Origin of the sequence: Flavobacterium gelidilacus DSM 15343 (genome assembly GCF_000422685.1) — a bacterium.
Classification (GTDB): Bacteria; Bacteroidota; Bacteroidia; order Flavobacteriales; family Flavobacteriaceae; genus Flavobacterium; species Flavobacterium gelidilacus.
In genome coordinates this window covers 1-57,671 of record NZ_AUGN01000011.1, presented here as the reverse complement: position 1 = coordinate 57,671, position 57,671 = coordinate 1, and the positions used below count along the sequence as shown (strand labels likewise).

Below are 57,671 nucleotides of genomic sequence, written 5' to 3'. Positions count from 1 at the left end.
GAGAAGGTTTTAATAAGTCATTTACAGTTTTAACAGGATTAAAAGTAGACAAAGGCACTTCTACAAAAAGAGTAATCCAATTAGCCATTGCTCCATTCCATAGGCCAGGTAATTCAAAAGATTTTACTGGTTTTCCAAACTTATTTTTTTCTACGATAAAACCTGTGTTCTCATCTACAAATTGTGTTAAATCAAACTTTTTGTTTTTATAGTCTTTAATACCACAAACCAAGTCAACTGGGTTAAAATGAGTTGCAAATTCAGCAATTTGCTTTTGTCCTTTATCTTTTAAATTAATTTGAGAAGTTTCAACTATTTGTAATGATGATAATCCGTTTTCGTTTTTAACCCAAAAAGGGCCTCCACCAGGCTCTCCTTCATTTTTAACCATTCCACAAACACGTATTGGTCGGTTTAATTCATTAAAAAAAAACTCAACTTTATACTCCAATTGAAATTTATCAAAACTAATGGGTAATGAAATGTTTAACTTTTCTTTTGCAAAACTTTTAATTTCAGTTATTAATTCTTCCGTAACATTTTTACTCTCTAATTTTTCTAAATAATTAAAAACTTGTTCTTGGGTTTTCATTAACAAACCGCCTAGTACTTTTTTATATTTAATTATATCCACAATATGATTTTGCGAAACATTATCAATGTTTTTTATGAAAATAATATCCGCTTTTAATTGATTTAAATTTTCAATTAATGCACCATGTCCACCTGGCCTAAATAACAAACTACCATCTTCCAATCTGAAAGGTGTGTTATCAAGATTAACCGCTATTGTATCTGTTGACTCTTTTTGATAAGAGTAAGTAACATCAATATTAGACTGATTCTTTGTGATAGTTTCAAAATGTTCTTGATGCTCTTTTGAAATTGTAAAATGAACTTTTGCTTTTTCACCTTCTTTTTTATAAAAAACAGTCTCACTTAAGTGTTCTTCAACTGGAGTTAAAACTGCTTTATCTTTGGTATGAAACGGCAAAATTCCTTTTGGTTTATTCGCAAAATTGAAATATTCAGAAGATAAGAGTGTATTTATAAAAAGATAATCTTTTTCATCTTTTTCAAGTTCATAATAATTTAAATTTAATTGAATGACTTTATTTTTTACTTCGCTGTAAAAAGGAAAATCTTTCATTCCAACAAGAAAAACAGGCAAATCGTGTTCTTGTTTGTGGTTTATGTATGAATTTATTGTTCCTTTTTCAAAACTAAATTCAGTTAAAAATTCAATCAAAAATTTAAACATTCTACTGGCAGCACCGGAAGCAGGAACAAACTTTTTTATAATTTTGTTACTTTTGTTATTGTCAAAAAATTGACATAGTTCTTCAATTTCTTCAGTAGAAAAAACTAAAATACCATCATTAATTGTTGCAGACTTTTCAAGATTTACTTTTGCTATTCCGTTAGTAAAAAACAGAAGTTGTTGTTCTATTTTATCTAACAAAATCCCTTTATCTTGAATTTGTTTTATATCTTTTTTGCTAAGTTTTTCTTCCATTCTAAATAAGCATAAATTGCAATTATTGTAAATATAACATATTGAATACTAGTAAAAGTATATCCCTTGTGAAAATATAAAGGTACAGAAACTATATCCCCAATGATCCAAAGTATCCAATTTTCTATCTTCCTTTTTGCCATTAGCCACATTCCTACAAAGAAAACACCCGTTGTAAATGTGTCTACATAAGCTGTCCAATGTGTAAATTTATTAAAATATTTATAGACTATTACTACAAAAGCCATTGTTATCAAAAAAATAATGATACCATAATAAATTTCTTTCGTAGTAACTCTGGAAATTGGAAATTCAGGTTTATCATCCGTTTTTCTTGTCCAAATATACCAACCATAAATACTCATAGTCGTGTAATAACCATTAATTAACATATCTCCAACCAAACCCCATTTATTAAGTAAATAAACAAAAATAATTGTACTTACAATTCCTGTGGGATAGACCAATATGTTGTTTTTTTTGGCAAGAAGAACACTTGCAAGTCCAAATAAAATTGCAATAATTTCTAAGACAATATCAATTGTTTCATACCCTTTGTATTGTGAAAATAAAAACGCTATCATTCTTCAAAAAAATTAGCGTTGTTTTCAAAAGCAGTTCCTATTACTACTAAATCCGCTCCTGCTTTAAACGCATTTTCAATTCCAATTTTAGATCTAATTCCTCCACCAACAATTAAAGGGATAGTTAATTTTTTAGAAACTTCTTTAATCATATCTAACGGAATTGCTTTTTCGGCACCACTTCCAGCTTCTAAATAAATTAATTTATTTCCCATATATTCTCCTGCTTTTATGGTTTGACAAACATAATCTATATCATTTCTATTTAAAGGTTTTGTTTGACTTATACGTTCAACAGCCGTTTCTTTTCCGCTTGCAATTAAAACATAACCTGTAGAAATAACTTCTAAAGCTGTTTTTTCAAGAATTGGAACTGCACTAACTTGATGTTCAATTAAATAGTCTGGATTTCTACCTGAAATTAAATTTAGAAATAAAACACCATCAGCATATGCTGAAATTTGTGAAGGATTTCCTGGAAATAAAAGGATTGGTAAGTTACAGTTTAATTTAATTTCTTGGATAATTAAATCTATTTGATTTGTTTCAACAAAACTTCCGCCAACAAAAATATGTGTTGCTGGTGATTGATTTATTTTTACAATCAAGTTATCTAATTGCTCTAACTGAACTTTATCAGGATCAATTAAAATAGCAAGTAACTTTTCGTTCCTGTTTTTAGAATTTAGTATTTCTTGATAAATATTTTTCATTAATTATTCTCAAAAGCACAAACAAACATATATCCATCAAAAGAATCAAATTCAATGGTAAATTTTTCTACTTTGTTATTAAATTTTAATTTGGCCGTTGCTACTTTGTCTTCAAAAATAAAGTTGTCTTCAAAAATATGCTTTGGAAAACTTATTCCAGGTTCATTTTTGATTTTAAAAATACTTTCTTTAATTCCCCAAATGACAGTTGCTTTTTCGATTTGCTCTTTAACGTTTAGATTTTCAATATGAGAAATATTCATAAACTTGGGAGCTATTCTAATTATTTTTTCTTTGAGAATTTCAATATCGATTCCAATATTTCTTTCACTAATAGCAATAGCTGAAAAATCATGTGAATGAGAAATTGAAATGTGCATGTCCATTATACTACATCCTTGAGGCTTTAAATTAGGCTTTCCAAATGCATCATAATATAAGTCAAAATCATTGTAATCAATATGTTGCAATAACTTTCTAACAGCTAAAAACCCTTTTTTATGGCTTTCAGATTTCATGGATTCTAATCTTGCAAATGAAGAATCTTTTAATTTTGTATCTTTAGACAACGTATCTAAGTCTTCTGTGATTTTCCACAAATATAATTTAGTGTTGTTAGATAAATAAATAACTTTATGTAGTGGCATTGAATATTTTATTGAATTTCAGTTGATTATACTATTAAACAATTCACAAAATAAGTGAATCAATTTTAAAAATAAAAAGGAATTCCTTACCTTTGCACTTTAAAATTAATAATACAAATATACAATAGATGAGTACAAAAATCGCAAATTATGTACCTTATAAAGTTAAAGATATCACTTTAGCGGACTGGGGAAGAAAAGAAATTGAATTAGCAGAAGCTGAAATGCCAGGATTAATGGCCTTAAGAGAAGAGTATGGTGCAAGCCAACCTTTAAAAGGAGCTAGAATTGCTGGATGTTTACACATGACAATTCAAACTGCAGTTTTAATTGAAACTTTAGTTGCTCTTGGCGCTGATGTTACTTGGTCTTCTTGTAATATCTTTTCAACTCAAGATCATGCTGCTGCTGCTATTGCTGCTGCTGGAATTCCGGTTTACGCATGGAAAGGATTAAATGAAGAAGAATTTGATTGGTGTATTGAACAAACATTATGGTTTGGTGAAGACAGAAAACCATTAAACATGATTCTTGATGATGGTGGAGATTTAACAAATATGGTTTTTGACCGTTTTCCTGAATTAATTGCTGATATTAAAGGATTATCTGAAGAAACTACAACTGGAGTTCACCGTTTATACGAAAGAATGAAAAACGGAACTTTACACATGCCTGCTATAAACGTAAATGATTCAGTTACTAAATCTAAATTCGATAACAAATACGGTTGTAAAGAATCTGCAGTTGATGCAGTAAGAAGAGCAACTGATCTAATGTTAGCTGGAAAAAGAGTTGTGGTTTGTGGATACGGTGATGTTGGAAAAGGAACAGCTGCTTCATTCAAAGGTGCAGGTTCTATTGTAACAGTTACTGAAATTGATCCAATTTGTGCTTTACAAGCTGCAATGGACGGATTTGAAGTTAAAAAACTAAACACAGTTGTAGGTAATGCAGATATTATCATCACAACTACAGGAAATAAAGATATTATTTTAGGTTCTCACTTTGAGCAAATGAAAGATAAAACTATCGTTTGTAACATTGGTCACTTCGATAACGAAATCGACATGGCTTGGTTAAACAAAACACATGGTGCTACTAAAAATGAAATCAAACCACAAGTTGACAAATACACAATTAACGGAAAAGACATCATTATCTTAGCTGAAGGTCGTTTAGTTAACCTTGGTTGCGCTACAGGTCACCCAAGTTTTGTTATGAGTAATTCATTCACAAACCAAACATTAGCTCAATTAGAACTTTGGACTAACACTGCTGCTTATAAAAATGAAGTTTATATGTTACCAAAACATTTAGATGAAAAGGTTGCAGCTCTTCACTTAGCAAAATTAGGTGTTGAATTAGAAGAATTAAGACCAGATCAAGCCGAATATATTGGTGTAGCGGTTGAAGGACCATACAAGCCAGAATATTACAGATACTAATAAATTTTTGCCATGCTGAACTTAATTCAGCATTTCAATTGAAACAAAACCCTTACAGCAATGTGAGGGTTTTCTTTTAGGCAATTGCTAAGGCACCGTGCTATCCATTCTAGTTTTGCAAAACCATTTATCAAAGTTTTGCAAAAGCTGCCACTGCTATCACTATTGCAGTATCGTTTTCAATTCATAAAATATTCCTATCATTGTAATTCTGAATTAATTTCAGCATCAGAAATCTCATGAAAAGATCCTGAAACAAGTTCAGGATAAAAGTAAATAAACAAAAAAATCCCAACTCTTTCGAATTGGGATTTTTATTTTTTTGAAGTTTAATTAATTATGCTTCAAAAGGAACTATAGATACAAATGATTTGTTCTCTCCTTTTTTCTGAAACTTAACTAATCCGTCAACTCTTGCATGTAAAGTATGATCTTTACCCATGTAAACGTTTTCACCCGGATTATGTTTAGAACCTCTTTGTCTTACGATAATGTTTCCAGCAATTGCAGCTTGTCCTCCAAAAATCTTAACGCCTAAACGTTTCGATTCTGATTCTCTACCATTCTTCGAACTACCGACACCTTTCTTGTGAGCCATGATGTTTTGGTTTTATAAGTTAATATTAAAATTAAACAGCTTTACCACCGTTTAATTCGTCTTGTAATTTTTTTAATTCATCCATTTTACCATCAGCAGCTAGTTGAGCTTGTTGTGCCCAAGTACCTGGATCTAAATGTTGTACTTTAGCTTCAGCAGCATCTAAAATTTCTTTTACTTTTTCTGCAGAAGTTTTAGCCAATTTTGCGAAAGTATCAATACCAGCAGCAACTAATACTTCAGCAGCTTTAGGACCAACTCCTTCGATCAATTTCAAATCGTCTCCTTTTTTAGAAGCTTTTGCTTTTGGAGCTTTCGCTTCAGCAGCAGGAGTTTCTACTAATTTTTGAGCTTTAGCTGGAGCTTCTTTTTTTACTTCTTCCTTTTTAGGAGCAGCTTTTTTAGAACCAGTTGCTAAAATTCCTTCAATTACGATTTGAGATAATGATTGTCTATGACCATTTTTCTTTTTGTACCCTTTTCTTCTTTTCTTCTTGAAAACGATTACTTTATCTCCTTTTAAGTGTCTTAACACTTTGGCTTCAACAGAAGCACCTTCTATAGCTGGGGCGCCTAGAGTAACTGTACCATTATCGTCTACTAAAAGAACTTTGTCGAAAGTAACTTTCGAACCTTCATCTTCAGATAAACGGTGTACAAAAACTTTTTGGTCTTTGCTAACTTTAAATTGTTGCCCTGCTATCTCTACGATTGCGTACATAACAATGTGTTTAAATTAATTTTTTTAAGGTTGCAAATATACAACTAATTACTATACACACAATACTTTAGTAGAATTATTTTTTTAAGTCTTTTTTAATAAAAAATTGTAACTTTTTTACGAATTTAGCAACTTATACAAAAACAATAATTTCATTTTATGAAAAAATCATTAATAGCTTTAAGCGCAATGCTTATGATTGGAAGTATTTCTACCGCTCAAAACGTGGCTTTTGAGGAATTTGATTTAGACAACGGCTTACATGTTATTCTACATCAAGATAATTCTGCTCCTGTAATAATTACATCTGTAATGTATCATGTAGGTGCCAAAGACGAACAACCTAACCGTACAGGTTTCGCTCACTTTTTTGAACACCTTTTATTTGAAGGAACTAAAAATATTGAAAGAGGAGAATGGTTTAAAATTGTAACCGCAAATGGTGGTCAGAACAATGCCAACACTTCTGATGATAGAACTTATTATTATGAGGTTTTCCCTTCTAATAATTTAGAATTAGCTTTATGGATGGAATCAGAAAGATTAATGCATCCAGTAATTAACCAAATTGGTGTTGATACACAAAACGAGGTTGTTAAAGAAGAAAAAAGACTTAGAGTTGATAATCAGCCTTATGGAAATTTAATTAAAGCTGTTAAACTAAACTTATTTAAAACACATCCTTATAAATGGACAACAATTGGAGAAATGGAACATTTAGACGCTGCAACTTTAGAAGAGTTTCAGGCCTTTAATAAAAAATTCTATATTCCAAACAACGCTGTATTAGTTGTTGCTGGTCAATTTGAAAAAGGACAAGCTAAAGAATGGGTTCAAAAATACTTTGGTTCAATTCCAAAAGGAGCGACAATCAAGAGAAATAAAGTAGAAGAAGCTCCAATTACTGAAACAATTAATGCTACTTGGGAAGATTCAAACATTCAGAAACCAATGTTTATTCAAACCTACAGAACTCCTTCAATGAAAACTAGAGAAGCTAGAGTTCTTGACATGTTATCTACTTATTTATCAGACGGAAAAAGCTCTATTCTTTACAAAAAAATCGTCGACGATAAAAAAATGGCTCTTCAGATAGGAGCTTTTAACTTTAGTCAAGAAGATTACAGCATGTACATTCTTTTAGGAATTCCTATGGAAGGATTTACACAAGCAGACATCAACAGAGAAATCGATGAAGAAATTGTTAAAGTTCAAACTGACTTAATCTCAGACAAAGATTTAGAAAAATTGAGAAATATTTTCGAAAATCAATACGTAAATAGCAATACTAGTGTTGAAGGAATTGCAAGTAATTTAGCTACTTATTATATGTTATATGGCGATGTAAACTTAATCAATACCGAATTGGATATTTACAAATCTATCACTAAAGAAGAAATTAGAGATGTAGCTAAAAAATATTTGAATACGAATCAAAGATTACTTTTAAACTACATGCCTGCAACTGATAAAACTCAAAAATAAGAACACATATCATGAAAAAATTATTATATATAGTAACTAGTTTGTTCTTTATGACAACAATGACGGCACAAGATAGACCGATGCCAAAATCTGGTCCAGCTCCAAGTATAAATATCAAAAAACCTGAAACTTTTAAACTTAAAAATGGATTAAAAGTTTTAGTGGTTGAAAACTCAAAATTACCAAGAGTTTCTTATACCTTAACGATTGACAATACTCCATATGTTGAAGGCAACAAAAAAGGTGTTGATAATATGTTGAGCGCAATGATTGGAAATGAAACAGAGAAAACTTCTAAAGAAGCATTCAATGAAGAAATTGACTTTTTAGGAGCAAACATTAACTTTTCATCAAGTGGCGCAAGAGGAAGTGGATTGTCTAAATATTCTGAAAGAATTTTAGAATTAATGGCAGAAGGTAGTTTAGAGCCTAAATTTACGCAGGAAGAATTTGATAAGGAAAAATCAAAAATGATTGAGAACCTTAAGTCTGATGAGAAAAACGTAACAGCAAACGCTAGAAGAGTTGAAAACATTTTAGTTTATGGAAAAAATCATCCTAGAGGTGAATATGTTAGCGAAGAAACATTAAACAATGTTTCACTAGCTGATGTAAAACTAAACTACAATATTAATTTCGTTCCAGAAAATGCTTATTTAGTAATTATTGGTGATGTAAAATTAAAAGACATCAAAAAACAAGTTGAAAAAGCGTTTAAAGGCTGGAAAAAAGCAACTGCTCCACAACTTACTTTTACAGAGCCTACAGATTTACAATATAGTCAAATTAACTTTGTAGACATGTCAAATGCGGTTCAGTCTGAAATTGCAGTGATAAATACTTCAAATTTAAAAATGACTGATAAAGAATATTATGCTGCTCTTTTAGCTAACCAAATTCTTGGTGGCGGTGGAGAAGGAAGATTATTCTTAAACTTACGTGAAAAACATGGTTGGACATATGGTTCTTATTCATCAATTGGATCAGGAAAATACACTTCAAAATTTAGAGCTGGTGCTTCTGTAAGAAATTCAGTTACTGATAGTGCAATTGCAGAAATATTGAATGAAGTTAAAAGAATGAGAATGGATTTAGTTTCTGACGAAGATTTAAGAAACGCAAAAGCTAAATACGTTGGAAACTTTGTAATGCAAATCGAAAAACCTGAAACGGTTGCTTTTTATGCACTAAACAAAGAAACTCAAAACTTACCAGATGATTTTTATGAAAAATACATTAAAAACATTAATGCTGTGACTGCAGAAGACATTAAGGCTGCTGCAAACAAATACTTTTTAGCTGACAACTTAAGAATAGTTGTAGTTGGAAAAGCGGCTGATGTTGTTCCAGGATTAGAAAAATCTGGAATTCCAGTTATGTATTTTGATCGTTTTGGAAATAAAGTTGACAAGCCTGTTATCAAAAAAGAAATTCCTAAAGGAGTTACAGCAAAAACAGTACTAGAAAGCTATATAAATGCCATTGGTGGTGAGAAAGCTTTAAAAGCTGTAAAATCTACTGTAATTATATCAAAAGCTACTGTACAAGGACAAGAATTACAACTTACTGCTAAAACTACTAGTGACAACAAAATGTCTTCAGAAATGTCTATGTCTGGAATGACAGTTATGAAAATGGTTGTTACAGAAAAAGGAGCTTATGCAAATCAACAAGGACAAAGAAAAGACTTTGAAGGAGAAAAATTAAAAGAAATGCAAGCAATGGCGTATACTTTTCCTGAGCTTTTATTAACAAACAATAAAGATGTTGTTTTAAAAGGGATTGAAACAATAAATGGCTCAGATGCTTATGCCTTAACAATTGGTAAAAAAACCATGATGTATGATGTAAAATCTGGCTTAAAAGTTGCTGAATCGGTTGAACAAGAACAAGGTGGTCAAACTATGACTCAAGTAACAAACTTTAATGATTATAAAGAAGTTAAAGGAATCAAATTTCCATACAACGTTGTAATGAATGTTGGAATGGAATTAGAATTTGTTACTCAAGATGTAAAAATCAACGAAGGAGTTACTGCTAAAGATTTTGAATAAAGAATCTTCAACATAAATTCAAAAGCCATTCCGTAAAAAGAATGGCTTTTTTTATTTCTATATAAATCAATCCTATTTTTTACTAGAAAAATAAACCCCTAACAAAACAACTAAAGCACCAATTCCTTGGACAAAAGTTAGCGTTTCGTCCATAATAAAATATCCTAAAATTATAGCTACAACAGGAATCAAATACGTCACAGAAGAAGCAAATACTGGAGAAGACAATTGTATTAATTTAAAAAATAGAATGTTAGATAATCCCGTTCCAACAACTCCTAAAATAGCAATAAAACCTAATGAAGTTATAACTTTTGGCTCACTTGAAATCTCATAAAAACCAGAAAAATATAGAACAATTAATGCGGGAAACATCATTATGACAAAATTTCCAGTGCTAATAGTCAACGGTTTTAAATCAGATAAATATTTCTTAATCAAATTGACATTGATACCGTAAAAAATAGAAGCAAACACAATTAACAAAGCATAATAATAATTCTCAGTAGCGTTTTCTCCTTCACCAAAAAGTATCAGCAAAATACAACCTATAAATCCAATAATAACCCCAAAAATTTGCCTACGTTGTACATCGACCTTAAAAAATAAAATACCAAATACCAAAGCAAATAAGGGTGTCAATGAATTCAATATCGAACTAACTGAACCATCAATTTTAGACAAGGCAACCGCAAATAAATAAACGGGTAAAAATGTACCAAACATAGATGTAAGTGCAATATATTTCCATTTGTGTAACGGAATTTTTGGAATTTGTTTGAATCCTACTAAAATTAAAAAAGCAGCAGCAAATAAAATCCTTAAACTTCCCATTTGAATAGGATTCACACCTTGCAAACCTAATTTCATTAGAATAAAAGAACTTCCCCAAACACAGCCTAGAAAGACTAGTAAATACCATTTTTTATTGTTTTCCATATTTATGCTGAATTTAATTCCGTAAGTTAAAATTTATAAAGTGCAAAAATGCGACTTTATTTTGATATTAATATAAATTACACACTAGTTCGTTTGTGATAATTGTAACATTTAAAAAAAACAGAATTTGTATCTTTGTATGACATCTTATAAAATATATCATGAAAATAGTAAAACAAACCCTTTTAGTTGCAACTTTAGCTTTAGCTACAATTAGTTGTAAAAACGATAAAGAAACATCAACCGAAACCAATGTTGTAGAAACAGAAACTATTGCAACAGAAAGCCCTAAAACAATTGCTGCAAACCCTAAAACAGCTTCTTTCGAAATTAAAGGAATGACTTGCGCAGTTGGTTGTGCTAGCTTAATTGAAAGTAAACTAAACAAAGTTGACGGAGTAACAGAAGCAAAAGTTGATTTTGAAACAAAAACAGCAACAGTAACTTATGATGCTGACAAATTAAACCAAGAAAAACTTACCAAAACCGTTGAAGGTGTTGCTGGTGGAGATTTATATAAAGTTTCTAAAGTGAAATCGTAATATTTTGTAAATCTGAAATAGCTTAAGGTTCTAATAATATAAAAAATCATTTCTTTAACTTAGGAGTGATTTTTTTACTCCTTCCACTTAATAGATTCCAACATCTTTTTCATGTCGTTTGTTATATAACTTGAAGCCGGTAAAATAGAATCGTAATTAGGTTTAGTATAAAAATAAACACTTCCTGTAACGAAATTTTTAGTACTGTCAGTAGCGTAAAATAATGCATTCGATGCAGCATCACCTCCAACAGTGTAAAACATACCATATACTTTCTTATCCGGATTTACAAAAGGTTGTTCAGTGATTTCGTCAGCTTTCATAACGTGCAGTTTGTAAGTAAGCTTTTGAGCATCAGTTAATAATTTTTCTAAATCATTATTCACTGTTTTATAACTTAAATAAACTGTTGCTTTCATTTTTGGATAATGCACTTCTATTGCTCCATTATCTTTTGAAAGAATCGTAGAAAAATCATTAATATCTAAAGAAAATGGATATTTTGATTCTTTTGAAATATATGTAGGTGTAGGATAATCTAAACGCAATTGACTTGTTGGTCTAGGAACAGCATCTTCATTACATGATAGCAAACAAATAGCTAATCCAACAAAAGCAAAAAATTTATTCATTTTAATCGGTTTGTAATGGTAACGTAACTTTTACTTGTTTTATTCTTCGTTTGTCAACATTTTCTATGCTAAATTTACAAGTATCAAATACTAATTTGGCATTTTTTCTTGGGAAATTACCAGATATTTCTAATATGAAACCGGCTAAAGTTTCTGCTTCTCCTTTTGCATTTTCAAACTTTTCTTCATTAACATCAACAACTCTATAAAAATCTTTTAAACTTACCTTTCCATCAAAGAGATAATTTTTATCGTCTATTTTCGTGTAACTTATATCTATATCGTCAAATTCATCGCTAATGTCACCTACAATTTCTTCTAGAATATCTTCTAAAGAAACCAATCCAGAAGTTCCACCATATTCATCAACGACAATAGCTAGGTGGTTTTTCATGCCTTGGAATTCTTTCAAAAGATTGTCTAACTTTTTATTTTCAGGAACAAAAAATGGTTCTCTTAATAAAGTTTGCCATTCGTAATCTTTATAATCAATGTATGGAATTAAATCTTTAATAAACAAAACTCCTTCGATATGATCTATTCCTTCTTTGTAAACTGGAATTCGAGAATATCCTTTTTCTATAATTTTTGACATTATTTCTGTAAAACTTTCAGAAAATTCAATAGCAAAAATATCAATTCTAGGACTCATTACTTGTTTAACATCTGTGTTTCCAAAAGTCACAATTCCTTCTAAAATTTTTTGCTCGTCTGAAGTTGTTTCTTTTTGATCTGTTAACTCTAAAGCTTGTGATAATTGGTCAACCGAAAAATTTGTTTTTTGGACACTAAATTTTTTCTCTATAAAGACCGTAATATTTCGCATTGGAACACTAATAGGACTCAAAACTCTATTCAAAAAAGCAATAGGAATACAAACCGTTTTAGAAAAACTCACGTTATTTCTACTGGCGTATATTTTAGGCAAAACTTCCCCAAAAAGTAATATTAAAAAAGTCAAAAGAATTACTTCAACTAAAAACTGAATTGTTGAAGAGGTAATAGCGCTAAATAATTTTTCATTTATGGAAGTAAACAAAATTACAACTCCAATATTTATAAAATTATTAGCTATTAAAATAGTGGCTAATAATTTTTTGGGCCTACCTAAAAGATCAGAGATTAATTTCCCTTTGTGACTATCATTTGCTTCTAGATCATCTAGATTTTTTTGATCCAGAGAAAACAAAGCTACTTCTGAACCTGAAATAAAAGCAGAACACAACAATAAAAAGGCTACTCCAACTAGCCCAAAAACTAAACTAAAATCTATTGTATTTATAAAACTGGAAGGATCTGAGTCCAAATTCGTAGGTATTGGTTAAACATTAAAAAGGTAAATCGTCTTTTTGATTTGGCGCTTCATTTTGTGCGTCAAAATTAGTCTTTTTTGCGCTATCATTTTCATTTGAAGGAAAATTTTGTTTATTAGCATCCGAATCTTTCTTAGTTGATAAAAAAGTAAATTCTGTTACTTGAATTTCTGTAGTATATTTAGTTGAACCGTCTTCAGCTTGCCAATTTCTAGATTTTATTCTTCCTTCAACATAAATTTTATCTCCTTTTGATAAGTATTTTTCACAAATTTCAGCTGCTTTATTGCGAACTACAAGATTATGCCATTCAGTTGAAGTAATTTTTTCACCTGTACTTTTGTTAATATAAATTTCATTCGTGGCTAATGGAAATCTCCCAATACAATTTCCACCATCAAAATAATGCATCTTTACTTCATCACCTAAATGACCTATTAACATAACTTTATTCAACGTTCCGCTCATGGCTTATAATTTTAATTATATCAAATGTACTAAATATTTTAATTAGCTGAAATATCTTTCTATAAAATTATGAATAACTATAGGAAAAGGAAGTTTTTTTAAATCAGAAATCGAAATAGCATTTTCTAAATTAGTTGACAATTTAACTTTAGCAAATTGAATATGTAAAGTTTGATGCGATAATTTATGAATAACATCAAAATTTGATAAGAATGTAATGTTTGCAATATCAGAATATTTGTCACTTATCAAGTTGATGATTTCATCTTCATGAATTATTGAATCTAGTTCAATTACTGGAAATTCATATAAATTTTGCCAGATACCTTTACCTAAACGTTGATTAATTATAGTATTACCATTCAAATCTTCAAAAACGATATAATTAAAGTAACGATTTGTCACTTTTGTTTTTTTAGATTTAATGGGTAAAATGTTTACGGTTTTATTTTGTAAAGCAGCACAACTATCAGACAAAGCACAGTCTGAGCAATTTGGTCTTTTGGGCACACATTGCAAAGCACCAAATTCCATAATGGCCTGGTTGTATATATGTGCGTCTTTTTTAGGAAGTACTTCTTTAGCCAATTCCTGAAAAACTTTTTTGGTTGATGACACAGAAATATCATTGTGAACATTAAAATACCTTGCTAAAACCCTGTAAACATTTCCGTCTAAAACAGCTACATTTTCATTAATTGAGAAAGAAGCAATTGCAGCTGCTGTATATTCACCAATTCCTTTTAATTTAATTAATTCTTTATAGGATGTTGGAAAAACTCCATTTAATTCAACAACTACATATTTTGCTGTAGCATGAAGATTTCTTGCCCGAGAATAATACCCTAAGCCTTGCCAAAGTTTTAATACTTGTTCTTCATTCGCTTTAGCTAAGTCAAAAACAGTGGGGAAATTAGAGATAAAAGCCTCAAAATAAGGCGTTCCTTGTGCTACTCTAGTTTGCTGAAGAATGATTTCTGAAAGCCAAATAGTATAGGAATCGGTAGTATTTCGCCAAGGTAAATCCCTTTTGTTTTGTAAATACCAATAAATTAAAGAGTTAGAAAAAGACATAAAATTTGTTGTTGGCGCAAAATTAACTTTTATTATATTAAAATATAATTGATTATGCTTGAAATATTGTTTTTTTAATTCCTATATTTGCACTCTCAAAAAAATTAGAATAAAATTAATACGCAAGAAAAATGACGAAAGCAGATATCGTAGCAAAAATTTCTGACAGATTAGGACTTGAAAAAGGAGATGTTCAAGCTACTGTAGAGACATTTATGGAAGAAGTAAAAGATTCTTTAGAATCAGGAGACAATGTTTATTTAAGAGGTTTCGGAAGTTTTATCATCAAAACTAGAGCTGAAAAAACGGGAAGAAACATTTCTAAAAACACAACAATAAAGATTCCAGCACACAACATTCCAGCTTTTAAACCAGCTAAGGTGTTTGTAGAAGGAGTTAAAACAAAAACAGAAATAGCAGTATAATTATTTATTAATCTAAACTAACGACATTATGCCAAGCGGTAAAAAAAGAAAAAGACATAAGGTAGCAACGCACAAACGTAAAAAAAGAGCGAGAGCTAACCGTCACAAGAAGAAAAAGTAGTATTTAACTACTTTTTCTTTTTTAGAAAAAAAAGATGTTCTTTGAAAAAAACCAATCGTAAGGATTGGTTATCGGGTAAAAATCCTGTAAAAATTATTGTTTAATCCATCTGTACTAATGGAATTCAGAATTTAGAATTCAGAATTTAGAATATTTCTAACTTCTAACTTCTAATTTCTAACTTTATAAAGTATGGATAAAAATGTACTCTTTTGAACAAAGAATTAATTATTAGATCAAGTTCAGACGCTGTAGATTTTGCCTTATTAAAGGATGGAAAACTAATTGAACTTCACAAAGAAGAAGAAAACAGTAGCGGAATTAATTTTGCTGTTGGCGATATTTTTATTTCAAAAATAAGAAAGCCAGTAGCAGGTTTAAACGCTGCTTTTGTAAACGTAGGTTATGAAAAAGATGCTTTTTTGCATTATCATGATTTAGGTCCAAATCTTCCTTCAATGATGAAGTTTATAAAACTTGTAAGCGCAGGTAAAATAAAAGATTATTCACTCAAAAATTTTCCTTTTGAAAAAGAAATTGACAAAGATGGTAGTATAGCTGATATTATCAGCGCCAATCAGTCACTTCTTGTTCAAGTAGTTAAAGAGCCAATTTCTACAAAAGGCCCACGTATTTCTTCGGAAATTTCGTTAGCTGGTAGATTTGTTGTTTTAGTTCCTTTTTCGGATAGAGTTTCAATTTCTCAAAAAATTGAATCAAAAGAAGAAAAAGAACGATTAAAACGATTGGTTCAATCTATTAAACCAAAAGGATTCGGTGTTATTGTGAGAACAGTAGCCGAAGGCAAAAAAGTAGCTGAACTAAACAAAGATCTTCAAAACCTATTAGACAAATGGTCTAGTATGTGTAAGAAGTTGCAAACAGCGCATCATCCATCAAAAGTATTAGGAGAAGTTAATAAAGCTTCCTCCATCTTGAGAGATGTATTTAATGATACTTTTACTAGTATTCATATAGATGATGAAGAATTGTATTTGCAAACCAAGGACTATTTGCAAGAAATAGCTCCAGATAGAGTGTCTATCGTAAAACACTATCAGTCGAAAGACTTACCTTTATTTGAGAAATATAACGTGGAAAGACAAATTAAAACTTCCTTTGGAAAAACAGTTTCGATGAGTAAAGGAGCTTATTTAATAATCGAACACACAGAAGCATTACACGTAGTGGATGTGAATAGTGGAAATCGATCAAACAAAGCTCGTAACCAAGAAGATACTGCTTTAGAAGTAAACATGATTGCTGCTGCAGAGATTGCACGACAATTGCGTTTACGAGACATGGGTGGAATTATTGTAGTGGATTTCATTGATATGCAAAATCCAGACAACCGCAGAAAGTTATATGATTACTTAAAAGAAGAAATGAGTGACGATAAGGCCAAGCATAAAATCTTGCCTCCTAGCAAATTTGGATTAATTCAAATTACTAGACAAAGAGTTAGACCAGAAGTAAATATCAAAACAAGAGAAGAAGATCCTAATGAAAATGGGGAAATTGAAGCTCCAATTTTGATTATTGATAAAATTGCGTTTAGCCTTGAAAAAATTATTAAAGCCCATAAAAAAGTTGCACTTCATGTACATCCTTTTGTGGCAGCATACCTTGAGAAAGGTTTTCCATCAATACGTTCAAAATGGTTTTTTGAACATAAAAAATGGGTGAAAATTATACCTCGTGACGCTTACACGTATCTTGAATATCATTTCTTTGATGACAAAGGAAAGGCAATCAAGTAAAAATTTAAAAACCGTTCAAATTTAGTTTTGAACGGTTTTTTTTGTTTCAAAAATACCTGAAGTCTACTGGACTTCCTCCTCTTAATCTCAAATCTCGTGACGCTTACACGTATCTTGAATATCATTTCTTTGACGACAAAGGAAAGGCAATCAAGTAATGCTGAAATAAATTCAGCATAAAAAATATTAAACCGCTATTCTTAATTGAGTAGCGATTTTTTTATTGCTCAAATTCAACTTTCCTTCGAATCTCATTTCCTAATTCATCTACTACAGTCACAATATGAAAACCTGTTTTAGCCATAATTGGCATTTCGTGAAACGTTTTTGTACTTCCTAAATACTTATCATCTAAATACCAAAACAATTCTATCTCTCTATTATTATGAGCAATTTTGAAAATAGCTGGTTGTAACTCACTTTCGAAATTTTTGGTTAAAATAATCTTTGTATTCGCTTTTGGGTAAATGAAATCCATTACTTTATCGTCAGTATTTGAGACACAATCTGATCTAAATGGTGGTAAAATCATGTAATTTGGATTATTACTTTTATAATACCATTCCATAACTGGCGGCAAAACAAACCAAGATTTTGAAACCATATTATCTACACTTTCACAAATTGAATTTACTCTAAACTGCTCATTTTTATCTAAATGAATTAATTTATGATAAGGACAATTTTCTGTTTTCTTAGCTGTTTTTGGAATCCATTGCTTTTTTGAAGGACAATTTTCTTGAGCCAAATAACCAGAAATACCACAAACATTGGATTCTTCTAAATCATTAAAAGGAGTTTCAAACCATTTTGATTTTGGCAATAAATGAAAAACATCAAATAAAATTGGTGCTGCACTTTCGACTCCAGTTAATAATGGCCTTCCTTCTCCAGTTGCGTTTCCAACCCAAACTCCAACTACATATTCTTTGGTTACCCCAATTGCCCAAGCATCTCTACTTCCAAAACTTGTTCCTGTTTTCCAAGCAATTTCTAAGGAAGAATCATAAAAACGCCAAGCCTCATCACCTTCTGGACGATTGACTTCTTTCATTGCATTGAAGGTTTGCCAAATGGCTCCAGCTCCAAATACATTTTTTTGTCGCGTTGACTTTCCAAAATCTGTTTTTCTATTGAAATCTAAGTTTAAATCGGTTAATTCATTAGAACGATATTCGTCATTGTTTTTATTGAAATGATTCAACGTGCTTGACATATACGCATAAGAATTGCATAAATCCCATAAGTTTGATTCTGCTCCACCTAAAATTAATGACAATCCGTAATTACTTGGTTGGCGATTTACATCTTTCAATTTTAATTTTTGTAATTGCTCGTAAAACTTATTCACCGAATACTCCTGAAGCATCAAAACAGCTGGAATATTTAAAGAACGAGACAAAGCTTTACTTGCTGGAACTGCTCCATCGTAAGTCAAGTTGTAATTTTGTGGAGAATATCCTGAAATTTGTGTTGGAATATCTGGAACTAATGTGTTTGGTAAAATATCACCATCATCTAACATAGAAGCATACAAAAACGGTTTCAAAATACTTCCTGTACTTCTTGGAGCTGAAATAATATCAACATCTTTTTGATGATTTTTATCGGTTGGACTATTTCCAACATAAGCTATAACATTGCGGGTTTTTACCTCAACAACTAGAACAGAAATATTATAAACTTGATTTTGTTTGTATAAATTATAATATTGCCTTACAATTTCATTTGCTTGTTCTTGAACGTGTGTGTTAATTGTCGTTTTAATCTTTTCACCACGATTTGTTTTGGCTATTTTTTCTAGTAAATGAGGTGCAATTTGTGGTACATCAAAGGGTTTTTGAGGTAGATTTTCTTCAAGTGATAATTCATACGTTTCTTTATCAATTACTTTATTTGTAAATAATTTTTTGAGTAAAAGATTTCTTTTTTTGAGTAATCGTTCCTGATTTTTTCCTGGATAAATTAAACTTGGTGCATTTGGCAAAACAGCTAAAGTTGCTGATTCTGCCCAAGATAATTGATTGGGTTGCAAGCCAAAATATTTCCAAGAAGCCATTTCCAATCCTACAACATTACTTCCAAAAGGTGCGTGAGCTGTATATAATTGTAGAATTTCATCTTTTGAATGTCTGAATTCTAATCGCGTGGATAAAATTAATTCGATTATTTTTTCAAAATAACTTCTACTTTTTCCACTTCTGTGTAAACGAATGACTTGCTGCGTTAAAGTACTTCCCCCACGAACCACTTTATTAGCTTTTCGATTTTGCAAAAAAGCATGATACATAGAAACTGGATTAAATCCAAAATGTTTGTAAAAATGCTGATCTTCAAAAGCAATGATACATTCTTTAAACTTGTTTGGAATACTATCACTTTCAGGAAAACGCCATTGTCCGTCTTTTGCAATTTTTGCTCCTAATAATTGACCTTCGTTACTTTCAATAACAGTTGCGTAATTGTTTTCGAATAATTTTCGAGGTAATGAAAAGTAATAAACTACCATCAAAATAAGGATGATGGTAGCTTTTATTTTATTGTTAAGTATCCATTTTTTTATTCTTTGAAACACTTATTAATCCTTTACAATTTTAACCCATTCTCCTTTTGTTCTTACTATGTAATTGTTGTCATACATAGCTTCACATTGAATGCCTGGAAAATAATAATCTCCTAAATAAGTTGCATTTAAAAGAACCGTAAATGTTCTAGATTCATTTGCTCGAAGTCCAAAATAGAATTGTGTTCTATCATCACGAATATCGATGTAATCAGCCTTATTTTGAGCAAAATCTCCGAAATCTGTGTAACGAGAATTCATAATTTCAAATCCAGACGGAATAATTTGGGATAAAGCTACATTTTCAATATTATCATTAGATTGATTTCTGATAGTAACCTGAGCTACAATTTCAGTTCCTTGTTTGATTTCGTTTAATGAAATTGTATTTCCGTTTCTTGTTTTGAATGTAATGTTTCCGTAAAAATTATTTTGCATCACTTTTTCTTCACCAACAGGTAAAATTCCACTATTTAAAACTCGAACATAAATTGTGTTGTCTTTGTTATTTTTAATTGTGACACTATTTGACCCATTTTTCACAACTAATTTCCTATCGGCAATAGATTTAGTTGAAGTTATGGTTTCAGATTTTCCATTATTTGAAAACGAAGCATTAATTCCTTTTCCACCATTCTTGATAGCAAATTTCGACATGGCATACAAACAATAAGCAGTAGTTTGCGTACTCATATAATTTTTAGAAGAAAGTGAACTTGCAATTTTTGTCGCTAACCCAAATGCTTTTTGATTATCATTTACTAATAAATAAGTTTCTAAAAGCATCGCTTTATTTCTTTCTGAAGAACCATAATAATAGTAATAGTTATCGCTTGAATCATCAACTGAAGTCGCATTTAACAAAGCTAAAGCCGTTTTCTTTTGTCCCGTTAAGGCATAAGTTGCGGCTAATCTTACTTTAGATTCATTTGAAATTCCAGATGTTTCTCTTAAACGATTCATTGAACCCATATCTGGAACACCCGCTAAAGCCAATGTGTACAAACGATAAGCTTGAGCAAAGTCATTATGATATTGCTGATAATATCTCCATTTTTTAGCTTCTGCTTGTTGGTAGGAAATCCATTTTTGTTTGAAAGAAATTGGTAAAACATAGCCTTTTTTCTCTGCTTCTATTAGGAAATGTCCAGCATAAGAAGTTCCCCAATCGTCTGCATTACCATTTCCTGGCCAATACGATAATCCACCATTTACTTGTTGGAAACCTCCTAATTTTTGAATTCCAGCGTTGATGTTTTTTTGCATTTCTGATTTTCTATTGCTATCTAAATCCATAACATCACCCAAATACAATTGAGGAAAAACGCTAGAAGTTGTTTGCTCTACACAACCATGAGGATATTGAATCAAATATTGAATTCGACCATTAAAATCAATTGTTGGAAAAGAAGAAACTTCTAACCTAGCTTTATTACTTCCTTCAACTCCAAAAGTATTCCATTGTATAGTTTTACTTGAATTGGGTTCAATCACCACATCTACAAAATCATTGGTAATTGGATTTGGATTTGTCACATCTAATTCGACTTCATAAGTTGCTTTTTCATTTCCTGATGTGGCAATGACTTCAATTTTTCCGATTCCGAGAATACTTCCAACTTCTAAATCAAAATACACCATTTTTTCATCAGGTGAACTAAAACTCACGTTCTGTTTTGAAGCTGAAACTACACGAATAGCATTATTTGTTTTTATCTGAACCGTTACATTTTTTACATGATTTTCCATGGCGAAAACTGTAATTGGCAACGTAACTTTTTCATTTGGAGAAATTTTTCTTGGCACAGAAGCTAGAACCATTAATGGCTTTCTAACTGGAGTTGTTTTTTCTACACTTCCATAAGCGTTTGTTTTGGCATCACCAGCTACAACCATTGTTCTTACTGAACCTATGTAATTTGGCAATGTAACTGTATGCGATTTTGTTTGTCCTTTTTCTAATTTAAATGGTCCTAAATAAATAACAACTGGTTTAAATCGGTTAGCTTTTTTGGCATTTCCTCCACCTAAATCTTCATCACCACCAATGCTGAAAATTTGGTTTATTTTTCCACCATAAGCACCAATTACATCATCATAAACATCCCAAGTTTTTACCCCTAAAGCTTGTCGAGCATAGAATTTATCCCAAGCATTTGGAGTTTTGAAACGCGTTAAATCTAACAAACCATCATCAACAATTGCTAATGTATAAGTCATTTCTTTACCCTCTTTTTCACTAACTTTTATTGTAGTTTTTGTTTCAGGTTTTAAAACACTTGCCATTGCAATTTGAGGTTGAAGTACGGTATTTTTATCTACAACTTCAATAGGTAATATTCCATACATTCTAATAGGAGTATCATTTAAAGTAGAAGCGTGAGGTTTTAATAAAGTTATATTTACATAAACATTTGGAGCCATTTCAGGTGTTACTGGAATTTCAACTTTAGTTTCACCTTGTGTGGTCATTGCCCAAAATGAAGAAACTACTTTTGAGCCGTTTTCAATTGAAATTAAAGCTCTTCCGCCTTCACTTGATGGAAATGAAACCGTTGCTTTTTCTCCAACGGCATATTTTGTTTTATCAGAAGTAAAAACCAACATATTTGCTGTTGAAGCATCACCCGTTTTCGATTTTCCAGACCAAATTGGCCAATCTATAATTTCAGTTTTACTGGTTGCGTGACCACCTTCATTATCGACTACTCTAATTAAATATCTTCCCCAGTCATTTTCTGAGACTTCAAATTGAACACTCCCTTTTCCTGCAGCATTTGTACTTACATTAAAATTTTTATAAGCCGTTGTGACTTGCGAAGAATTATATCTTGATAAATCATCACCTGAACTGTTCCACCACCAACGCCAATCAACTTTATACACTCGTACTTCAAGATTTTTGACTGCTTTTGGTTTTCCATTTTCATCTACAGAAACGATATCAAAACGATTCATTTTTTCGGTTTCTAACATTCCGTATTTGTTGGGTTCTGGACTTTTTATTCCGACATAAGTCTTGAATGGTGAATAAGTTGCCGTTACAACGTCTGTACTGAAATCACCTCCGTTTTCATAAGCTTTAGTTTGAAAAACTACTTTTAATTTTCCTGGTGCTTGATTATTAATTTTAGGCTGTATGGTAACATTTGTTTTTCCAAAATCATCGACTTTTCCCGAAAACACATTTACTTCTTCAGATGAAAAACTTCTTACATCATCATCAAAATCATACTTTGCATACCCTTTAAAAGCTGTTACCTGTTGCAAAAATTTAGCCTGCATATCAACCTTTAAGTTTTTTGCAATCGCACCATGTAACCAAGCCACTTGAATAGTTCCGTTGTTTGGTTTATTGCCTGATAAATTTCCGTCAGCAAAACTGTTTTTGATTTTTAGACGATTGGGTTTAATGGTTTCAATCTTAATGCTTTTGTAAAAATGAACGCCACCAATTGATATTTTAGCTTCCCAATTTCCTGTAATATCAGAATCTTTGGTAACTACTTTAAACTTATAATGGTTGGTTTCATTATATTTCTGAACTGCGACATACATTGCTTTTCCTTGCGGATTTGATAATTTAAATTTTATAGGATGCGTTTTTTCTAATTTACTTTCGTTGTCATTCAACATAAAAGCAATATGCAACGTATCACCTGGTCGCCAGACTCCTCTTTCTCCATAAATATAACCTTTCAATCCTTTTTGTAATTGCTCTCCTCCAACATCAAAGTTACTTACCGATAGTGATTGCCCTTCATCTAATTTAACATAAGTTGTATTGTTGTCATTCGTCACTATAGCAAAATACGCATATTTAGCAATATCTGCATTTACCAAACCTTGTGCATCCGTTTTTATAGTTGCTAATTTTTGTTGTTGAAAGTTGTATAAATCAATAACAGCTCCAGCGACAGGTTCTGTTGTAATGATGTTATTTACAGCAAAAAAGTAAGAACCGTTTTCTCCTCTTTTGGCAATTACTCCTAGGTCTGTTGCAATTACATTGGTAAAAATTTTGTTATTATAATAGTATGAATTTGAACACGGATCATCTCTTTCATTCCAATTGTAATCGTCATAATAGTAATCATCATAATAATATTGGTTCGAACGCACTTCATCTTCATCTGCAATTTCCTCTTCTTCTTCCTCTATAACTGTTGAAGCACATTTATATAATGAGTATTTCTTTTTATAAGTTAATTCTACTCTATAAATTGAACCTGGATCAACTGCAATTATTTTAGACAAATCTAACGCATAAGCACTCCAATCGCCATAATTTACTAAATTGTTTGTTTTTAAAGTTATAGTTTGTTTTGCAATTGGCTGTGCTACATTCCTGAGGTTTTGACTTCCGTTTAATTCATTATATTGTAAAAATTGTAAGATATTATTTTTATAAATTTGATATACTTTTACATCAACAGCTTTTAGATTAACTGCCTCAAAATTAATTTTTAAGTTATTTGAACTTGGTAAAATTGTTCCACTTTTTACAAATCTAATTTCAGGTTTTACTTGATCAAAAGTAACTTTTTCTGAAAAATCGTATTTCATTTTAAAGCCATCTTCGCTTTGAATGCCTTGAAAAACTTCGACTAACAATTCTCCTTTCAAAGATTCAGTAAAAAATACTTTTAGAAGGTTTCCTGCTGTTGCGAATTTTAAATTTGACGCTGATTCCACTTGGACTAAACCCTCTAAATTTTGACCTTTTTTAATAGGATCAGAAAAATTTATCAATAAAACTTGCGCATTATCTTGTTGGATTTGAGCTAAAATAACTTTAAAATTGTTTTTTCCAGGAATTTCAAAATCAACATCACCTTTTTGATCAATATTCAAAACTGAACCATCCCATAAAATATTGATCTTACTGTCTTCTACTTTACGTTGAATACTATCAATAACAAATTTATATTCTTTTGGATTTGATAAGTCTTTATCAAATTTTATCTTCAAATCTTTATCACCTTGATTGGCTTTAATAATTTTTTTTGCTAACTCTAAATCAATGCCATCACTAAAAGATATTATTCCATTAAGATATTGGTATTCTTTGCTATACGATTGTAGATCAAGTGTTTTTACTAAAAAGTCTTGTTTTATTGTTTTTACTGTAAAATTGAATTCTTCTAATTTACTTGGAACATCTTTTACCTCATCTAAATGAAAAGTAATTTGATATTCTGTATCTTGTTCTAGCTTTTCTGAAGGAATAAAAGCAACTGTATTTGAAGAAAGAGCTACTACTTTTCCAGAAACATTTGGACTTATGGAAAATAAATCACTGTCTAATTCCTCATTTGGCGTCCATTCTTTATTATCAAAAGCTAAAACAACTCTAAAATCGGTCTCCGTAGAAACTAATCCAGAACTAAAATTAAGAATATAATCTTTATACAAATTAAAATCTGAATTGAAATTTTCTGATTTTTTACCACAAGAGTAACTCACAATTAACAATACGATTAACTGTAAATAGCGATTTAACTTCATACCACTGATTTTTAAAAGATTTATTTTATAAAAAAAACTCTAACATTGAGTTTATTATTGTCTAAAGATATAAAAATTATTTAAAGTTTAACTTACAAAAATTATCTTTTCATTCTAAAAAAAGCTCTAATCAACAGTGAGCAATCTTTTTCTAAAACTCCACTTACAACTTCAGTTTTGGGGTGTAATTGTGTTCCCATTTTTACAAAACCTCTATTTTCATCGGAAGCTCCGTAAACAATTTTTGAAATTTGACTCCAATATAAAGCACCAGCACACATTTGACAAGGTTCTAAAGTAACATAAAGTGTGCAGCCTTTTAAATATTTACCGCCAATGAAATTTGCTGCGCTTGTAATGGCTTGCATTTCAGCATGAGCTGTAACATCGTTAAGCAATTCTGTTAGGTTATGACTTCTTGCAATGACTTTATTATCTATAACAATTATTGCTCCAACAGGAATTTCTCCTTTTTCAAAAGCCGTTTCAGCTTCTTGCAAAGCTTTCTTCATAAAATAATCGTCGGTGAAAATATCTATCATAATAGCAAAAATACAATTTCAAGTTAGTACTTTTGTCAAATGAAGGAAAATTTACTTTCACATATTAACAATCCTAAAGATTTGAAGAAACTTTCTCCAGATCAACTTCCTCATTTGGCTAAAGAATTGCGCGAATTCATCATTGATGTTATTTCACAAAGAGAAGGCCATTTGGGAGCAAGTTTAGGTGTTATAGAATTGACTATTGCTATACATTATATTTTCAATACACCTAAAGATTTATTAGTTTGGGATGTTGGTCATCAAGCTTATGGACACAAAATTTTAACGGGAAGAAGAGATGTTTTTGAAACCAATAGAACTTTAAACGGAATTTCGGGTTTTCCTAAAAGAAGTGAAAGCGAATATGATACTTTTGGTGTTGGACATTCTTCAACTTCAATTTCGGCAGCTTTGGGAATGGCAATTGCTTCTAAACTAAAAGGTGATTTTGAAAAACAACATATTGCCGTAATTGGTGATGCTTCTATAGCAAGTGGAATGGCTTTTGAAGGCTTAAATCACGCTGGAGTTACTGATGCTAATTTATTAGTGATTTTAAATGACAATGCCATTGGAATTGATCCAAGCGTTGGTGCTTTAAAAAATTATTTGACAGCTGTAAAAGAAGGGAAAAATCCAAAACAAAATAATATAATAAAATCCTTAAATTTTGATTATTCAGGACCAATTGACGGTCATGATTTACCAAAATTATTAGCCGAATTAGAGCGACTAAAAAAAATTAAAGGTCCAAAATTCCTTCATGTTATTACACTTAAAGGGAAAGGATTAGAATTAGCTGAAAAAGATCAAGTTAAATATCATGCTCCAGGAAAGTTTGAAGCTAAAACTGGAAAAATTCACCCAAAAAATGAAGAAAATTTACCTCCGAAATTTCAAGATGTATTTGGTTTAACTTTAGTTGAATTAGCTGAAACGAATGAGAAAATAATTGGAATTACACCTGCAATGCCAAGCGGAAGTTCTATGAAATACATGATGGAAGCGTTTCCTGAAAGAGCTTTTGATGTCGGAATTGCAGAACAACATGCTGTAACTTTAGCTGCTGGAATGGCAACGCAAGGCATGGTGGTTTTTTGCAATATTTATTCCACTTTTATGCAGCGTGCTTATGATCAAATTATTCACGATGTGGCTTTGCAAAATTTACCTGTTATTTTTTGTTTAGATAGAGCAGGTTTAGTTGGAGAAGATGGAGCAACACATCATGGTGTTTTTGACATTGCTTATTTAAATTGTATTCCTAATTTAATAATTTATGCCCCAAAAGACGCAATAGAATTAAGAAACATCATGTATACAGCTTCTTTAGGATTAAATCATCCGATTGCAATTCGTTATCCAAGAGGAAGAGGAGAAATTGTGGATTGGAAAAACCCTTTTGAGATTATTGAAATCGGCAAAGCTAAATGTTTGAAAAAAGGTTCTGAAATAGCAATTCTTTCAACTGGAATTATGGCTTCAAATGTAGAAAAAGCTATTGCTGAATTAAATAAAACCAATAAAATATCGCACTATCATTTTCCATTTATAAAACCTATTGACGAAAAGACCTTAAATGAAATTTTTAAAATGCACTCTAAAATAATTACAATTGAAGATGGCGTTATTATTGGAGGATTTGGTAGTTTAATAAATTCGTTTGCTACTTCAAATACTTATACTAACAAAATTGTTAATTTAGGCATTCCTGATACTTTTATTGAACAAGGAAGCGTTGATGAATTACAACAGATTTGCAAAATTGACGTTATATCTATATTAAAAACTATTAGTACTATATAAACATGTTTAAAAAAATAATATTTATCATAGCCTCATTATTTCTATTTCAAATTGGTTTTTCTCAAGTAATAAGAACAAAATTACCTGATACAACATCAAATTGGATATCAAAAAATAAAGTTGGTTTTGATATTTCTCAAATTTCATTTGTAAACTGGAATGCTGGTGGGAACAATTCGATTTCAGGATTATTAAAAGGAAATTTCAAAAGAGATTATAGTATTGATAGACTTAATTGGGATAACGAATTGATTTTTCGATATGGAATAAATAAACAAGAAGGACAAGAGTTGAGAAAGACAGATGATCAATTACAAATTAACTCAACAGTTTCTTTTAGGAATGATACTATCTCAAAATGGTTTTATGCCGGAAAATTTAATTTTAACACACAATTTTACAATGGATATGCTTATCCAAATACCGATGTTTCTATTTCTGCACCTTTTGCACCAGCTTATTTTTTCTTAGGAATTGGTGCTGAATACTTTAACAAAAAAGAACATCTTAGATTTTATTTATCTCCTTTAACTCATAAAACAACTTTAGTTCTTAATCAAAGGCTAGCAAATGAAGGTGCTTTTGGGGTAAACAAAGCAATTTATGATGAAAATGGGAATATAGTTTCTTTAGGAAAAAAATCAAGAACCGAGTTAGGTGTTTTAGTTACTAATGAATGGGAAACAGAAATTTATAAAAACATTATGTTTGAGAATCGCATTTCTTTATATTCTGATTATTTAAACCATTTTGGAAACATAGATGTTAATTGGCAAATACAGTTTGAAATGACAGTAAATGAATATGTAAAAGCAAGTATCGGAACACAATTAATCTACGATGATGATATTAAAACAAAAAAACAAGAAGATAATATGCAAGTAATTTCTGGGCCAAAAATTCAATTGAAACAAATTATGGGAATTGGCATTGTATATGAATTTAAGAAAAAAACCATCACTACTGGGTAATGATGGTTTAAAAATGTTTTTTATTAAGCTAAAGCTTGCTTTAAATCAGCCAATAAATCATCAATATCTTCTACTCCAACGCTTAAACGAACTAAATCATCTGTAATTCCAATTTCTGCTCTTTCTTCTTTGGTTAAAGAACCGTGAGTCATTGTGGCTGAATGATTTGCCAAAGATTCTACTCCGCCTAAAGATTCAGCTAAAGTGAATACTTTTAATTTTTCGAAAAAAGCAACAGCATCTTCCATTTTTCCAGATTTGAAAGTAAAGGAAACCATTCCACCAAAACCACCAATCATTTGTTTTTTAGCAATATCATGATTTGGATGACTTTCTAATCCAGGATAATAAACTCTTTTAACTGCTGAATGTGAGCTTAAGTATTCGGCTACTTTTATTCCATTTTCACAATGACGTTGCATTCTCAAATGTAAGGTTTTGATTCCTCTTAAAATTAAAAAACTATCCATTGGCCCTAATATTCCACCGGTTGCAAATTGAGCAAAATGTAATTTTTCACCAAGTTCTTTATCTTTTACAATTAAAGCACCAGCCATAACATCTGAATGTCCTCCTAAATATTTTGTTGCTGAATGCATTACAATTTCAGCACCTAAATCTAAAGGTTTTTGTAAATAAGGAGTTGCAAAAGTATTGTCAACTGCTAAAAGCAATTTATGTTTTTTTGTAATCTTTGAAATCTCAGCTATATCTACTAATTTCATTAAAGGATTTGTAGGTGTTTCGAGCCAAACTAACTTTGTATTTTCATTTATTAAGGATTCGAATTTTTCTAAATTCGTCATGTCTACAAAATGAAATTTTATTCCAAAGTCTTGATATACTTTAGTAAACATTCTATAAGTTCCACCATATAAATTGTCCGTAGCAACAACTTCATCACCTGGTTTTAGAATTTTCATTACAGCATCTATAGCTGCCAAACCCGAAGCAAAAGCTAAACCTCTTGTTCCGTTTTCTAAACTTGCCAATGAATCTTCTAAAGCCGTTCTAGTTGGATTTGAAGCTCTTGCGTATTCGTAATCACCAATTGGTTTACCTGGACTTGTTTGTGCAAAAGTTGAGGTTTGAAAAATCGGAGTCATTACTGAACCCGTTGATTTTTCGTGATGTTGACCACCGTGTATGGTTTTAGTATTGAATTTCATTTGTAGAATTTTGTTAAAAATAATTATTTTAAAGACAATAACTACCGTATTTTTGCATTCAAATTAAAATTTTAGACCAAATGGATAAAATATACTACTTAGCTTCATGTGATACTTGTAGAAAAATCATTAAATCTTTACCAAAAGGAATTGAATTAGAATTTCAAGACATCAGACAAGATAAAATTACAGTTGAAGAACTAGAACAAATGCGAGAATTAGCAGGAAGCTATGAAGCCTTATTTAGCAAAAGAGCTCAATTATATAAAGAACGAGGTTTAAAAAATCAAAAACTGACTGAAGACGATTACAAAGCCTTAATTTTAGAACATTATACCTTTTTAAGTCGACCAGTTTTTATAATTAAAAATGAAATATTTATAGGAAACACACAACCTAATATTTTAAAATTAATGAAGACTTTAAAAAATGTCTAAAAGGATCTTAGCCTTAATTGGCGCAACATTTGTCGCTTTAATTTATGGTGCAACTTTTATTTTTGCTAAAGAAGTTATGCCTACTTATGTAAAACCTTATGGCTTTATTTTAATAAGAGCCATTGGTGGTGCTTTTTTATTTTGGCTCTTAACCTTTTTTGGTCCGAAAGAAAAAATTGCTTTAAATGATTTTCCAAGAATAATTGCAGCTGCTTTATTTGGTGTTGCGATAAATCAACTGACTTTTTTTAAGGGATTAAGCATGACTTCACCGATTAGTGCATCAGTAATTATGGTTACTGCTCCTATTTTGGTTTTGATTTTATCGGCAATTCTACTAAAAGAAAAAATTAAACTCAAAAAAGTCCTTGGAATATTTATTGGACTTACCGGAACTTCAATTTTAATCCTTTATGGAAAAGATATTGAAAATAGTCCAGATGCTGGTTTTGGCAATTTTTTGGTTTTTATTAATGCTTCTGCTTATGCCGTTTATTTAATCATTATCAAAAAACTGATTACTAAATATCATGCTTTTACGTTTATCAAGTGGATTTATACTTTCGGATTATTGTTTGTAATTCCTTTTGGCTATCAAGAATTTATAGAAATTAATTGGGAAAGCATTCCAACAAACATTTATTATAATATTGGTTTTGTAGTCTTGTTCACAACTTTCTTAGCTTATTTAATTAACCTGATGGCAATGAAAGAACTTAAACCTACAACTTTATCTGTTTTTATTTATTTACAACCTTTATTTGCTTCCATAATTGCAATTAGTCTTCAAAAAGATGAGCTTAATTTTATTAAGGTAATTTCAGCAATTTTAATTTTTGTTGGAGTGTATTTAGTTACTCATAAAAAGAACCTAAAAACTACTGACGAGTAAAAAACTAAAGACTGAACACTTTTTATTATCTTTGAATTCTTTAAAATACACTATGATACAATCAATGACAGGTTTTGGTAAAGCATTTATGCAATTATCAAACAAAAAAATAACAGTAGAAATTAAATCATTAAACAGTAAAGGATTAGACTTAAACGTAAGAACTCCTTCTGTTTATAGAGAAATGGAATTGCAAATTCGCAACACTATCGCACAACGATTAGAACGTGGAAAAATTGATTTTTCATTATATATAGAAGTAACTGGTGAAGAAACTTCTGCTAAAATAAATGTCCCTATTGTAAAAGGTTACATCAATCAAATGAAAGAAGTTATTCCTAATGCGGATGAAACTGAATTAATGAAAATGGCTGTAAGAATGCCTGATTCCTTAAAAACAGAGCGTGAAGAATTAGACAAAACAGAATGGCTTCAAATTGAAAAAGTTATTAATGAAGCTTTAGATAATATTTCAACATTTAGAAGTGATGAAGGTCTTTCCTTAGAAAAAGAATTTGAGTTAAGAATTTCAAACATTGAAAACTTAATGAATGAAGCTGTTTCGTATGATGCAGAAAGAGTTGAAACTGTTAAAACTAGACTTCGCACAGCTTTAGAAGAATTAAAAGCTACAATAGATGAAAATCGTTTTGAACAAGAATTGATTTTTTATCTTGAAAAATATGACATTACTGAAGAAAGAGTTCGTTTAGGAAATCATTTAAACTATTTCTTAGAAACTATGAAAAATGAAGAAGCTCTTGGTAGAAAACTTGGATTCATTACACAAGAAATTGGTAGAGAAGTAAATACAATGGGTTCAAAGTCTAATCATACTGAAATGCAAAAATTAGTGGTGCAAATGAAAGATGAATTGGAAAAAATTAAAGAACAAGTATTGAATGTGCTTTAAAAGCAAATATAAAGATTAAAAATATAAATTTTCAGCATGGAAAGATGCTGAAACAAGTTCAGCATAAAATGACTAAAGGAAAATTATTTGTATTCTCAGCACCATCTGGTTCTGGAAAAACTACCATAGTAAGACACTTATTAGAAAAAGAAGATTTAAATTTAGAATTCTCAATCTCATGCACTACTCGTGAGCCAAGAGGAACAGAAATTCACGGAACAGATTATTACTTCATTTCTTGGGAAGAATTTAAAAATCATATTAAAGCCGAAGACTTTGTAGAATGGGAAGAAGTTTACACGGATAATTTCTACGGAACTTTAAAAGCTGAAATTGAACGAATTTGGGCTTTAGGAAAACACGTAATTTTTGATATTGATGTTGTTGGTGGATTAAGAATCAAACACAAATTTCCGGAAGAAACATTAGCTGTTTTTGTAAAACCACCGAGTGTAGATGAATTAAAACGAAGATTAAAATTACGTTCTACAGAAAGTGAAGACAAAATCAACATGCGTGTAGCAAAAGCTTCTGTCGAATTAGCCACTGCACCACAATTTGACAAAATAATTAAGAATTATGATTTAGATACTGCTAAAGAAGAAGCATATCAGTTGGTTAAGGAGTTTATTTCTAAATAATTTAATGATTGAAAGATTTAAGAATTTAAAATTATTTCAATCTTTCAATCTTTTAATCTTTTAATTAAAATCATGAAAATCGGTTTATATTTCGGAACATTCAATCCAATTCACGTTGGGCACTTGATTATTGCTAATCATATGGCTGAACATTCTGATTTAGATCAAATTTGGATGGTTGTCACACCTCATAATCCACACAAGAAGAAGAATACACTTTTAGATGATTATCATCGTTTAGAAATGGTGCATTTGGCTACAAAAGATTTTCCAAAGATTCAACCTTCAGATATTGAATTCAAATTACCTCAACCAAATTACACGGTAAATACTTTAGCTCATTTATATGAGAAATTTCCACAACACAAATTTTCTTTAATCATGGGTGAAGACAATCTAAATTCACTTCATAAATGGAAAAACTATGAAGTCATTTTAAAGAATCATGACGTTTATGTTTATCCTAGATTGAATTCTGGTGAAATGGATGATCAGTTTGTAAACCATCCAAAAATTCACAGAATTGGTGCGCCAATAGTTGAATTATCTTCTACATTTATTCGAGAAAATATCAAAAACGGTAAAAATATTGTTCCCATGTTACCTAAAGAGGTTTGGGAATATGTAGAACATAATTTGTTTTATAAAAAGTAATGTTAAGCCAAAATATAAGCACCAATCTCTTCTTTCACTTCATCTAAAATCGAATTCAAAGTATCATTCTTTCGAGCTAATAAATAAATTTCTGTAGATGGCATTTTAGAGCTATTCCAAACTAATTGAATTTTGTTTTCTTTTAAATATCGCTTCGCATTAATGTTCCAAACAATAGAAACTCCTGAATTTTCAGCCAAAGTAGCTAGCATTTCTGTTTCAGAAGGAATGATGTAATTAGAAATCATTGAAGGTCTTTTTTTATCAAAAACGTACAACCAAAATAATTTTACATGAGGAATTCTAGCATCAAAATTATACCACTTTTGTTCATTTAACCAATTTTCGATGGTCGTATAATTTTCATTTTTGATTTCTTTCTTAACTTCTTTTAAATCTAAATCGTTACTTGCAACAACGATTTGCTTTATTTTACCTAACTCTTTTTGAATGGTGTCAAAAGTGTCAAATTTTTGGGTTACAATGGCAAAGTCTATTTTTTTATCATTCACTAAATTAAATAATTCTTCATTTTCACCATAAGTAAAATCAATAAAATCGAATTTTAAAATTAGCTTTGTTCCAATACTAGCAAATAAATGTTTTGATATTCCGATAGAAACCAGTCTATTAGAACTAAATGCTTTTTCCCGAAAACCATTTTCCACACTTTCCAAACGATCTAAAGCTTCAATAATTAAATTGTTTAGTAATTTTGCATACTCAGTTGGTTCAACACCTTTTGATTTTCGATTGAATAATTTATAACCTACATGTGCTTCTAACATGGCTATTTGCTGACTAACTGCAGGTTGACTTATAAATAATTCTTTTGCTGCTTGTGAAAAGTTTCCGTTTTTATAAACAGATTTAAAGGTTCGATACCATTCTAAACTTACCATGATATAAATATATTTATCACAAACATAATTTAAATTATTTTTACTGATATCATAAATGATGTAATTTTGTAAAATAAATAACAAATCATGAAACGCATAGCAGTAGCATTAATCGTAATTTTGTCTGTAAGTTGTAAAGACAAAGAAAACACAACAGAAACAACAACACAAGAAAATCAAATAACAAAAAAAGAAACTATGAAAAAGGTATTATTTGTTTTAACTAGTCATGAAGACTTAGGAAACACAGGAGAAAAAACAGGATTTTGGATAGAAGAATTTGCAGCACCTTATTATGAATTAGCAGATAAAGGAGTTGAAATTACAATTGCATCACCAAATGGTGGACAACCACCAATTGATCCAAAAAGTGCTGATCCAAGTTCAGCAACAGAAGACACTAAAAGGTTTGATAGTGATGCTGCATTACAACAAAAATTAGCAAATACAGTTAAATTAGCTGATGTAAATCAAGCGGATTATGACGCTGTATTCTATCCAGGTGGACATGGACCATTATGGGATTTGGCTTCAAGTGATGTCTCAAAATCATTAATTGAATCATTCTACACAAACAACAAACCAGTTGCTTTTGTATGTCATTCTCCGGGAGTATTGAAAGATGTAAAAGTGAATGGTGAATACTTAGTAAAAGGAAAAAAAGTAACAGGTTTTACTAATGAAGAAGAAGAAGCTGTTGGTTTAACTAAAGTAGTCCCTTTCTTATTAGAAGACGCTTTAAAAGCAAACGGAGCCGAATACAGTAAAGGTGAAAATTGGGCACCTTATGCAGTTGAAGATGGTTTATTGATCACAGGTCAAAATCCAGCTTCATCTAAATTAGTAGCTCAAAAATTATTAGATCAATTAAATAAATAAAAAAATGAACAATTTCGAATTATATAATCCAGTAAATTATGTCTTTGGTAAAGGACAAATTGAAAAATTAAAAGACTTAGTACCTGCAAATACAAAAATTCTTATCACTTATGGTGGTGGAAGTATTTTCAAAAATGGCGTTTACGACCAAGTAAAAGCTGCTTTAGCAACACAATTTGAAGAAAATAATATTGTTGAATTTGGTGGAATAGAACCAAATCCAAAATATGAAACTTTAATGAAAGCTGTTGAAATCGTCCGTGAACAAAAAATCGGATTTGTTCTAGCAGTTGGTGGTGGAAGTGTTATTGATGGAACAAAATTTATTTCTGCAGCTGTAAACTACGAAGGTGATGCCGCTGAAATTTTAAGAAAAAGAATTCTTTTCAAAGAAGGTGACAACGTAGTGCCTTTTGGAACAGTTTTAACTTTACCAGCAACAGGTTCAGAAATGAATTCAGGAGCAGTAGTAACTATTAATGAAACACAAGAGAAATTAACTTTGGGCGGAAGTGCTTTATTTCCAAAATTCTCTATTGTTGATCCAACCGTAATTACATCTTTACCAAAAAGACAATTACAAAATGGTGTTGTGGATGCTTTTACACATACAATGGAACAGTATTTGACTTATAGGCATGATGCTATTTTACAAGATAGAATAGCAGAAAGCATTTTACAAACATTAGTAGAAATTGGTCCAGATGTAGTTGAAAATCCAAAAGACTACAAATTGGCTTCTAACTTTGTTTGGTGTGCAACAATGGCTTTAAACGGACTAATTCAAAAAGGTGTTCCAAGTGACTGGGCAACACATATGATTGGTCACGAATTAACAGCTTTGTACAATATTGATCACGCAAGAACATTGGCTATCATAGGTCCAAACTTATATAAAGTAATGTTTGAAACTAAGAAAGATAAATTAGCGCAATACGGAAAACGTGTTTGGAACATCCAAGAAGGTTCAACAGAAGAAATTGCTGAAAAAGCTATTGAAAAAACAGTTGAATTTTTTCATACAATGGGAATGAAAACAAAATTATCTGAAAACACAGATGAAGATTTTTCAAAAACTGCTGACTTCATAGTAAATCGTTTTGAAGAAAGAGGCTGGAAAGCCTTAGGTGAAAAACAAAACATTACTACAGAAAAAGTGAAAGAAATAGTTGAGATGAGTTATTAAATAGATTTTTGGATATTCAGATTTTGGATATTCAGACAAATCAAAAAGCGTTCAGGAATTACTTCTTGAACGCTTTTTTTTAACCCCAAAACAAAAATTAACTTAACCCAACTTAATTTATGTATTCGTAATATTAACAACTTATTACAAACTAAAAACGATATAGTTAATTTAAAATTGCGCTCCAATTTTTAAAATTTTGTTAAACTTTCCCTTAACACTTTTAACAATTGATTTGATAATGCGTTTTAATTTGCTAATTTTGGTTACTTAATCGATTGAGAAATGAATAAAAATCCAAAGTTTGCAGTTATTGGTGGTGGAAGTTGGGCAACAGCAATTGCCAAAATGTTATGTGAAAACCAAACTGAAATTGCATGGTATATGCGTAATGTTTATGCTTTAGAACATTTAAAACATCAAAAACATAACCCTAATTATTTAAGTTCAGTTGAATTTGATATTAAAAAACTTAGGTTAACCAATGATATCAATGAAGCTGTCGCTTTTGCTGATTATGTCATATTTGCTATTCCTTCTGCTTTTTTGAGTGGTGAATTGGAAAAACTTACAGAAAGTTTAAAAGATAAAGTCATTTTTTCTGCTATTAAAGGAATTGTTCCAGAAACTAGTTTAATTGTTGGGGAACATTTTCATAAAAAATATGACATTCCATATGAAAACATCGGTGTAATCACTGGACCTTGTCACGCAGAAGAAGTTGCTTTGGAACGTTTATCTTATTTAACAATTGCTTGTGGTGATTTAGAGAAAGCCAAAATAATGGCAACTAATTTAAGTGGAGATTACATCAAAGCAAAAACTTCTGATGATATTATTGGGACTGAATATGCAGCCATGTTAAAAAATATTTATGCTATCGCTGCCGGAATTGCTCACGGATTAGGTTATGGAGATAACTTTCAATCGGTTTTGATGAGTAACGGAATTCGTGAAATGAAAAAATTTATTCGAAAAGTACATAAAATGAAACGTAATATTAATGATTCTGCTTATTTAGGAGATTTATTGGTAACAGGATATTCTGTGTTTTCTAGAAATAGAATGTTCGGAAACATGATTGGAAAAGGCTACACAGTAAAATCAGCTCAAATGGAGATGAGTATGGTTGCTGAAGGTTATTATGCTACAAATAGCGCCTATAAGTTAAATCAAGAATATGGTGCGAAAACACCAATTATTGATGCAGTTTACCAAATTTTATATGAAGGAAAGGATGCAAAAAAAGTGTTTGCTAAATTGACTGATAAATTAGATTAAGCTGAAAAAGCAAAAAGGTATAAAAATCCCATTTAGAAATTAAGTTATATTCTAAATGGGATTTTTTTAGTAGTCTTATTTAATTGTTATTTCGTCAATAAAAATAAAAGCATCACCGTTGGATGGAAAACCTTGATGCCATTCTGGTAATTTTCCAAAATTGGTTGCAATGACTTTTACATATCTAGCTTTTTGCGATTTAAATTTTAATTCAAAAGGTTTAATTACGGTTTCATATTCTTTTGGATCGACTGCGTTTTCAACTGTTCCTACTTTCTCAAATGTGATATTATCTTCAGAAATATAATACTCTACTTTGGTTGGCATTAAAATCCAAGAACGTGTGTCTTGTAGGTAATTAGATGTGATTGAACTTATTTGACGTGTGGATTGCATATCAACGACACATTCAAAATCTTGGTTTTGAAAACCTTGCCATTCTCCTTTTCTCCAGTTTTCGTTGCCATAAATTCCGTCTAACAAACCTTCATCGCCACCAGCATGATATTGTGGATTGTATTTTGATTTGATATCAATTGTGTAGTTATTTGGCTTTTTGAAGAATTGGGCTGAAATGGTATTGCTGTAACTGTAATGTCTTTTTGCATTTACTCTATACATTTTCCTTGCTTGAATCTTTGTAAATGCATATACTGTGGCAGATTTATCAATTTCAAAGGGAGAAGTATATTTTTTAGCATTACTTTTTATTGTCAAACTATCTTTTAGATTTAAACTTATATCAACCCAATAATATAATTCATCTAAATCTGAATCTATATCTGAAATTAACTCAACTAACATTTTATCTTTGAATGATTTGCTTTCAGCTTTAATAACCGGAACAGTTTCGAACTTATTATTTGAAATCAAAGTTACTGGATGTGTAGTATGTTTCAAATTGTAATGAACAAAAGGAAACTTCATTTCATTTACTTTGAAATTAATATTTTCAACATTATCTAAAGTAATTTTTGTGTTTTTAAAAATAGGCTCAACCACATTAAATGTTTCTTGTCCAGGTGTAACCTGGTATAAACCAATAGAACTCAACACATACCAAGCACTCATTTGTCCGCAATCTTCGTTTCCTATTAAACCATCTGGCGTATTTTTGTAGAATTCGTTTAAGATATAATGTACTTTTTCTTTTGTTTTTTCAGGTTTTCCAATATAATTATACAAATAAGCCATGTGATGACTTGGTTCGTTTCCGTGTGCATATTGTCCGATTAAACCTGTTACATCAACTTGTTCTCTTCCTGTAGTTTTACTTTCAGAATTAAACATTTCATCTAGTTTGGTTTCAAATTTTTCATTTCCACCATAAGCATTAATCATTCCATCAATATCTTGTGGTACAAAAAAAGAATATTGCCAAGCATTTCCTTCGGTATAATTATTATTGACTTCTTTTGGATCGAAAGGTTTGTCCCAACCACCATTTTTCTTTGGACGCATAAAACTAGTATTCCAATCGAAAATGTTTTTCCAATTTTGAGAACGTTTCATAAAATATTCGTAATCCTCTTGTTTGTTTAAAATTTGAGCCATTTGAGCAATACACCAATCGTCGTACGCATATTCGACCGTTTTTGAAACACTTTCGTGATCGTCATCCATAGAAATAAATCCGTTTTCTTTATAAGCTTTTAAGCCTAAAACATCTCTCATCGCTGAAAATTTGCTTGCTTCAAAAGCTTTTTCGTAACCAAAGCCTGTAATTCCTTTTGCCATTGCATCTGCAATTACGGAAACCGAATGATACCCAATCATACAATCGGTTTCGTTTGACGCTAATTCCCAAACAGGTAATCTTCCACCTTGTTCGTATTGTTTTATGAAAGTGTTTATGTAATCTGACGTTCGTTTTTTATCAATCAAAGTATATAAAGGGTGTGCTGCTCTGAAAGTATCCCAAAGTGAAAAAACAGTGTAATAATCAAATCCTTCAGCTGTGTGAATTTCGTTGTCTCTACCGCGATATTTTCCATCTAAATCTTGTGCAATGTTGGGTTGCATCATCGTGTGATATAAAGCGGTGTAGAAAATCGCTAATTTGTCTTTATCATCAGAAGTGACTTCAATCTTTGATAATTCTTTGTTCCATAAAGCTTCCGCATCTTTCTTGACTTTTTCGAAATCCCAATGTTTGATTTCTGAACTGTTTAAATTAGCACCTTCATAACTTGTTGGAGAAAGTGTGACTTTTATATTTATTTTTTCTTCTTTTTTGACTTGTTTAGAAAAACTTAAAGCTAATTCTGTTCCTCTGTATAATTTTTCAGATTTAGTCTCATTTGCTTTAGCTAGATTTATTTCGAAGGGAACATCAAATTCAATGCGAGCATAAACATATTGATTAGTAGCCCAAGCATAACTTCTTCTTAAGATTTCAATTGTTTTGTTATCTATAATTCGAACTTCGCCTTCTAATAATTTATCTCGATGATTCAAATCTAAAATTATATTGGCTTGACCTTGATGATTGAAAGTATATTCATGAAAGCCAACTCTAGTTGAAGTTGTTAAGCGAACATCAATATTGTGTTTGTCTAGTTTTACACTATAAAAACCTGCTGAAGCTTTTTCGTTTTCGTGTGAAAATGTAGAAGAATATACTTTATTATCAAAGGATGGTTCTCCCATTGTTGGCATTAACATGATATCACCAAAATCAGAAACTCCAGTTCCGTTTAGATGTGTGTGCGAAAATCCATAAATCAAATTATCTGAATAATGATAGCCTGAACAACCATCCCAACTTCCATCAATTCGTGTGTCTGGAGAAAGTTGTACCATTCCATAAGGTGTTGTCGCTCCTGGGAAAGTGTGTCCGTGACCACCAGTTCCAATAAATGGATTTACGTGTTTGGTAAAATCTTGGGCAAATGCACTTGTCGTAATGAATAGTATAGAAAAAAGAAAATTCCTCATCTTATAGGTTTTATTTTCTATAAAATTGAGGAATTTTTATGAGGAAAGCAAAAATGTCTTCGACAGGCTCAGACTGACATCTCGGATATTAATTGTTCCTTCATAAAACTATAAAAATCATTTTCATATTTACTTTTATACAAATAGATTAAAAACAAACGACAATTTATTTATCTTTGTTAATCAGTACTATAAAGTCTAATCTAAAATACAAAATATGCAAACTACTTATTATTTGTCTTCTGCTCAAGAAATAAATGCAGATATTTTAGAAGCTATTAAAATTGCATTTAAATCGAAAGCAATAACTATTACTATAGAAGAACAACATTCATCCGAAGTAAATGAAGACACTAAAGAAATGTTAGACTACAGATTAAATGATTATTTAAAAAACCCAACTGAAGTTGAAAATTTTGAGGATTTATTAGATAAAATGTACCATGAAATATAAGATGGTTTACAGACCATTTGTAAAAGAAGATTTGCAAAATGCTGTTGATTATTATAAAAATATTTCACCCAAATTAGCAAAAGAATTTCTTTTTAGAATTAAAGAAGCCAAAAATTACATTTATAATAATCCGGAAGCTGATGACATAATGTATAAGGAAATAAGGATGCATAGTTTATATCAGTTTCCTTATCACATTCATTATTTTGTTGACAACAAAAATGAGCAAATTGTTGTTTTAGCTGTAGCTTTTTCTAAAAGAGAAGATTTAAATTTTATCCGAAGACAATAATTTAAACTGCCATTACACCAATCTTATTAATCGCAGGTAAATCGGTTTGAGCATCTACATTTATGGAATTTGCTTTGAAAATGAATTTCTTATCATACATTTTATTTCCAATAAAGTAAGACAAGGAGAATTCATTATTTAGTTGTAAAAGATTGTTTTCTAGAAACTCAACTTTTACAGCTGTTTGTGGCGCAAGTGTAGCAAAAGCGTGACGCAATTGCATCGTGTTTCTGTTTTCACCATCAATTAAACCATAAGCTTTAGAAATAATCATTGCCATTTCTAAAGTTTCATTGGTTGCGTTTAATAAATAAGCATACCAACAATTTTCTTGAAAATCATCGCTAAAATCTTGTATGGCAACTATATGTACGTTTTCTACTTTTGGAATTACTATGTCTGCTTTCATATATGTAAATAAAAAAACCTAACAGCTTTTGAAAACCTGTTAGGTCTAGTAAAATATAAATTATATTGTTGCTTTAAATTGCTCTAAGAATCTAACGTCATTTTCATAAAACATTCTGATGTCTCCAATTTGGTATAAAAGCATTGCAATACGCTCAACTCCCATTCCGAATGCGAAACCTGAATATTCTTCAGAATCAATTCCACAATTTTTCAAAACATTTGGATCAACCATTCCGCAACCACCAATTTCTAACCAACCGGTTCCTTTAGTGATTCGGTAATCTGTTTCTGTTTTTAAACCCCAGTAAATATCGATTTCTGCACTTGGTTCAGTAAATGGAAAATAAGAAGGCCTAAGACGAATTTTAGATTTTCCGAACATTTCTTTCGTGAAGTATAACAAAGTCTGTTTTAAATCAGCAAAAGACACGTCTTTATCTATGTAAAGTCCTTCCACTTGATGGAAAATACAATGTGAACGAGCCGAAACTGCTTCATTACGAAAAACACGACCTGGAGAAATTGTTCTAATAGGTGGTTTATTGTTTTCCATATAACGCACTTGTACAGATGAAGTATGTGTACGCAAAAGCAAATCTGGATTCGTTTGTGTAAAGAAAGTATCTTGCATATCACGTGCTGGGTGATATTCTGGTAAATTTAAGGCTGTGAAATTATGCCAATCATCTTCAATTTCTGGTCCTTCGGAAACGTTGAATCCTAAAGTAGAAAAAATATCAATAATTTGGTTTTTTACAATCGAAATCGGATGACGAGAACCAATAGCAACTGGTTCACCTGGACGCGTTAAATCGCCATAAATTCCTTTTGATTCTTCTTTTGTTTCTAAAACTTCTTGAAGAGAAGCTACTTTTTCTTCGGCAGTAGTTTTCAATTGATTGATAACTTGACCGAATTCCTTTTTCATTTCGTTAGGAACATTTTTAAATTCAGCAAACAATTCTTTAAGTAACCCTTTGCTACCTAAATACTTAATGCGGAATTCTTCTAACTTTTCTTTGTTTTCAGCATTGAATGCTTTGGCTTCTTCAATGTGTAATTTAATCTTGTCTATCATCGTTCATTTTGTAAAGTGCAAATTTAGTGAAAAGGTTTTAGGTTATCGGTTATAGGTTATAGGTTTTTTTTACTGTACACTATTTAATAACTTCTTTTTCTAAAAAATAATTCACAATTGCATCTTTCATTAATACAGATTGTTCACCAGCTTTTAATGTTGGTAATTCTTCTTTTACGTTATAATGAGGCCAGCCTTCAGCATCAAAATAATCGAATTCATAATATCCATAAGGCTCAAGTAAACGACAAATGGCTATATGCATAAGGTTTACTTTTTCATCTTTTTTGAATTCTTGAGTAAATTTTCCTAATTCTTGTACTCCGATTAGGTATATAATGGCATCAAGATCTAGCGTGTCACCATCAGCAAATTTGCTTGATAATAGCGAAACTACTGTTTCCCAACGTTCTTTTAATTGTTCGTCTCTTGACATTTTTTTTGTGATTGTGGGTTATAGGTTATCGGATATAGGTTTGCCCTATTATCTTTTACCAATCTCCAAATTTCTACAAAGATAGTAAGTAGAATTTTGACTTTCAATAATTCTTTTATCTTTGTTCGATTGTATATTATCTAATGTCTTACAATCTTTTGTCTATATGAGTTTTATTGATATAATTTTTGCTGCTTTTTTAGCTTATGCTTTGTATAAAGGAATTAAAAACGGCCTTTTTGTTGAGCTGGCTTCTTTAGTTGCTTTGTTGGCTGGAATATTTGTTGCTTTAAAATTTTCTGATTTTACAAAATCTATTATTGAAAACAATGTTTCTTGGGATCCAAAATATATTGAAATTATTGCTTTTGCTTTAACATTTATTGCAGTTGTAGCTGGAATTCATCTTTTTGCAAAAGTATTGACAAAGATTGCTGATTTTGCTTTTTTAGGTTGGATTAATAAATTAGCTGGAGCCGTTTTTAGTATGCTTAAAACTATTTTGGCTTTGAGTATTGTTATTTTATTGTTTGAAAAAATCAATGTCAATAATATGATTGCTAAAGAAGAAACGTTAGATGATTCTATATTTTATAATCCAATAAAGAAAGTTTCTGAATTTGTTTATCCACAGATTGAAGAATGGTATGAGAAGAGTGTTCAGTATTCAGCTGACAGTGAGCAGGGTTTAGAAAGTAAATAGAAAATTTATTCTTCTATTAAATTTAGAATTTCAATTGTCTCTTTCTTTTCTACTGGATTTTTGATTCTTACAGTAATTTTTTTATAATTCCAGGTATCGTTATTTAGTTCAGCAGAAATATCAAGCATTGCTTTTCCTTTTTTACAAGTTATTTTTATGGTGGAATTTACAATTTTATTGTCATCAGAATAATTGACAGAACCGTTTAAAATTGTCATATTATCAATTGGTTGAATTTCTCCTAAAACTTCATTTACTCTATCGTTTTGCCTTACTTTTTCTAAAGCTAATTCATAAAGTTTTGGATCTGCATAAGCTTTTGAATAATTACCTAAAACTGAACTAAAAGCAATTATTAAAAGAGAAATCGTTAAAAAAAGTACAATTCCAGTTAATGGAATAAACCATTTCCAATTCTTCTTAAACCAACTTTGATTCTCAATTAGAATATTATCCATGATATTTTATTTCTGAAAACTGCCTTCTGCAAACTGAATACTGAGTACTAATCTCTAACTTCCTTAATAGCACTACTCAAAACCCAACCTTCTGTTTTATCTGTTAGATGAATTCTTTTGTAGTTGTCTAATGTTTCTTTTACGTAGACTTTTGTGCCTTCATGAAGTGTGAAAGCGTTGTCAGAATCTTCTTTTGGTTCTGCTTTTACCTCAACAGTATCTTCAAAAATTATGGCTGGCTTGTCTCTTGTTTTGAAATTGGTTAAAAAATTAGCAGATAGAAAAGAAACTATCACTAAAAATAAAGCGACAAATATCGAAACAAACGAAAAACGCTTGATGTTTGATTCTTCTTTATACAAAAACAAAGCAAAACTCAACAAAGTTAGTACTGAAAAAATCACGCTTAACCAAGTCCAAGTGTTGATTGAGAAAATTGATGTTATACTTTTTATGAATTTAGTAAACCCTAATTCGTCAATTACTTTTATGTTGTCGATTGTTCTTTTTTGAGCGAAAGCTAAATTGGTTTTTATAGCTTTATTAGTTGGCTCTAATAACAATGCTTTTTCATAATAATAAATTGAAGGAGCTACTTTATTCAATTTGTAATAAGAATTTCCAAGATTAAAATATAAATCAGCTGATTCTTGTTTCAAGCTTTTTTCGATAAATTCATATTTCTGAATCGCATTTTCGTAATCTCCTTTTTTATACATTTCATTGGCAATCTCAAAAACTTTTTGAGAAGATTCATCGGTTGATTGTCCAAATGAAAATTGGAACAATAGTATAAATATGTAAACTAAATTCTTCATTTTATTAAACTGATTTAGTTTGAGTTAATTCTTTTTCTAATAGTGAAATACTTTCTACGGCTTTTTCAAAATCTAATTTCATGGTATCGTCTGATGAAGGTGCATATCTTGCAAATTCGGCTGATTTCATTGTATTTATAAAATTAGCAACAGATTCTTGAGAAGCATTTTTCTGCACTAGTAATAATTGGATGTTTTCTTTATCCATTTCAGACGTTTCAATATTCAATTTAGCTTTTAAGAAATTATGTAATGCTTTTTCAATAGCCAAATAGAAAGGCACTTTGTTTCCTAATTGTTTTTTAGCTTCCCCTAAATATTTCTTCGCTAATTTGTTATTCATTCGAATTCTGTTTCCGTGTTCATCGCTTACGTATTCGTCTGTTTTACGTTTCACTATGAATAAAATCGGAATAAAACACAACGGCAAGAGCAATAATGAATAATAAATAGTTGATCCAAATGGTGTGCTTTTATTTATAGGTTCAAAACTTGTTTTTCTATTTATGAATTGGAAGGTTTCCGTTTTAGTAATATCTTGTTTTTCAGAATTATTTGAGGCGACTGTTGCTAAACCTGGCCCATCTATAACATCTACAACAAATTCTTCAGAAGTGATAGTTTTGTATGAATTAGATTTCAAATCAAAATAAGAAAACACTAATGGTTTAATTGGATATTTTCCTTTGGCTTGAGGCACAATTGTGTAAGTGTCTGAAATTTTTCCTATCATTCCAGATAAAGGTGTATTGACTTCTTCGTTGTGTTTTGGCTCGAAAACATCGAAAGCTGTTGGTAATTCAAGTTTTGGTAATTCAAATAATTTTAAATTTCCTTTTCCTGAAACTTCAACCACTAAATCTAATGATTCACCAAACTTGACTTGCTTTTTCGAAGGCACTATTTTAAAAGCAAAATCTCCGACAGCGCCTTTAAAATCGATTGGTTTATTAGCTTCTGGCAAAGGCTTTACATTAATTGTTCTTGCACCAGCAGAAATAGTTTTTGAAACGGTTTGAAAAGGACTTTCATAAGGAGAAGTTCTTCTAACGGGTACATTTACATCCATTGTAATTGTTAAAGGATCTAGGTTTTTATTTCCTGATTCTAATGGATATAATATAACTTTTCTCCATTCAACCATTGCATAGTCTTTTCCGTTGTATTTTGCTAAAACTGCTTTTAAGTTTTTCATATCTTGAAACTGACTCCAAAAACCATTGTAAGCTGGATTATCTGTTTCACGAACATTATTTACACCATATCTTGGATCAAAATATACTTTATAAACTACGGTTACAGGTTCATTTACATAAGGATTTTGTTTAGAAATATCAGCCACTAAAAAAACACCTTCTCCAACTTGAGCTAATGGATCATTTGGATCATAAGGCATTTGTACAGCATCAACAATTCTTACAACAACTGGATTTGATTTGTAAATTATTCCTTCATATTCGATTGTTGCCGGCTGAATAGTAAAAGTTCCTTTTGACTTTGGAGTAAGGTAATAATTTAATTGGGTGAAAATTTCTCTTCTACTGTTTACTTTTCCGTTATTAATAGAAATTGAAGTGTTGTTTCCTTTACTAATTGAAGGACCTTCAACTCTAAAAGACTCTAATTTTGGTGGATCAAAGTTATCTCCATCATTGTTAATCATAAAAGTAAGTAGAATCTTTTCGTTTAAAGCATAGGTATCCTTATCTGTTCTTGCTTCAAATTTTACTTGAGCCAAGGCAGTGAATTGGATTAAAATCGCGAAAATTAAAAAAATCTTTTTCATTTTATGCTGAATTTATTTCAGTATCTAATTATTACCAATCTTTATCTGTTTGAACACGGACTCCTTTTTCTTTGCGAGAATTTACTTTTTCTTGAATCTTCTTTTCAGCGTTATTAACTGCTTCTAAGATGTTTTCAATTTTTTGTTTGTCAGCTCCTTGTGGTTTTGGATTTCCTTTATCCTCTTTATCACCTTCTTTATTTTGATCTTTTTTGTCCTTTTTATCTTGTTGATCTTGGTCTTTATTCTTGTCTTGATCTTTATCTTTGTTTTTATCCTTATCATTTCCACCACCACCACTTTTTGGAGGATTTTCCTTTAAGAACTTTTTTGCTAAAGCGTAATTATAACGCGTTTGCTCATCATAAGGATTATTACGCAAAGCATTTTTATAAGATTCAACTGCTCCTTGATAGTTTTTTTCTAACATTAAAGTGTTTCCTAAATTATGAAAAGCCTTATGTTTTTCATCCTTAGTTTTAGCGGAAGTTGTTGCTTCAAAAAACTTGAACTTAGCTTCTCCTGGTTGATTTAGTCTATAAATACTATTTCCCATATTATAATAAGAAGCTGCTTTTACCTTTTTATCGGATGAAGCCGAAACTCTATAATCTGCCTCTGAAGCAATGTATTTCTTTCCTTTGAAAGATTCATTTCCTTTATACAAATCTTTGTGATCTTCTTGTGCAAAAATAAAAGAAGAAACTAATAAAACTATATAAACAATTACTCTATTCATCTCTTTTCTCTTTAAATAAATTTAATTTTTGAAACCAGGCTGTTTTTCTTTCAAACATCAGCAAATCTATAAATAACAGCAGAAATCCTAAACCTAAAAACCATTGATATTGCGATTTAAATTCAGCTATTTGTTGTGTTTCAGATTCGTTTTTTTCAATTGAATTTAAAACAGTTTGCAAATTATCTACAACTGATTTAGTATTATTTCCGTCTAGATATTTTCCTTTAGTTGCTTCTGCAATTAATTTTAGTGATTCAGCATTCATTTTGGTTACAACTATTTCACCGTTTGAATCTTTTTTGTAGCCTAAAACTTTGCCATTTTCTTTGATTGGAATTTGTCCACCTTTAGTTGTTCCAACACTTATTGTTACAATTTTTATACCCTTTTCTTTAGCAATTTCTAGAGCTTCTTTTGAATCATCACCATGGTCTTCCCCGTCAGAAATTAAAATCAATAACTTACTTTGTTGGTCATCATCAAAGAAATTGATCGCTTGATTAATCGCTTGATTTAATGCAGTTCCTTGTGATGAAAGCATATTAGTATTCGCGTTTTGCAAATACATTTTTCCAATACTATAATCCGATGTCATTGGTAAAATAGGATAAGCACTTCCCGCGTAAGCAATTAAACCAATTCTATCTCCTTGTAAATTATTAATAATTTGGTTGATGATTTGTTTTGATTTCTCTAAACGATTTGGAGCAACATCTTCGGCCAACATACTTTTAGAAACATCTAACGCAAAGACAATATCAATTCCGTCACGTTTTATCGTTTCCATTTTTGTTCCTAATCTTGGATTTGCTATAGCAATTATTATAGCACTCAATCCCAAAACGACCAATAAAAACTTAAGAATTGACTTAAAACCAGAATATTCTGGAATCAGTTTTTTTACCAAATCTAAATCACCAAACTCTTTTTGCTTTTTAGTTTTCCAATAAAAATTGAATACGAAAAACACTACCACAATTGGCACTATCAGCAATAAATACAAATATTTTGATTCTTCTAGTTGAAACATTTTATATAAATCCTCTTAAAATTGTGTTTCTTAATAGTACTTCTATCAACAATAAACCACAAGCTACAAGTAGTAATGGTCTAAACAATTCGTTATAATTAGTAAATTTTTTTTCTTTTATTTCTGTCTTTTCAAGCTTATTAATGTTGTCATAAATGGCTTCTAATCTTTCATTACTTGTTGCTCTGTAATAAATTCCGTCTGTTTTTTTTGCAATTTCCTTCATTAAACCTTCGTCAATTTCTACATCCATCATTTGGTATAAAAATTTTCCACTTGGTCCTTTTGCATAAGGAAACATTGCTCTTCCATTTGTTCCTAAACCTATTGTATAGACTTTTATTCCGTATTTTTTGGCAATATCAGCAGCCATTCTTGGGTCAATTGTTCCTGAATTGTTAACACCATCAGTCAATAAAATAATTATTCTGCTTTTGGCTTTACTTTCTCTTAAACGGTTTATAGCAGTTGCCAAACCTACACCAATTCCGGTTCCATCTTGAATTATTGAATCATCATATTCAATAGATTTTATAGCTTGTTGTACAATTAATGCATCTGACGTTACTGGTGTTTTTGTATAACTTTCACCTGCATAAACTACAATTCCGATTCGGTCATTTATTCTATCATTTGCGAATTTTGAGGCTACTTTTTTAAGCGCATCTAAACGGTTTGGTTTTAAATCTTTGGCCAACATACTTCCAGAAACATCTATTGCCATTACAATATCAATTCCACTTGTTGATTTTTGTTTTACTGAAACATCAACTGTTCTTGGTCTTGCTAATGCTAAAATTATTAACGATAAAGCTATCAATCGAACGTAAAACAATAGTGGTTTTACTTTTGACAATAGTGAATGGCTATTTTTGAACGATTTTGTTGAGCTAATTTTTAAACTTGCATCTCTGTTATTTTTGTTATAAAAATACCAACCAATAGCTAATGGGATTGTTAAAAACAACCAGAAAAAATGTGGATTTAAAAAAGTTATATTTCCCATTATAAACTACTTTTTTTAAGTTCAATAGAGTTTCTTACGCGTTCCATCATCTTCTCTGCATCTTTATCACCGTCTTTATAGATTAAAAAGAACTCTTGTGCTGAGTTTGGTTGCGCAAAAATCACAATTTCATAAGCCATTTTATATTCTTTTTTATCTATAGGATTATTTACTGTAAATGTTCCGTAGGCCTTTTTACCTGAAAGCCCTTTTTTTGGTTCATAATCACCAACTTTTACTAAAATATTTTTTGCACCAACAGATTCTAAATATTTAATATCTGCTTCTATAGCAATGTCTTTATCTAAAGCGACAGAATCTTTAAAAGTAGTTGTGTTTAATGTTATGGAGAAGTTATCAATCAAACTTCCATATGTAAATCTTCCAACAGACTTAACAGTTGGTGGTAAATTTTGCTGCACTCTTTCGTCAACAGTACGTTTTAAAACTCTTGGGGTTTCAATTTTTATGGCTGGATCACCATATTCTGATATTACCCATTCTTTTTCTAACAATTCTTTTGAGGTGTGTCCAATATAATTATCTTTCAAATAATCGTAAGCAATTGTTCTAGCAAATACTATTAATGATATAAACAAAAACACAATTACAACTACAATAGAAAGTACAAGACGAATTACTTTATCTTTTTTAGCTTTCTTGATTCTAATTTCTTCTTGAAACAGATTATCTTGTTCTTCTTGGGTTCTTGGAGTTGCTTTATCTAATGACAATAAAAACTCATTTATTATCATTTTACTTTCTTCAATTTCTGAAGCTATTGGTTGTGATTTGGCAAATTTTACTAAATCGGCATTTTTTAATACTTCGTTAAATTGGTTTAATGAAGAAGGACTGATTTTTATATTTCTTTTTCCTGTTTCGGCTCTTAATGCTTTGTATAGTTCATTTGAAGTACTTTCCATAGCAGGAACAGACAGTGATTCTTCTATGTAGACACGAGCAATATCTGTTAATTCAGAATAATACTCTTTTACTTTTCCGTTTTGCCAAAGACTCTTTTTTTCTAGGTTTTCAGAATAGACTAATGCTTTTTCAATTGGAGAAGCGAAACCTTTAGCTTCCTCTTTTTTATTTTTCTGAATTCTTTTTATAATGAAATAAGCTAAAACGCCTAATCCAATAACTAAAAGACCAAATAACACATATTTCCACCAATCACTTGCTGGTTTATTGACTTCTACAATAGGTTTAATATCAAACATGGGTTGCACAATAGTATCAACCTTTACATCATTAACTCTGACTGAAGATGAATCTGAAAAATATTCTTTATTATTAATTCGAACTGCAATGCTAGGTATTTTATAAACTCCAGAATCAAATTGCGTTAATCCGTATTTTTTTATTAATTCTAGTTTGTCATTGTCTTTGATTGTGTCAATTGGGTACGATTCTAAAACTTCTAGACGACCAATGAATTTTCGCTCTGGAAAAACCACATGATCTTTTAGCGTTACTTTTGCTTTTAGAATCAAATTCAATTGAGAACCGATTTTTATTTCTGTAGAATCTACTGAAGAAGTTATCGATTGGGAAAATCCAAACGCTGAAATCAATAAAAACAGTATGTATAATCTTTTTGTCATTTTTTTATTTCTGAAATCTAAATTCAATTATCATCAATCTTGAAACATTATCTAGCCTTGAAGTAACTCAGCAATTTTTTTACGTAATTTTCATCAACTCTTGAGTGAATTACTCCAGCTCCAGATTTTGAGAAAGTAGTTTTGAAATAATCTACATTTTCTCTGTGATTAACTTCGTAATCTAATCGTAATTTTTTTGAATTTGTATTTACATACATTAATTCGTTTGTTTCTGCATCAAGCATTTGAACCAACCCAATATTTGGAATACTTTCTTCTCTTTGGTCAAAAACTCTAATTCCAGTTATATCGTGCTTTTTTGAAACAATTTTTAAAGTTGATTCATAATCTTTCGCCATAAAATCTGAAATCACAAAAACAATTGCTTTTTTCTTCATGATGCTTGATAAGAATTTTAAGGCTTGAGACAAATCGGTTTTCTTGCTTTTTGGCTGAAATTCAATTAATTCTCTAATAATTCTTAACACGTGTGATTTTCCTTTTTTTGGTGGAATAAACAACTCTATTTCGTCTGAAAATAAAATCAACCCTATTTTATCGTTATTATTAGTCGCTGAAAAAGCTAAAGTTGCTCCAATTTCGGCAATAATTTCACTTTTTAATTGGTTTTTAGTTCCAAAACTTTCAGAACCAGAACAATCAACTAATAGCATCATGTTAAGTTCTCGTTCTTCTTCAAAAACTTTTACGTAAGGTTCGTTATATTTTGCTGTTACATTCCAATCAATACTTCTAACATCATCTCCAAATTGGTATTGACGGACTTCAGAAAAAGTCATTCCACGTCCTTTAAAAGAAGTATGATATTCTCCCGAAAAGATATGATCGCTCAATCTTCGGGTCTTGATTTCTATTTTACGTACTTTTTTAAGAATTTCTTTTGTATCCATTTTTTTTGAGTAATCAGTGTTCAGTATTGAGTGATCAGTGATTAGCTTTGTGTTGTACAATTGTCAACAATTCAACTTTTTTAGTAATTTTAAAGTTTTAGCGTGTTATTTTACGTTAAGCAACTGCCAACTAATAACTGAACACTACCAACTAAGGTACTTCAACTTCGTTTACAATTTTATTGATGATATCCACAGAAGTTATATTTTCAGCTTCTGCTTCGTATGTAATTCCAATTCTGTGACGAAGAACATCATGAACAACCGCACGAACATCTTCTGGAATTACATAACCTCTTCGTTTAATAAAAGCATAACATTTTGAGGCCATTGCTAAATTGATACTTCCACGAGGTGAAGCTCCAAAACTGATTAACGGCTTAAGACTTTCTAATTTATATTTTTCTGGATAACGAGTAGCGAAAACAATATCTAAAATGTATTTTTCGATTTTTTCATCCATATAAACTTCTTTCACGGCTTCTTGTGCACGTTTAATTTGTTCTACAGAAACTACTGGATTGATTTTATCATAATTACCCATTAAACTTTGCTTCATAATCACACGTTCGTCTTCCATTTTTGGATAATCAATAACGGTTTTAAGCATAAAACGGTCAACTTGAGCTTCTGGCAAGGGATATGTTCCTTCTTGTTCCACAGGGTTTTGTGTGGCTAATACAAAAAACGGCTTATCTAATTTGAAAGTTGTGTCTCCAATCGTTACTTGCTTTTCTTGCATCGCTTCAAGCAAAGCTGATTGTACTTTTGCTGGAGCACGGTTAATCTCATCTGCTAAGACAAAGTTGGCAAAAATTGGCCCTTTCTTGATAGAAAAAGCATTGTCTTTCATATTATAAATCATAGTTCCAACGACATCAGCTGGTAACAAATCCGGTGTAAACTGAATTCTACTAAAACTTCCTTCAACAGCTTGAGCCAAAGTATTTATTGCTAATGTTTTTGCTAAACCAGGTACACCTTCTAACAAAATATGTCCTTGTCCTAAAAGTCCAATTAACAATCGTTCAATCATATGCTTTTGTCCGACAATTGTTTTATTCATTTCCATTGTAAGCAAATCAATAAAAGCACTTTCTCTTTCAATCTTTTCATTGATCGCTCTAATATCCAAAGTCATTGTGTTTTCTTCCATTTTATTATTAATTTAGTACCGAATTCTCGGGTAAAACTATGTGATTTTTTATAACGTTTCAAAATTGTACTTTTTTTTACTTTTTTGTTGTTAACATTCCGTTAAAAATAATCTGAATAGCCCTTAATTGGGAATGATTTATGATTTAGTTTTATACTTTTAAGAAAAAATTTAAAAATACTATAAATATGACTGCAAAACTTTCGCCAATTGTGGCTGGAGTTATGAATTGGGGTGTTTGGGACAAAAACTTAAACGCTCAAGAAATGACTACTTTAATTCATGCTTTTTTATCTCAAAATATTACTTCATTTGATCATGCTGATATTTATGGTGGTTACACAACGGAAGCCTCTTTTGGAAAAGCTTTTTCACAATCTAGAATTGACAGAAACGCTATTCAACTTATTTCTAAATGTGGAATAAAACTTATTTCTGAAGAAAGAAATTATAAGGTTAAACATTATGATTATTCGGCTGATTACATTATTTGGAGTGCAGAAAATTCATTAAAAAATCTTCAAACTGATTATTTAGATGTGTTTTTATTACACAGACCTAGTCCTTTGCTTCAACCAGATGAAGTTGCAAAAGCAATTGATCAATTAAAATCACAAGGTAAAATTTTATCTTTTGGAGTTTCCAATTTCACCAATTCTCAAACTGAATTATTACAAAAAGTCATTCCTGTTGAATTTAACCAAATTCAATTTTCAGCCACAGATTCTGAAGCAATGCTGAACGGAAGTTTAGATTTTATGCAAAATAATGCTATAAAACCAATGGCATGGAACCCTCTTGGATCAGTATTTAAAGAAGATTCACAACAAACTAGAAGATTAAAAAAAATCTTGACAGATTTAGTTATCAAATATGAGGTTTCTTCGGATTTGTTATTGCTTTCATGGGTTTTGCAACATCCTTCACATATTATTCCAGTAGTTGGAACAACAAATTTAACTAGAATTCCACAATTGAATAATGCTAAAAAAATTAAATTAGATTTAGAAGATTGGTTTGCGATTTGGACAGAAAGCCAAGGAAATGAAGTTCCTTAAAAACTTTCTATGAAAACTATAAAACATGATTAACAAACGCCTGCTTGTCAAAAATTTACTAGCTCACAATGATGAGAACAGTTTTTATGACAAAAAGCGTCAGTTAAACTTACATAGCAAAGAAGGAAAAGCAAAGTTTTTAAAACACATTTGTGCTTTATCTAATTCAAACCCAACAAATTCATCTTTTATTGTTGTGGGTGTTGAAGATGAAACGAATGAAATTGTTGGAGATGATTTTTTTGATGACAGTCGCATTCAAAATTTGGTAAATGCTTATTTAGAAAATCCTCCAAAAATTCAATATGAGAATGTGCCTTTTCCAAATTTGTCCTCAGATAAGGTTGTTGGTCTAGTTACAATTAAGCCTAATGGAAAGGTTTCTAAATTCAAGAAAAACATTTATACAATTCTGGCAAATTCAACTTTTATTCGAGTCGGAAGCAGTACTATGCCTACCCATGAAAAGGTTTCTTTTTCAAAAATTAACACTGAAACTGTAATTAGCATTGAAAATAATTCTAGAAATAGCATTGAACATACCTTAGAAAGTGTTTTACATTTTATAAATATTTCGCACAAAGACTTGCCTTCAGAATACAAAGTTTTTAAGGAACTTTTTGTAGTTTGTTGGGCTGGAAATAAAAAGAAAGTTAAAGACAAAACGTATTATTCAAGAGTTGATATTGAGCTCGTTAACGAACAAGTGAAGTTGTTTTATTCTGCTTTAGATGAAATTAGCATTTCTTTTGACAAGGAATCTTTTATGATTACCGAATACGTTCAATTAGGTTTGAATGACAAAACCAGTTATTATCCTTTAGAAAAATTAAAAATTACATTTTTTGACAATGGTTATTATAAAATGGATTCCGAATTTTTGTTTGAACCACCACAATATAATCGAAAAATGTTGTTTCACATTTACAATTCGACTTTAGCGTTGATTCAGAAAATGATTAAAAAAAATTTATTAAATGATCAGGAAAAAAAAGATGTTGAAAATATTCCTTCTATTTTAATGATTTGTTACTTAAATGGATTTGATGAGGCCAAACAAAAGTTAATTGATGCTAAATTAGTTTTAAAACAATATGAAAATCCCGAAGTTTACATCGCTTTTAAAGAAGCTTTGCGTGTTTTGAGGAAAATGAAATATAATAAAAATGAATAGAAAATTAGTAATAGGTGATATTCACGGTGGATTAAAAGCTTTAATCCAAGTTTTAGAAAGAGCTAATGTTACTCAAAATGATACTTTAATTTTTTTAGGAGATTATGTTGATGGTTGGAGTGAATCGCCTCAAGTTTTAGATTTTCTAATGGCTTTAGATAAAAAACAAAACTGTGTTTTCATAAGAGGAAATCATGATGACCTATTGTTAAATTATCTAAAAAACAATTCCTATAATATAGAGTGGTTTAAACATGGTGGAAAATCTACTATTGAAGCCTACGAAAAGACAGATGAGTCAACTATATATAAACACATCAACTTTCTTGAAAAATTAGTTTCAAATTATTTAGATGAAGAAAACAGATTGTTCATTCACGCAGGTTTCACCAATTTAAAAGGGATTGATTTTGAACACTTTAAACCTTTATTCTATTGGGATAGAACTTTATGGGAATTAGCTTTAGCATTAGACAAAAGCATTCCGTTTGAAAGTGAATTATATCCAAGTCGATTAAAATTATATAAGGAAATTTATATTGGACATACACCAACTACCAAAATTAATCAAACAACTCCTATCCATAAAGCTTGTGTTTGGAATATTGATACTGGTGCAGCATTTACTGGTCCATTAACAATTTTAGATATTGAAACTAAAGAATTTTGGCAAAGTGATTCGTTACCTAGTTTGTATTCTAATGAAAACGGGCGTAATTAAATTTATCTTGCTATCTTTGTAGTATATTTATTCAAACAAAAAACAAATGAAAAAAATTACTACTCTTATTGTTATTTTAATTGCGTTTACTACTAACGCTCAAGTTTTTAGTGGAAAAGGTGACGTGAAGTTTCAAATAGGTGCTAATATGCAAGAAAATGGAACTGGAATTAATGTTACAACTGACTTCGGTTTAGGAGAAAATATGTCTTTTGGTTTTGCTGCTGTATATTTATTGAATGCAGAAAGAATTAATGATGTAAAGCCAGATTTTGAAGATAGGGCAGATCTTAAAGTTCGTTTTAATGCAAACATTGGAAATGTACTAAACATTAGTGATGCTGTTGATATTTACCCTGGATTAAGTTTAGGGTTAAGAAATTTTGGTGGTCACGTTGGTATCCGTTACTTCTTCACAGATGGGTTTGGGGTTTATTCTGAAGCAGGTTTTCCAATTGCAAGTTATAAAACTAATTTAGTTGGTTTTGACAAATATAATAATCAATTTACTTTTAATATTGGAGCTAGTTTCAACATACAATAAAAAACACAATGGATATAGTTACTGAAAAGAGATTAAAAGATAGAAGTGGTTCTGTATGCGAAATTAGTGGTACTGATGAAAATTTAGTGGCTTATTTAATTGAACCAAAAACAGAAGAAACTCCAGAAAACTGCATTTTAATTTCACAAAAATTAAAAGACCAAATTGAAAATCCTGACACAACTGATTCTAACGACTGGAGAGGTCTTAGTGATAGCATGTGGAATGAGAACCTTCCTGTTCAAATTGTATCTTGGAGAATGCACGCAAGATTAAAAAACATGGACATGTTAGAGATGATGTATCTTGATGAAGATGGCTTAGAATGGGCAAAAGCCACTGGTGAAACTGATGATGATGAAGAAAAAATAATTCACAAAGATAGTAATGGACACATTCTAAACGATGGCGATTCTGTTGTTCTAATCAAAGATTTAGACGTGAAAGGTGCTAATTTTACTGCTAAACGTGGAGCAGCTGTTCACAATATTAAATTAGTTTGGGACAACCCAGAACATATTGAAGGAAGAGTTGAAAATCAACACATTGTTATCTTAACACAATATGTAAAGAAGACTAAATAATCACAAATTAATATTCATAAAAAAATCCCTAATTCAATTGAATTAGGGATTTTTAGTTTTGGTTGGGTTGGTTAATTTTATTTTCTGTTCTTATTTCTTAACGATTAAGAATTCCGAACGTCTGTTTTGAGCGTGCTCTTCTTCTGAACAATCATCACAAACCACTTTTGGTTCGCTTTCTCCAAATCCTTGTCCTGTAATTCTATCTTTTGCAATTCCTTTTGAGATAATATACTGAACTGTAGATTTTGCTCTTCTATCTGATAAGTTTAAGTTATATCTATCACTTCCTCTGTTATCCGTATGCGATTTTGCAAATATAACCATGTCTTTGTGCTCTTCTGTCTTCATTACTTCCACTAACTTATCAAGCTCTTC

General features: G+C 30.5%; 54 protein-coding genes (1 of these 54 running past the window's edge). 24 read left to right on the top strand and 30 right to left on the bottom strand.

Annotation, left to right across the window (positions count from 1 at the left end; translation table 11 throughout):
• The 4 genes in view from G507_RS0106695 to G507_RS0106680 are tightly spaced (each overlapping or abutting the next) and all read right to left on the bottom strand, a layout consistent with a single transcriptional unit that may run on beyond the window.
• On the bottom strand, window positions 1-1,516 hold the 5' portion of the coding sequence (locus G507_RS0106695) for a DUF4301 family protein (protein ID WP_026716779.1). 26 nt of this gene lie to the left of the window's left edge; only the first 1,516 of its 1,542 coding nucleotides appear in the window; it begins with the start codon at window positions 1,514-1,516; its stop codon lies off the left edge, out of view.
• Window positions 1,486-2,100 (bottom strand): nicotinamide riboside transporter PnuC, encoded by a 615-nt coding sequence (gene pnuC / locus G507_RS0106690; protein ID WP_026716778.1) that lies wholly within the window; start codon window positions 2,098-2,100, stop codon window positions 1,486-1,488. The genes G507_RS0106695 and pnuC overlap by 31 nt, the downstream gene beginning before the upstream one ends.
• Window positions 2,097-2,813, bottom strand: coding sequence for a phosphoglycerol geranylgeranyltransferase (locus G507_RS0106685; RefSeq protein WP_026716777.1), 717 nt, complete (start codon window positions 2,811-2,813; stop codon window positions 2,097-2,099). The genes pnuC and G507_RS0106685 overlap by 4 nt, the downstream gene beginning before the upstream one ends.
• Window positions 2,813-3,460, bottom strand: a complete 648-nt coding sequence (locus tag G507_RS0106680; protein WP_026716776.1) for a 4'-phosphopantetheinyl transferase family protein — start codon at window positions 3,458-3,460, stop codon at window positions 2,813-2,815. Before G507_RS0106680 ends, G507_RS0106685 begins: the two co-directional genes overlap by 1 nt.
• Before the next feature lie 128 nt (window positions 3,461-3,588).
• On the opposite strand from G507_RS0106680, the gene ahcY reads away from it, so the two are divergent.
• Window positions 3,589-4,905, top strand: coding sequence for an adenosylhomocysteinase (gene ahcY / locus G507_RS0106675; RefSeq protein ID WP_026716775.1), 1,317 nt, complete (start codon window positions 3,589-3,591; stop codon window positions 4,903-4,905).
• A gap of 337 nt (window positions 4,906-5,242) precedes the next feature.
• On the opposite strand, the gene rpmA is transcribed toward ahcY, so the two are convergent.
• Together rpmA and rplU are read right to left on the bottom strand one after the other, a co-directional pair.
• Complete coding sequence (gene rpmA / locus G507_RS0106670) at window positions 5,243-5,503, bottom strand: 50S ribosomal protein L27 (RefSeq protein ID WP_026716774.1); 261 nt, start codon at window positions 5,501-5,503, stop codon at window positions 5,243-5,245.
• A gap of 31 nt (window positions 5,504-5,534) precedes the next feature.
• Entirely contained in the window at window positions 5,535-6,224 is a 690-nt protein-coding gene (gene rplU / locus G507_RS0106665; protein ID WP_026716773.1) for a 50S ribosomal protein L21, read from the bottom strand.
• Between the two features lie 159 nt (window positions 6,225-6,383).
• On the opposite strand from rplU, the gene G507_RS0106660 reads away from it, so the two are divergent.
• On the top strand, window positions 6,384-7,709 hold the full coding sequence (locus tag G507_RS0106660) for a M16 family metallopeptidase (RefSeq protein WP_026716772.1): 1,326 nt from the start codon (window positions 6,384-6,386) through the stop codon (window positions 7,707-7,709).
• 11 nt (window positions 7,710-7,720) lie between these two features.
• A complete protein-coding gene (locus G507_RS0106655; protein ID WP_026716771.1) occupies window positions 7,721-9,763 on the top strand; it encodes a M16 family metallopeptidase in 2,043 nt (680 codons plus the stop codon).
• Between the two features lie 72 nt (window positions 9,764-9,835).
• Here G507_RS0106655 and G507_RS0106650 read toward each other — a convergent pair whose 3' ends face one another.
• Window positions 9,836-10,702, bottom strand: coding sequence for a DMT family transporter (locus G507_RS0106650; protein WP_026716770.1), 867 nt, complete (start codon window positions 10,700-10,702; stop codon window positions 9,836-9,838).
• Between the two features lie 161 nt (window positions 10,703-10,863).
• Between G507_RS0106650 and G507_RS0106645 the strand changes: the two genes are divergently transcribed.
• On the top strand, window positions 10,864-11,244 hold the full coding sequence (locus G507_RS0106645; protein ID WP_026716769.1) for a cation transporter: 381 nt from the start codon (window positions 10,864-10,866) through the stop codon (window positions 11,242-11,244).
• A 74-nt stretch (window positions 11,245-11,318) separates the two neighbouring features.
• Here G507_RS0106645 and gldD read toward each other — a convergent pair whose 3' ends face one another.
• Genes gldD through mutY form a run of 4 tightly spaced genes read right to left on the bottom strand, consistent with a single transcriptional unit; the run spans window position 11,319 to window position 14,731 of the window.
• Window positions 11,319-11,876 (bottom strand): gliding motility lipoprotein GldD, encoded by a 558-nt coding sequence (gene gldD / locus G507_RS0106640; RefSeq protein WP_035665771.1) that lies wholly within the window; start codon window positions 11,874-11,876, stop codon window positions 11,319-11,321.
• Between the two features lies 1 nt (window position 11,877).
• Entirely contained in the window at window positions 11,878-13,182 is a 1,305-nt protein-coding gene (gene gldE / locus G507_RS0106635) for a gliding motility-associated protein GldE (RefSeq protein WP_026716767.1), read from the bottom strand.
• 22 nt (window positions 13,183-13,204) lie between these two features.
• Window positions 13,205-13,657, bottom strand: a complete 453-nt coding sequence (locus G507_RS0106630) for a single-stranded DNA-binding protein (protein WP_026716766.1) — start codon at window positions 13,655-13,657, stop codon at window positions 13,205-13,207.
• Window positions 13,658-13,699: 42 nt separating this feature from the next.
• On the bottom strand, window positions 13,700-14,731 hold the full coding sequence (gene mutY, locus G507_RS0106625; RefSeq protein ID WP_026716765.1) for an A/G-specific adenine glycosylase: 1,032 nt from the start codon (window positions 14,729-14,731) through the stop codon (window positions 13,700-13,702).
• A 131-nt stretch (window positions 14,732-14,862) separates the two neighbouring features.
• Between mutY and G507_RS0106620 the strand changes: the two genes are divergently transcribed.
• On the top strand, window positions 14,863-15,156 hold the full coding sequence (locus tag G507_RS0106620) for an HU family DNA-binding protein (protein ID WP_026716764.1): 294 nt from the start codon (window positions 14,863-14,865) through the stop codon (window positions 15,154-15,156).
• Window positions 15,157-15,489: 333 nt separating this feature from the next.
• Window positions 15,490-17,037, top strand: a complete 1,548-nt coding sequence (locus tag G507_RS0106615; RefSeq protein WP_026716763.1) for an Rne/Rng family ribonuclease — start codon at window positions 15,490-15,492, stop codon at window positions 17,035-17,037.
• 220 nt (window positions 17,038-17,257) lie between these two features.
• Here the strand turns inward: G507_RS0106615 and pbpC are convergent, their stop codons facing one another.
• The 3 genes from pbpC to G507_RS0106600 form a co-directional block, all read right to left on the bottom strand.
• Window positions 17,258-19,546, bottom strand: coding sequence for a penicillin-binding protein 1C (pbpC, locus tag G507_RS0106610; protein WP_084518941.1), 2,289 nt, complete (start codon window positions 19,544-19,546; stop codon window positions 17,258-17,260).
• Window positions 19,547-19,615: 69 nt separating this feature from the next.
• Window positions 19,616-25,108, bottom strand: a complete 5,493-nt coding sequence (locus G507_RS0106605) for an alpha-2-macroglobulin family protein (RefSeq protein WP_026716761.1) — start codon at window positions 25,106-25,108, stop codon at window positions 19,616-19,618.
• Window positions 25,109-25,209: 101 nt separating this feature from the next.
• Window positions 25,210-25,650, bottom strand: coding sequence for a nucleoside deaminase (locus G507_RS0106600; RefSeq protein ID WP_026716760.1), 441 nt, complete (start codon window positions 25,648-25,650; stop codon window positions 25,210-25,212).
• A gap of 39 nt (window positions 25,651-25,689) precedes the next feature.
• Between G507_RS0106600 and G507_RS0106595 the strand changes: the two genes are divergently transcribed.
• On the top strand, window positions 25,690-27,459 hold the full coding sequence (locus G507_RS0106595; RefSeq protein ID WP_026716759.1) for a 1-deoxy-D-xylulose-5-phosphate synthase: 1,770 nt from the start codon (window positions 25,690-25,692) through the stop codon (window positions 27,457-27,459).
• A gap of 2 nt (window positions 27,460-27,461) precedes the next feature.
• Complete coding sequence (locus tag G507_RS0106590; protein WP_051191508.1) at window positions 27,462-28,430, top strand: DUF3078 domain-containing protein; 969 nt, start codon at window positions 27,462-27,464, stop codon at window positions 28,428-28,430.
• 23 nt (window positions 28,431-28,453) lie between these two features.
• Here the strand turns inward: G507_RS0106590 and G507_RS0106585 are convergent, their stop codons facing one another.
• A complete protein-coding gene (locus G507_RS0106585) occupies window positions 28,454-29,599 on the bottom strand; it encodes a cystathionine gamma-synthase (RefSeq protein ID WP_026716757.1) in 1,146 nt (381 codons plus the stop codon).
• A gap of 80 nt (window positions 29,600-29,679) precedes the next feature.
• Here G507_RS0106585 and G507_RS0106580 point away from each other — a divergent pair, with 80 nt between their 5' ends.
• The 5 genes from G507_RS0106580 (at window position 29,680) to nadD (ending at window position 33,136) form a co-directional block, all read left to right on the top strand.
• The gene (locus G507_RS0106580) at window positions 29,680-30,036 is read left to right on the top strand and encodes an arsenate reductase family protein (RefSeq protein ID WP_026716756.1); all 357 of its coding nucleotides are present in this window, start codon (window positions 29,680-29,682) and stop codon (window positions 30,034-30,036) included.
• A complete protein-coding gene (locus tag G507_RS0106575; RefSeq protein WP_026716755.1) occupies window positions 30,029-30,928 on the top strand; it encodes a DMT family transporter in 900 nt (299 codons plus the stop codon). Before G507_RS0106580 ends, G507_RS0106575 begins: the two co-directional genes overlap by 8 nt.
• A gap of 52 nt (window positions 30,929-30,980) precedes the next feature.
• Window positions 30,981-31,841 carry a YicC/YloC family endoribonuclease gene (locus tag G507_RS0106570; protein ID WP_035665769.1) on the top strand — a complete coding sequence of 287 codons (861 nt, stop codon included), beginning with the start codon at window positions 30,981-30,983 and terminating at the stop codon, window positions 31,839-31,841.
• Between the two features lie 68 nt (window positions 31,842-31,909).
• Window positions 31,910-32,482 (top strand): guanylate kinase, encoded by a 573-nt coding sequence (gene gmk, locus G507_RS0106565; protein ID WP_026716753.1) that lies wholly within the window; start codon window positions 31,910-31,912, stop codon window positions 32,480-32,482.
• Between the two features lie 72 nt (window positions 32,483-32,554).
• On the top strand, window positions 32,555-33,136 hold the full coding sequence (gene nadD, locus G507_RS0106560) for a nicotinate (nicotinamide) nucleotide adenylyltransferase (protein ID WP_026716752.1): 582 nt from the start codon (window positions 32,555-32,557) through the stop codon (window positions 33,134-33,136).
• 2 nt (window positions 33,137-33,138) lie between these two features.
• On the opposite strand, the gene G507_RS0106555 is transcribed toward nadD, so the two are convergent.
• Complete coding sequence (locus G507_RS0106555; RefSeq protein ID WP_026716751.1) at window positions 33,139-34,038, bottom strand: LysR family transcriptional regulator; 900 nt, start codon at window positions 34,036-34,038, stop codon at window positions 33,139-33,141.
• An 87-nt stretch (window positions 34,039-34,125) separates the two neighbouring features.
• On the opposite strand from G507_RS0106555, the gene G507_RS0106550 reads away from it, so the two are divergent.
• The 3 genes from G507_RS0106550 to G507_RS0106540 all read left to right on the top strand — a co-directional run bounded on the left by G507_RS0106550 (window position 34,126) and on the right by G507_RS0106540 (window position 37,384).
• Entirely contained in the window at window positions 34,126-34,917 is a 792-nt protein-coding gene (locus tag G507_RS0106550; RefSeq protein WP_026716750.1) for a type 1 glutamine amidotransferase domain-containing protein, read from the top strand.
• 4 nt (window positions 34,918-34,921) lie between these two features.
• Window positions 34,922-36,103, top strand: a complete 1,182-nt coding sequence (locus G507_RS0106545; protein ID WP_026716749.1) for an iron-containing alcohol dehydrogenase — start codon at window positions 34,922-34,924, stop codon at window positions 36,101-36,103.
• Window positions 36,104-36,388: 285 nt separating this feature from the next.
• Window positions 36,389-37,384, top strand: a complete 996-nt coding sequence (locus G507_RS0106540; protein WP_026716748.1) for an NAD(P)H-dependent glycerol-3-phosphate dehydrogenase — start codon at window positions 36,389-36,391, stop codon at window positions 37,382-37,384.
• Between the two features lie 75 nt (window positions 37,385-37,459).
• On the opposite strand, the gene G507_RS0106535 is transcribed toward G507_RS0106540, so the two are convergent.
• Window positions 37,460-40,321, bottom strand: coding sequence for a GH92 family glycosyl hydrolase (locus G507_RS0106535; RefSeq protein ID WP_026716747.1), 2,862 nt, complete (start codon window positions 40,319-40,321; stop codon window positions 37,460-37,462).
• 217 nt (window positions 40,322-40,538) lie between these two features.
• On the opposite strand from G507_RS0106535, the gene G507_RS0106530 reads away from it, so the two are divergent.
• Together G507_RS0106530 and G507_RS0106525 are read left to right on the top strand one after the other, a co-directional pair.
• Window positions 40,539-40,775, top strand: coding sequence for a hypothetical protein (locus G507_RS0106530; RefSeq protein ID WP_026716746.1), 237 nt, complete (start codon window positions 40,539-40,541; stop codon window positions 40,773-40,775).
• On the top strand, window positions 40,765-41,067 hold the full coding sequence (locus G507_RS0106525; RefSeq protein WP_051191507.1) for a type II toxin-antitoxin system RelE/ParE family toxin: 303 nt from the start codon (window positions 40,765-40,767) through the stop codon (window positions 41,065-41,067). Before G507_RS0106530 ends, G507_RS0106525 begins: the two co-directional genes overlap by 11 nt.
• 1 nt (window position 41,068) lies before the next feature.
• Here the strand turns inward: G507_RS0106525 and G507_RS0106520 are convergent, their stop codons facing one another.
• From G507_RS0106520 to G507_RS0106510, 3 genes are all read right to left on the bottom strand, one after another.
• On the bottom strand, window positions 41,069-41,476 hold the full coding sequence (locus G507_RS0106520; RefSeq protein WP_026716744.1) for a hypothetical protein: 408 nt from the start codon (window positions 41,474-41,476) through the stop codon (window positions 41,069-41,071).
• Window positions 41,477-41,536: 60 nt separating this feature from the next.
• Window positions 41,537-42,556 carry a phenylalanine--tRNA ligase subunit alpha gene (gene pheS / locus G507_RS0106515; protein WP_026716743.1) on the bottom strand — a complete coding sequence of 340 codons (1,020 nt, stop codon included), beginning with the start codon at window positions 42,554-42,556 and terminating at the stop codon, window positions 41,537-41,539.
• A 79-nt stretch (window positions 42,557-42,635) separates the two neighbouring features.
• On the bottom strand, window positions 42,636-42,992 hold the full coding sequence (locus G507_RS0106510; protein ID WP_026716742.1) for a hypothetical protein: 357 nt from the start codon (window positions 42,990-42,992) through the stop codon (window positions 42,636-42,638).
• A gap of 166 nt (window positions 42,993-43,158) precedes the next feature.
• On the opposite strand from G507_RS0106510, the gene G507_RS0106505 reads away from it, so the two are divergent.
• Window positions 43,159-43,695 carry a CvpA family protein gene (locus tag G507_RS0106505; RefSeq protein WP_026716741.1) on the top strand — a complete coding sequence of 179 codons (537 nt, stop codon included), beginning with the start codon at window positions 43,159-43,161 and terminating at the stop codon, window positions 43,693-43,695.
• A 5-nt stretch (window positions 43,696-43,700) separates the two neighbouring features.
• Here the strand turns inward: G507_RS0106505 and G507_RS0106500 are convergent, their stop codons facing one another.
• The 9 genes from G507_RS0106500 to G507_RS0106460 all read right to left on the bottom strand — a co-directional run bounded on the left by G507_RS0106500 (window position 43,701) and on the right by G507_RS0106460 (window position 53,212).
• Window positions 43,701-44,153, bottom strand: a complete 453-nt coding sequence (locus G507_RS0106500; protein WP_026716740.1) for a cytochrome c oxidase assembly factor Coa1 family protein — start codon at window positions 44,151-44,153, stop codon at window positions 43,701-43,703.
• A gap of 47 nt (window positions 44,154-44,200) precedes the next feature.
• A complete protein-coding gene (locus G507_RS0106495) occupies window positions 44,201-44,971 on the bottom strand; it encodes a tetratricopeptide repeat protein (RefSeq protein ID WP_026716739.1) in 771 nt (256 codons plus the stop codon).
• Window positions 44,972-44,975: 4 nt separating this feature from the next.
• Window positions 44,976-46,757: a BatD family protein gene (locus G507_RS0106490; protein WP_026716738.1), complete on the bottom strand. Its 1,782-nt coding sequence runs from the start codon at window positions 46,755-46,757 to the stop codon at window positions 44,976-44,978.
• A 31-nt stretch (window positions 46,758-46,788) separates the two neighbouring features.
• Entirely contained in the window at window positions 46,789-47,496 is a 708-nt protein-coding gene (locus G507_RS0106485) for a tetratricopeptide repeat protein (protein WP_026716737.1), read from the bottom strand.
• Window positions 47,489-48,529, bottom strand: a complete 1,041-nt coding sequence (locus G507_RS0106480; protein ID WP_026716736.1) for a vWA domain-containing protein — start codon at window positions 48,527-48,529, stop codon at window positions 47,489-47,491. Before G507_RS0106480 ends, G507_RS0106485 begins: the two co-directional genes overlap by 8 nt.
• Window position 48,530: 1 nt before the next feature.
• Window positions 48,531-49,535, bottom strand: a complete 1,005-nt coding sequence (locus G507_RS0106475) for a vWA domain-containing protein (RefSeq protein WP_026716735.1) — start codon at window positions 49,533-49,535, stop codon at window positions 48,531-48,533.
• A complete protein-coding gene (locus G507_RS0106470; protein ID WP_026716734.1) occupies window positions 49,535-51,145 on the bottom strand; it encodes a hypothetical protein in 1,611 nt (536 codons plus the stop codon). The genes G507_RS0106475 and G507_RS0106470 overlap by 1 nt, the downstream gene beginning before the upstream one ends.
• A 47-nt stretch (window positions 51,146-51,192) precedes the next feature.
• Window positions 51,193-52,056: a DUF58 domain-containing protein gene (locus G507_RS0106465; RefSeq protein ID WP_026716733.1), complete on the bottom strand. Its 864-nt coding sequence runs from the start codon at window positions 52,054-52,056 to the stop codon at window positions 51,193-51,195.
• A 151-nt stretch (window positions 52,057-52,207) separates the two neighbouring features.
• Complete coding sequence (locus tag G507_RS0106460) at window positions 52,208-53,212, bottom strand: AAA family ATPase (RefSeq protein WP_026716732.1); 1,005 nt, start codon at window positions 53,210-53,212, stop codon at window positions 52,208-52,210.
• Window positions 53,213-53,400: 188 nt separating this feature from the next.
• Between G507_RS0106460 and G507_RS0106455 the strand changes: the two genes are divergently transcribed.
• Genes G507_RS0106455 through G507_RS0106435 form a run of 5 tightly spaced genes read left to right on the top strand, consistent with a single transcriptional unit; the run spans window position 53,401 to window position 57,293 of the window.
• Window positions 53,401-54,270 (top strand): aldo/keto reductase, encoded by an 870-nt coding sequence (locus tag G507_RS0106455; protein WP_035665765.1) that lies wholly within the window; start codon window positions 53,401-53,403, stop codon window positions 54,268-54,270.
• Window positions 54,271-54,295: 25 nt separating this feature from the next.
• Window positions 54,296-55,444 (top strand): ATP-binding protein, encoded by a 1,149-nt coding sequence (locus tag G507_RS0106450; RefSeq protein WP_026716730.1) that lies wholly within the window; start codon window positions 54,296-54,298, stop codon window positions 55,442-55,444.
• A complete protein-coding gene (locus G507_RS0106445; RefSeq protein ID WP_026716729.1) occupies window positions 55,437-56,165 on the top strand; it encodes a metallophosphoesterase family protein in 729 nt (242 codons plus the stop codon). The genes G507_RS0106450 and G507_RS0106445 overlap by 8 nt, the downstream gene beginning before the upstream one ends.
• A 46-nt stretch (window positions 56,166-56,211) precedes the next feature.
• Entirely contained in the window at window positions 56,212-56,709 is a 498-nt protein-coding gene (locus tag G507_RS0106440) for a DUF6646 family protein (RefSeq protein ID WP_026716728.1), read from the top strand.
• Between the two features lie 8 nt (window positions 56,710-56,717).
• Entirely contained in the window at window positions 56,718-57,293 is a 576-nt protein-coding gene (locus tag G507_RS0106435) for a PhnA domain-containing protein (RefSeq protein WP_026716727.1), read from the top strand.
• 90 nt (window positions 57,294-57,383) lie between these two features.
• Here the strand turns inward: G507_RS0106435 and G507_RS16520 are convergent.
• A partial coding sequence (locus G507_RS16520) for an OmpA family protein (RefSeq protein WP_035665763.1) occupies window positions 57,384-57,671 on the bottom strand: 288 nt, incomplete at its 5' end.

Bases quoted from the DNA above. Each gene is read 5' to 3' on its own strand.
- pnuC (WP_026716778.1), bottom strand. From the start codon at position 2,100: ATGATAGCGTTTTTATTTTCACAATACAAAGGGTATGAAACAATTGAT.
- G507_RS0106685 (WP_026716777.1), bottom strand. From the start codon at position 2,813: ATGAAAAATATTTATCAAGAAATACTAAATTCTAAAAACAGGAACGAA.
- G507_RS0106680 (WP_026716776.1), bottom strand. From the start codon at position 3,460: ATGCCACTACATAAAGTTATTTATTTATCTAACAACACTAAATTATAT.
- ahcY (WP_026716775.1), top strand. From the start codon at position 3,589: ATGAGTACAAAAATCGCAAATTATGTACCTTATAAAGTTAAAGATATC.
- rpmA (WP_026716774.1), bottom strand. From the start codon at position 5,503: ATGGCTCACAAGAAAGGTGTCGGTAGTTCGAAGAATGGTAGAGAATCA.
- rplU (WP_026716773.1), bottom strand. From the start codon at position 6,224: ATGTACGCAATCGTAGAGATAGCAGGGCAACAATTTAAAGTTAGCAAA.
- G507_RS0106660 (WP_026716772.1), top strand. From the start codon at position 6,384: ATGAAAAAATCATTAATAGCTTTAAGCGCAATGCTTATGATTGGAAGT.
- G507_RS0106655 (WP_026716771.1), top strand. From the start codon at position 7,721: ATGAAAAAATTATTATATATAGTAACTAGTTTGTTCTTTATGACAACA.
- G507_RS0106650 (WP_026716770.1), bottom strand. From the start codon at position 10,702: ATGGAAAACAATAAAAAATGGTATTTACTAGTCTTTCTAGGCTGTGTT.
- G507_RS0106645 (WP_026716769.1), top strand. From the start codon at position 10,864: ATGAAAATAGTAAAACAAACCCTTTTAGTTGCAACTTTAGCTTTAGCT.
- gldD (WP_035665771.1), bottom strand. From the start codon at position 11,876: ATGAATAAATTTTTTGCTTTTGTTGGATTAGCTATTTGTTTGCTATCA.
- G507_RS0106630 (WP_026716766.1), bottom strand. From the start codon at position 13,657: ATGAGCGGAACGTTGAATAAAGTTATGTTAATAGGTCATTTAGGTGAT.
- mutY (WP_026716765.1), bottom strand. From the start codon at position 14,731: ATGTCTTTTTCTAACTCTTTAATTTATTGGTATTTACAAAACAAAAGG.
- G507_RS0106620 (WP_026716764.1), top strand. From the start codon at position 14,863: ATGACGAAAGCAGATATCGTAGCAAAAATTTCTGACAGATTAGGACTT.
- pbpC (WP_084518941.1), bottom strand. From the start codon at position 19,546: ATGGTAGTTTATTACTTTTCATTACCTCGAAAATTATTCGAAAACAAT.
- G507_RS0106605 (WP_026716761.1), bottom strand. From the start codon at position 25,108: ATGAAGTTAAATCGCTATTTACAGTTAATCGTATTGTTAATTGTGAGT.
- G507_RS0106600 (WP_026716760.1), bottom strand. From the start codon at position 25,650: ATGATAGATATTTTCACCGACGATTATTTTATGAAGAAAGCTTTGCAA.
- G507_RS0106595 (WP_026716759.1), top strand. From the start codon at position 25,690: ATGAAGGAAAATTTACTTTCACATATTAACAATCCTAAAGATTTGAAG.
- G507_RS0106590 (WP_051191508.1), top strand. From the start codon at position 27,462: ATGTTTAAAAAAATAATATTTATCATAGCCTCATTATTTCTATTTCAA.
- G507_RS0106585 (WP_026716757.1), bottom strand. From the start codon at position 29,599: ATGAAATTCAATACTAAAACCATACACGGTGGTCAACATCACGAAAAA.
- G507_RS0106580 (WP_026716756.1), top strand. From the start codon at position 29,680: ATGGATAAAATATACTACTTAGCTTCATGTGATACTTGTAGAAAAATC.
- G507_RS0106575 (WP_026716755.1), top strand. From the start codon at position 30,029: ATGTCTAAAAGGATCTTAGCCTTAATTGGCGCAACATTTGTCGCTTTA.
- G507_RS0106570 (WP_035665769.1), top strand. From the start codon at position 30,981: ATGATACAATCAATGACAGGTTTTGGTAAAGCATTTATGCAATTATCA.
- gmk (WP_026716753.1), top strand. From the start codon at position 31,910: ATGACTAAAGGAAAATTATTTGTATTCTCAGCACCATCTGGTTCTGGA.
- nadD (WP_026716752.1), top strand. From the start codon at position 32,555: ATGAAAATCGGTTTATATTTCGGAACATTCAATCCAATTCACGTTGGG.
- G507_RS0106555 (WP_026716751.1), bottom strand. From the start codon at position 34,038: ATGGTAAGTTTAGAATGGTATCGAACCTTTAAATCTGTTTATAAAAAC.
- G507_RS0106550 (WP_026716750.1), top strand. From the start codon at position 34,126: ATGAAACGCATAGCAGTAGCATTAATCGTAATTTTGTCTGTAAGTTGT.
- G507_RS0106545 (WP_026716749.1), top strand. From the start codon at position 34,922: ATGAACAATTTCGAATTATATAATCCAGTAAATTATGTCTTTGGTAAA.
- G507_RS0106540 (WP_026716748.1), top strand. From the start codon at position 36,389: ATGAATAAAAATCCAAAGTTTGCAGTTATTGGTGGTGGAAGTTGGGCA.
- G507_RS0106535 (WP_026716747.1), bottom strand. From the start codon at position 40,321: ATGAGGAATTTTCTTTTTTCTATACTATTCATTACGACAAGTGCATTT.
- G507_RS0106530 (WP_026716746.1), top strand. From the start codon at position 40,539: ATGCAAACTACTTATTATTTGTCTTCTGCTCAAGAAATAAATGCAGAT.
- G507_RS0106525 (WP_051191507.1), top strand. From the start codon at position 40,765: ATGAAATATAAGATGGTTTACAGACCATTTGTAAAAGAAGATTTGCAA.
- G507_RS0106520 (WP_026716744.1), bottom strand. From the start codon at position 41,476: ATGAAAGCAGACATAGTAATTCCAAAAGTAGAAAACGTACATATAGTT.
- pheS (WP_026716743.1), bottom strand. From the start codon at position 42,556: ATGATAGACAAGATTAAATTACACATTGAAGAAGCCAAAGCATTCAAT.
- G507_RS0106510 (WP_026716742.1), bottom strand. From the start codon at position 42,992: ATGTCAAGAGACGAACAATTAAAAGAACGTTGGGAAACAGTAGTTTCG.
- G507_RS0106505 (WP_026716741.1), top strand. From the start codon at position 43,159: ATGAGTTTTATTGATATAATTTTTGCTGCTTTTTTAGCTTATGCTTTG.
- G507_RS0106500 (WP_026716740.1), bottom strand. From the start codon at position 44,153: ATGGATAATATTCTAATTGAGAATCAAAGTTGGTTTAAGAAGAATTGG.
- G507_RS0106495 (WP_026716739.1), bottom strand. From the start codon at position 44,971: ATGAAGAATTTAGTTTACATATTTATACTATTGTTCCAATTTTCATTT.
- G507_RS0106490 (WP_026716738.1), bottom strand. From the start codon at position 46,757: ATGAAAAAGATTTTTTTAATTTTCGCGATTTTAATCCAATTCACTGCC.
- G507_RS0106485 (WP_026716737.1), bottom strand. From the start codon at position 47,496: ATGAATAGAGTAATTGTTTATATAGTTTTATTAGTTTCTTCTTTTATT.
- G507_RS0106480 (WP_026716736.1), bottom strand. From the start codon at position 48,529: ATGTTTCAACTAGAAGAATCAAAATATTTGTATTTATTGCTGATAGTG.
- G507_RS0106475 (WP_026716735.1), bottom strand. From the start codon at position 49,535: ATGGGAAATATAACTTTTTTAAATCCACATTTTTTCTGGTTGTTTTTA.
- G507_RS0106470 (WP_026716734.1), bottom strand. From the start codon at position 51,145: ATGACAAAAAGATTATACATACTGTTTTTATTGATTTCAGCGTTTGGA.
- G507_RS0106465 (WP_026716733.1), bottom strand. From the start codon at position 52,056: ATGGATACAAAAGAAATTCTTAAAAAAGTACGTAAAATAGAAATCAAG.
- G507_RS0106460 (WP_026716732.1), bottom strand. From the start codon at position 53,212: ATGGAAGAAAACACAATGACTTTGGATATTAGAGCGATCAATGAAAAG.
- G507_RS0106455 (WP_035665765.1), top strand. From the start codon at position 53,401: ATGACTGCAAAACTTTCGCCAATTGTGGCTGGAGTTATGAATTGGGGT.
- G507_RS0106450 (WP_026716730.1), top strand. From the start codon at position 54,296: ATGATTAACAAACGCCTGCTTGTCAAAAATTTACTAGCTCACAATGAT.
- G507_RS0106445 (WP_026716729.1), top strand. From the start codon at position 55,437: ATGAATAGAAAATTAGTAATAGGTGATATTCACGGTGGATTAAAAGCT.
- G507_RS0106440 (WP_026716728.1), top strand. From the start codon at position 56,212: ATGAAAAAAATTACTACTCTTATTGTTATTTTAATTGCGTTTACTACT.
- G507_RS0106435 (WP_026716727.1), top strand. From the start codon at position 56,718: ATGGATATAGTTACTGAAAAGAGATTAAAAGATAGAAGTGGTTCTGTA.